Raw genomic sequence first — 56723 nt, forward strand, 5'->3', positions numbered from 1 at the left:
GCGCGGACGCAGCACCGCTGTCCCCGGTCCGTACCGGCGCGGGCGCGGCTTTCGGGGTGGGCGTGGGTGTCGGCTCCTCGAAGCCCTTGGGCAGCAGCGATTCGGGGCCATCCTGCGCGATCGCCCACACCGAAGTGAGCGCCAGTGCGGTGCCGACCATGACGTGCCAGGTGCGAGTACGGGTTTTCATTCGGCCGTCTCCGTAACCTTCTGGTCCGGAACCTTCACCGGCTGGACGATATCGCGAACCTGCCGGCGACCGCCGTCTGCCCAGGCCAATCCGCCGACAACCACCACGATCCCGACGGCAACTACCGCAACCACGCCCGGAAGCCTGCGCTTCCCCTTTGGTATCGTCACTCGCCTTCCTTCACCGATGCTTGCGCTGCGACCTAGCGCAACTATAGGCGATGGGGCAATGGACGTTCAACAGACCCGCTTTTCCGCGCAAGAAATTGCCACCCTCGCCCGGCGGATCAATCGCCCCATCGTGCTGGTCGGTATGATGGGCGTGGGCAAGTCCAGCGTGGGCAAACGGCTGGCCACGCTGCTGGACTTTCCCTTCGTGGATGCGGACGAGGAAATCGAACGCTCCGCCCAGATGACCATCCCCGAAATTTTCGAGACTTACGGGGAATCCTATTTTCGCGACGGCGAACGCCGCGTGATCGCCCGCCTGCTGGGATCGGATGCAGCCCCCCTGGTGCTGGCGACCGGCGGCGGCGCCTTTTGCAATACCGAAACGCGCGCGCTGATCCTGGAACACGCAATCACCGTGTGGCTGGACAGCGAAGTGGAAACGCTGGTCGATCGTACCGCCCGCAAGGACAACCGCCCGCTGCTGCAAGGCGGCAACCCGCGTGATATTCTCGCCCGCCTGCGCGAGGATCGCCGCCCGCATTACGAACAGGCGCCGATCCACGTGCTCAGTTCGCCCGGGCCGCACGTGCAGACCATCAACAAGGTACTTCAGGGACTCTCGCAATGGCTGTGATTTCCGTCGACATCGCCGGACGCCCTTATGAAGTGCGCGTGGGCGCCGGGCTGCTGGCCGAACTGGTGCCCAACTGCCGGGGCCTGCTGCGCAAGCGCGGCGTCCCCATCGTCACCGATGTCCACGTCCATGCGGCCTGGGGCGAAGTGGTGGAGCGTTCGCTGCGCGACAACGGGCATGAACCGCACTGGCGCATCCTGCCGGCGGGCGAAGCCACGAAATCGTGGGACGAACTGGCCGCCACGGTCAACTGGCTGCTGGAACTGGGCGTGGAGCGCGGCGACAGCGTGATCGCGCTGGGCGGCGGCGTGATCGGCGATCTCACCGGCTTCTGCGCCTCCGTGCTGAAGCGCGGCTGCAAGTTCATCCAGGTGCCCACCACGCTGCTGGCGCAAGTCGATTCCAGCGTGGGCGGCAAGACCGCGATCAACACGCCCGCCGGAAAGAACCTGGTCGGTGCGTTCCATCAGCCCTCACTGGTGCTGGCCGACCTTTCCGCGCTGGAAACCCTGCCCCGCCGCGATCTGCTGGCCGGCTACGCCGAAGTGGTGAAGTACGGGCTGATCGACGATGCGGACTTCTTCGCCTGGTGCGACGCCAATGCCGCCGCCATGCTCGACGGTGACGCGGCGCTGCGCGAATATGCGGTGGCGCACTCGGTCGCATCCAAGGCGCGCATCGTCGCGGAGGACGAATTCGAGACGACCGGCAAGCGCGCCCTGCTCAACCTTGGGCACACCTTCGGCCATGCATTGGAGGCGGAAACCGGCTTCTCCACGCGCTTGCTCCACGGCGAAGGCGTGGCGCTGGGCATGGTGCTGGCAGCGCGTTACTCCGCCCGTCGCGGCCTGATGCCGCAGGCGAGCGCCGAACATGTCGCCCGCCACATCGCCGAAATCGGCCTGCCCGCCAGCCTTGCCGCGCTCGGCCTCGACTGCGATGGCCGCGCGCTGGTGGACCACATGCTTCACGACAAGAAGATGGATGCCGGCACCCTGCCCTTCCTGCTGATGAAGGGCATTGGCCACACCTACCTCGACCGCGAAGTCTCGCTGGACGATGTCGCGGAGTTCCTTGACGAGGAACTGGCGCGCAGCTCCGACTGACGCCTTATGCGCACGGGGCGGCTGCTTAGGCAGTCCCCCGGGAACTCAGGCGCCTGCACGCACGTATCCCTTGCATCACCGCAAGGGAGATTCAGCCATGCCCGCCAAGTCCAAGGCCCAGCAGAAAGCGGCCGGCGCCGCCCTCTCCGCCAAGCGTGGAGAGACGAAGAAGAGCGACCTCAAGGGCGCCTCGCGCGAAATGGTCGATTCCATGAGCGAGAAGCAGCTCGAAGAATTCGCCGCCACCAAGCGGAAGGGCAAGCCCGAGCATGTCCACCACTGACGCGCGCCGTTACCAGCATTGACGGCCTGATCCCGGCCGTCGAAACCGTCCCGAAAGCTGACGCCTTGGCGTCAATGGCGTGACATTTCCCGACTGCGCCATTATACACATGCGTCAAGAACATAAACATCATTCAAAAATAACAATATTTCCGGGATCGCCATGACTGTTGCCGAAGCTACCTCCGAGCTGGACTTCCCCGAGGAAGCGGCGCGAGACGATCGCGCCTTCCTGGGCCATCCGCGCGGGCTGGGTTACCTCTCCTTCGTGGAGGGCTGCGAGCGCTTTTCCTACTACTCCATGCAGACGCTGCTCGTACTCTACATGGTCAAGTATCTGTTGCTGCCGGAGAACGTGGGCAAGGTTCTTGGCCTGTCGTGGCTGCGCGGCTGGCATTATTCCGGGCTGGACGGACAGCCGCTCGCATCGGCGATCTTCGGCGACTACACGTCGCTGGTCTACCTGACGCCGATCCTGGGCGGCATCATCGCCGACCGCTGGCTGGGCCGCAAGGCCACGCTGATCGCGGGCGCCGTGGTCATGTCGATCGGCCACTTCCTGATGGCGTTCGAGGGGATGTTCCTGCTCGCGCTGATCTCGCTGGTGGTGGGCGTGGGCCTGTTCAAAGGCAACATCGCCAGCCAGGTGGGCGAACTCTACGGCCCCAAAGACCTGCGCCGCGCGATGGCGTTCCAGATCTTCTACATCGCCATCAACGTCTCCGTCATCGCCGCGCCGCTGATTTCGGGCACGCTGGGGCAGAAAGTCAGCTGGCATTATGGCTTCGGCGCCGCCGGCGTGGTCATGGTCCTTGGCCTGCTGCTCTACATGAAGGCACAGCCCTGGCTTCCGGCCGACAACAAGGTGGGCAAGAGCAAGAACAGCGATCCGGCCGCGCGCCTCACCCGATCGGACTGGCCGCGCCTTGGCGCTCTGGCCGTGCTGGTGCCTGTGCTGGCCATCGCGATGCTGACCAACCAGGAGATCTTCAACGCCTATCTCGTCTGGGCAGATGCGAAATTTCAGCTGACGTTCTTCGGCATCACCCTGCCTTCGAGCTGGATGATCACCGTGGACGCCACGCTCAGCTTCTCCATGCTGGTGGCCGTGGCTGCGTTCTGGAAGTTCTATGCCGACCGCACCGGGCGTGAGCCTGACGAACTGGGCAAGATGATCATCGGTTCGCTGTTCTCTATGACCGGCGGCATGTGCCTGGTGATCGCGGCGGCGACAGCGGGCGGCGGCAAGATCGGCCTGTTCTGGCCGGTGATGTTCCACCTGTTCAATTCGATCGGCTTTGCCCACATCATGCCGGTAAGCCTTGCCCTCTTCACCAAGATCGCGCCGCGTTCGCTGAATGCAACGGTGGTGGGCATCTACTATCTGGCGTTCTTCGGCGCCAACAAGGCGGTGGGCATTGTCGGCGGCTGGTATTCGTCAATGGATACCGTGTCGTTCTGGCTGATCCACGTAGGCGCCGCGACGTTCGGCCTGATCGCCTTCGCGGCGTTCAAGATAGCCCTGGGCAAGACGCTGGCCGGCGAGCCGAAGGCCGCCTGACGCCTACAACAAAACCATCCCCGTCATCCCCGCGAAGGCGGGGATCCCGCTTTCTCCTTCAACGTGGAAGAACAAGCGGGGCCCCCGCCTGCGCGGGGGCGACGGAGATTATATTTGATGCGGAAGGAGGTTCAGCCGAACACGGCGACTGACTGCATTCCCGCAATCACCGGCGCACCCGAAGCGCTCCATTGCAGGATATGCTCGCTCGCCCCGCCATCGCGCGCGAATTCGCTGGTGGAGCGCAGCAGCCACCAGCCGTCCTCCGTCGTCGGTGCAGGCTCCAGCATGTTGACATGCCAGTGCATCGAACTGATCGGCACGCGGAAATTGAGCAATGGCAGCACTGCCGTAGGCAAGGCATCGCCGATCAGCACTGCTTCCAGCGCCGGATCGAGCCCTTCGCGCTGCTTGAGCCGTACCCACCAGCACAAGTCGGCCTCCCCCAGTGCCGATTTCGGCAAGGCAAAGCGCGCATCGAAGTTCTGGCGGAGGAACTCCGGCGCATGGTCCATCGGCACCGGCTTGGCATCGGCCACCGGGTTCACGCCCTTTGGCATCGGATAGCCGGCGATATCCGCCGCGCTCTCGATCTGACGCATGAACGCGAAGCTGGCGGTGAAGCCCACGCCCTTCTCGTTCGAAAGCTCTGCCGCGACCCAGATGGCATTGCGCCCCTTGCGCACGACCCGCGCCCGCGCCTCTACGCGGCCCGCTAGCGGCGCGATCATCGCGAACTGGCCGGAGCGCAGCGGCGGCAATTCCGGATCGACACGCTGCGCCGCCGCCAGCGACAAGGCCGAGGTCAGCCCCCCGTAAGCGGTACGCCCCTGAAGCCAATCGTCGGTAATGTCGAAAGCGAAGCCGCCGTCGATTTCCTCGGCTGCGGCAAGCAGCGCGGCGAAACCCGTCATCAGAACAACCTCGAACCGTTGGGAACGCGGCTGTCCGGCGCGAACAGGACGACCCGCCCCTCCTCGTCCGCGAAGCCCAGGGTCAATGCCTCGGACAGCGCCTTGCCGATCTGCCGCGTGGGAAAGTTCACGACCGCCGCCACTTGCCGACCGATCAGGTCCTCCGGCGCATAGAGCGCGGCGACTTGCCCCACGCTCTTGCGCTCGCCGATGCCGGGACCGAAATCGATCCGCAATTTCAGGCTCGGCTTGCGCGCTCCCTCATAGACTTCCGCGGCGACGATGGTGCCGACGCGGATGTCCACTTTCAGGAAGTCGTCAAAGGATATTTGCTCGGCCGCAGGCGCGGCGTGGTCGTGGTCTAGATGCATTTATTCCATTTCAAGGATCACGGCGTCCACCGCAAGGCTTTCGCCTGCCTTGGCGTTGACCGTCTTCACCACGCCCGACTTCTCGGCGCGCAGGATGTTCTCCATCTTCATCGCCTCGACGACGGCCAGCGGCTGACCGGCCTCCACCTTGTCGCCCTCACCCACATGGAGCGCAACGAGCAAGCCCGGCATCGGGCAGATCAGGTACTTCGAAAGATCCGGCGGGATCTTTTCGATCATGTGCTGGTTGAGCGAGGCGATGTGGCGCGGCAGGATCAGCACATCGTGGATGCAGCCACGCGTGGTCATCTTCAGCCCCGTGCGCGTGGGCGCGACGCGGATGCCGATGGCCTCTCCGTCGATCTCCGCTTCGATCATGCGGTCGCCCGGCGTGTATTCCATCGCCAGTTCGACCGAGACGCCGTTCACGATAACGTCCTCATCGTCGATCACGACTTCGTAAGGCGCCTTGTCGATGGTGACGGTCCATTCCGAAGGCGGAGCCAGACGGCGCGGTGCCAGTTGGCCATCGACGCGGCGCGCACGGTCGGCCCGCGCGGTGGCTACGAAAGCGGCGACGGCAGCCAACTTGCCCTTCAGTTCCTCCGACGCGGGCGCGCCGGTGAAGCCTTCGGGATATTCCTCGGCAATGAAGCCGGTAGTCAGCTCGCCCGAGCGGAAGCGCGGGTGCTGCATGATGGCCGAGACGAAATCGATGTTGTGGCCAAGGCCCTCGATCTCGAACAGGTCGAGCGCGGCCACCTGCTTGTCGGCCGCCTCGTCACGCGTCCCGCCCCAGGTGATCAGCTTGGCGATCATCGGATCGTAGAACATCGAGACTTCGCCGCCTTCGTAGACGCCGTCATCGACGCGAATGCCGTCGATGCCACGGCGACCATTCTCCTCGCCATCGTCGGTCCAGCCGTCCACCGGCGGCTGATAGCGGACCAGGCGCCCGGTCGAGGGCAGGAAGCCGCGATAGGGATCTTCGGCATAGACGCGGTTTTCGATGGCCCAGCCGTCGATCTTCACGTCTGCCTGCGTCATCTCCAGCTTTTCGCCGGCGGCGACGCGGATCATCTGTTCAACCAGATCGACGCCGGTGATCGCTTCGGTGACCGGGTGCTCCACCTGAAGGCGGGTGTTCATTTCCAGGAAGTAGAAGCTCTCGCCCGTCGGGTCCGCGCCGGAGACGATCAGTTCGACGGTGCCCGCCGAATAGTAGCCCACCGCACGCGACAGTGCGACGCACTGTTCGCCCATGGCCTTGCGCATCTTCTCGGTAACGAAAGGCGACGGCGCTTCCTCCACCACCTTCTGGTGGCGACGCTGGATCGAGCATTCGCGCTCGTTCAGGTAGAGAATGTTGCCGTGCTTGTCGCCGAGGATCTGGATCTCGATGTGGCGCGGGTTGAGGATGAATTTCTCGATGAAGACGCGGTCGTCACCGAAGGAATTCAGGCCCTCGCGCTTCACACTCTCAAAGCCCTCGCGCACGTCCTTTTCGTCGTAGGCAAGGCGCATGCCCTTGCCGCCGCCGCCGGCGCTGGCCTTCATCATCACCGGATAGCCGATCTCGTTCGAGATGCGCACGGCGTGCTCGGTATCCTCGATCTCACCCACGAAGCCGGGCACGACATTGACGCCGGCTTCCTTGGCAAGCTTCTTGGATTCGATCTTGTCGCCCATCGCGGCGATCGCGCCGACGGGGGGGCCGATGAACTCGATGCCCTCTGCGGCCAGCGCCTCGGCGAAGGAGGTGCGCTCGGACAGGAAGCCATAGCCGGGGTGCACCGCTTCGGCGCCGGTCTGCTTGCAGGCCTGGATGATCTTGTCGGCAATCAGGTACGACTGCGCGGCGGGCGCCGGGCCGATGTGAACCGCCTCATCCGCCATCTGCACGAACGGCGCACGGGCGTCAGCGTCGGAATAGACGGCCACCGTCTGGATGCCCATGCGGCGCGCGGTCTTGATCACGCGGCAGGCGATCTCGCCCCGGTTTGCGATCAGGATCTTCTTGAACAACCTCTTCCCTCCAACTTGAACTGCCTGCCAAGATCACCCGGCCCCGAGGGGCCTAGCGTCCGCTTCGCTTGCGAATGAAAAACCACCAAACGATCGATGCGATGCTTGCGACTACCGCAGCGCTGACCCGACCAGAGAAAATGCCCCCGGCAATTGCCCGCTCGCTGCAAGCCTGATCGCGGATGAGGCAAACGGACCAGCTACCGAAACCTTTGGCCCACCAATAGGCCAGCGCCGTCAGCAGGATCGCCCCCATCAGGAATAGAAAGTCGCGCATCAATACTCATCCAGCGATTGCTGGAGTTCGCCGATGCGCCCTTTGGTGATCTCCGTAAGGCGGGGATGACGGGGAAGGTCGAACTTCATCGCTCGCCCGCCTCCACAACGGCACGCAGTTGCTTCGTGCGCGCTTCGGTCAATTCCTTCAGGCAGCCGTTCTGCTGAAGCGGCCAGATCGTGCCGCTTTCCTCACGCGGGCCATTCTCTGCAAGGCACTGCGCGTCGCGATAGGCGAGCCACTTGCGCTGCGCATCCAACAGCCGATTGAAATTTCCGACAGGGCCATGCTTGTCGGCTGCCTTCGCCGCCGCTGCCGCCTTCCCCCAAGCCTCGTTCATCGCCCGATCGGCCGACTGGAAGTCGCGGTACGAACACACGTTCATGTCCGTCTGCGTCATCGCATTGGCGCAATCGATCGAGGGCTCAGAGGCCAGGAGAAGGATCGGCAGGATCACCCGTGGATCACTCCGCCGCTTCCAGCTTCGCGCAGCCCTTGGGCATCCGCTGCGCTTCCACTTGCGCCTCGGTCAGTTCGATCGCCATCGGCTTGATGCCGAGGCGGGCGAACATCGCCGCGTCATTGTCGTCGCCCGAGTTCGGCGCGGTCAGCAGCTTGTCGCCGGTGAAGATCGAGTTCGCGCCGGCCATGAAGCACATCGCCTGCGTCATTTCGGACATCGATTCGCGACCCGCCGAAAGACGCACCATCGACAACGGCATAGTGATGCGCGCGACCGCCACGGTGCGCACGAATTCCACGTCGTCGATCTTGGCGAGTGGGGTATCGGCCAGCATGTCGCCCAGCACGGTGCCCTTCACGGGAACCAGCGCGTTTACCGGCACCGACTGCGGGTGATCGGGCAAGGTCGCCAGCGTGTGAACGAAGCCTACGCGATCGGCCCGCGTCTCGCCCATGCCGACGATACCGCCGGAGCAGACGTTGATGCCCGCCATGCGCACATTCGACAGCGTGTCGAGGCGGTCTTCCATCGTGCGCGTGGTGATCACCTGATCGTAACGCTCAGGCGAAGTGTCGATGTTGTGGTTGTAGTAGTCGAGGCCCGCTTCGGAGAGCATGTCGGCCTGTTCGGGCGTCAGCATCCCCAGCGTCATGCAGGTTTCCATGCCCATGGCGCGCACGCCCTGAACCATTTCGATGATGGCCGGCATGTCGCGGTCCTTGGGGTTGCGCCAGGCGGCGCCCATGCAGAAGCGGGTGGAGCCCTGATCGGCGGCCTGCGCCGCGCGCTGCAGCACCTGCTGCACTTCCATCAACTTGGTCGCCTTGACGCCGCTGTTGGCCGAAACCGACTGCGAGCAATAGCCGCAGTCTTCCACGCAGCCACCGGTCTTGATCGAAAGCAGCGTGGAAAGCTGCACTTCGTTGTGCGGATGGCTGGCGCGATGGACTTCGGCTGCGCGGAACACCAATTCGGTGAACGGCAGGTCGAACAGCGCCGCGATTTCCTCGCGGGTCCAGTCAGTGCGTGGGGTGACGGCGGGGGTCTCGGTCATAATCATTCCTCAGGCGGTGCACGCGGGATGACGCGCGGCCAAACCCCGGTCATAGGGGCAAGTGCGGCATCGATCCAGCGCGGGCATTCTTATTCCGCCGCCTCCAGCGCCGATCCAAGCGGCGGCATGTTGTGGCCCAGCAGGCGCAGCACGTCCGCCGCGCATTCGACGACGTTGGTGCCGGGGCCGTAGATGCCCTGAACGCCGGCATTGCGCAGGAATTCATAGTCCTGCGGCGGGATGACGCCGCCGGCGATCACCTTGATGTCGCTGCGACCGGCTTCGCGCAGTTTCTGGATCAGTTCGGGGATCAGCGTCTTGTGACCGGCCGCAAGGCTGGACGCGCCAACTACGTCGACCGCGCTGTCCAGCGCCAGCACTACGGTTTCCTCCGGCGTCTGGAACAGCGGACCCGACACGACGTCGAAGCCCATGTCCCCGAAGGCCGAGGCGATCACGTTCGCGCCGCGATCGTGGCCGTCCTGCCCCATCTTGGCGACCAGAACCTTGGGCTTGCGGCCGAGACGACGCTCAACCGCCTGCACGCCGTCCAGCACCTGCTGCCAGCGGCTGTCGCCCTCGTAAGGCGCGGCATAGACGCCCTTCACCGGGGTCGGCTGGGTGCCATAACGCTGGAAGCTGTCTTCCATGGCCGAGCTGATCTCGCCCAGCGTGGCGCGGGCGCGGGCGCACTCGACGGCGAGTGCGAGCAGGTTGTTCTCGATGCTGGCGGGCGCGGCGGCACCATCGCGCAGAGCCTTGAGCGCGGCCTGACAGGCTGCCTCGTCACGCTCCGCCTTCATCTTGTTGATGCGGGCGATCTGGCCTTCGCGGACCTTGGCGTTGTCGACTTCCAGCGTTTCCAGCAGGTCTTCGCTGGCAAGGCGGTACTTGTTGACGCCGACGATCACGTCGTCACCCCGGTCCACGCGCGCCTGACGGGCGGCGGCAGCGGTCTCGATCATCGCCTTGGGCCAGCCGGCGGCGACAGCCTTGGCCATGCCGCCTTCAGCCTGCACGCGCTCGATGATTTCCCAGGCCTGGTCGACCAGTTGCTGCGTCAGCGATTCAATGTAGTAGGACCCACCCAGCGGATCGACGACATTGCACATGCCGGTCTCTTCCTGGATGATGATCTGCGTGTTGCGCGCGATGCGGGCCGAGAAGTCGGTCGGCAGCGCGATCGCCTCGTCCAGCGCGTTGGTGTGCAGCGACTGGGTGCCGCCCAGCATCGAGGCCATTGCCTCGATCGTGGTGCGGATGACGTTGTTGTAGGGATCCTGCTCCTGCAGCGACACACCCGAAGTCTGGCAGTGGGTGCGCAGCATCTTCGAACGCTCGTCCTTGGCGCCAAGCTCCGTCATCACCCGGTGCCACAGCACGCGCGCAGCGCGCAGCTTGGCCACTTCCATGAAGAAGTTCATGCCGATGGCGAAGAAGAACGACAGGCGGCCGGCGAACTTGTCGATATCGAGGCCCGAGGCCACGCCGTACTTCACGTATTCCGCGCCGTCCGCGATCGTGAAGGCCAGTTCCTGCACCTGCGTCGCCCCGGCTTCCTGCATGTGGTAGCCGGAAATCGAGATCGAATTGAACTTCGGCATCTCGCGGCTGGTGTAGCCGAAGATGTCCGAGATGATCCGCATCGAAGGCTCGGGCGGGTAGATGTAGGTATTGCGGACCATGAACTCCTTGAGGATGTCGTTCTGGATGGTCCCGTCGAGCAACTTGCGGTCAACGCCCTGCTCTTCGCCGGCAACGATGAAGAAGGCCAGGATCGGGATCACCGCGCCGTTCATCGTCATCGAGACCGACATCTTGTCGAGCGGGATGCCGTCGAACAGGATCTTCATGTCCTCGACGGAATCGATGGCGACGCCCGCCTTGCCCACGTCACCCACGACGCGCGGGTGATCGCTGTCATAGCCGCGATGGGTCGCAAGATCGAAGGCGACCGAGAGGCCCTTCTGCCCCGCCGCCAGATTACGGCGATAGAAGGCGTTCGATTCCTCGGCGGTGGAAAAACCCGCGTACTGGCGGATGGTCCAGGGGCGGCCGGCATACATCGATGCGCGCACGCCGCGCGTGAACGGCGCAAAGCCGGGAAGGCCGGGATCGACGGTCACGTCCTCAGCGGTATAGAGCGGCTTTACCGCAATACCCTCGGGCGTGTTCCAGGTCAGGTCCTTACCCTTGACCTCCTTGTCGGCGGCTGCCTTCCAGTCGTTGACGTCTGCCATCTTCGTTTCCTCTGCCTCCTCTCCCGCCCGCGGGAGAGGATACGTAGGCTAGGCAGCAAGCTGCCTAGCCGGAGTTGGTGTGGGCTGTTCCGGACCCGCCGAAACCCACCCCACTGCGACTAGGGCCTGCTGCGCCGCCCCAAGTCTCGTTCCCCTCCCGCAAGCGGGCGGGGAAATGAAGTTCAATGTCCGCCTTGGTGCGCCTCTTTGGGCGTTTCCATGATCTCTGTAAGCTGACCGCCCATGTCCTTGGGGTGGACGAAGAAGATCAGCGTCCCATGCGCGCCCACGCGCGGCTCACCCAGCACACGCTTGCCCAGGCCTTCGAACCAGGCCTTGGCAGCGTGAATGTCCGGCACTTCGTAACAGATGTGGTGCTGCCCCCCGAGCGGGTTCTTCTCCAGCCACTTGCCCACGGCCGAGTCCGTGGCGGTCGGCTGGAGCAGCTCGATCTGCGTTCCGGCCGTGCCATCCTCACCCGGCGTATTGACGAAGCAGACGCGCACTTGCTGGCTTTCCAGCACGAACGGCTCGGTAATGTCGGTGGCCCCCATCACGTCGCGGTAGAACGCAATCGAGGCGTCCAGATCGGGCGTGGCGACGCCGATGTGGTTGAGACGGCCGAGCTTCACGCCACATTCTCCAGCACCAGCGCGATGCCCTGCCCGCCGCCGATGCACATGGTGACGAGGCCGTACTTCCCGCCGGTACGCTTCAGCTCATACATGCACTTGATGGCGAGCATCGTACCGGTGGCGCCGACCGGGTGGCCGATGGAAACGCCAGAACCGTTGGGGTTCACCTTCTCCGGATCGAAGCCCAGCACCTTGGAAACGGCGGCGGCCTGGGCTGCGAACGCCTCGTTGCTCTCGATCACGTCGATCTGATCGAGCGAGAGCCCGGCGCGCTTTAGCGCCACCGGAACCGCCTTGATCGGGCCTTCGCCCATATAGGCAGGCTCGACGCCGGCATGGCCCCAGGCCAGGATCTTCGCCATCGGCTTCAACCCGCGCTTCTCGACTTCCGAAGCGGTCGCCAGCACCACCGCGGCGGCACCGTCATTGATGCCCGAGGCGTTGCCGGCGGTGACGGCACCATCCTTCTTGAAGGCGGGCTTCATGCCGGCCAGCGTCTCCACCGTGGTGTCCGCACGGACATGCTCGTCGGTGTCGAAGACGGTCACGCCCTTGCGGGTCTTCACTTCGATGGGAAGGATCTGGTCCTTGAAGCGGCCTTCCGCGATGGCGCGTGCGGCGCGCTGGTGGCTGGTCGCGGAGAGCGCGTCCATGTCCTCTCGGGTGACGCAGTGGCGTTCGGCCACGTTCTCGGCCGTGATGCCCATGTGGTAGCCGCCGATGGCGTCCGACAGGCCGACGGTCAGCGCGTCTTCCTGCGTGTTGGCGCCCATCTTCTTGCCCCAGCGCACGCCGTGGTCGTGATAGGGCACGTTCGACATCGATTCCGCGCCGCCGGCGACCGTGATCCCGGCCTCGCCCAGCTTCATCATCTGCGCGGCCGAGACGATCGCCTGCACGCCCGATCCGCAAAGGCGGTTGAGCGTCAGCGACGGCACTTCGAACGGCACGCCGGCATTGATGCCGATCACGCGGCTGAGCATTTCGTCCTTGCCACTGGTAGGCATGACCTGGCCGATGACGATGTGGCCGATGTCTTCCGGCGCAACGCCCGCACGGGCCAGAGCCTCGGTCACGACCTTGCCGCCGAGATCGGCCGGCATGAACGACTTCAGCGAGCCGCCGAAATCACCAACTGCCGTGCGCACGCCACTGACGATGTAGATGTCTTCCATGTCCTAATTCCCAATCTGGCTTCTGACGCATGCCGTCTTTCGCGGCCTGAAGGGGATCGCGGTACTCTCAAAAAGGAGATGCACCGCGATCCGCCAAGCGATCAAAGCGGAATATTGTCGTGCTTCTTCCAGGGGTTTTCGAGGCTCTTGGTCCGCAGCTTGCGAAGCCCCAGCGCGATGCGCTTGCGGGTCGAGTGCGGGTAGATCACCTCATCGATGTAGCCCCGGCTCGCCGCCACGAAGGGATTGGCGAAGCGGTCTTCGTATTCCTTGGTCTTCTCGGCAATGCCTTCGGGCGAAAGGCCGCGGAAGATGATCTCCACCGCGCCCTTGGCGCCCATCACCGCGATTTCGGCGGTCGGCCAGGCGTAGTTGAGATCGCCGCGCAAGTGCTTGGACGCCATCACGTCGTAGGCGCCGCCATAGGCCTTGCGGGTGATCACGGTAATCTTCGGTACGGTCGCCTCGGCATAGGCGAACAGCAGCTTGGCGCCGTGCTTGATGATGCCGTTGTGTTCCTGATCGGTGCCCGGCAGGAAGCCCGGAACGTCCACGAACGTAATGATCGGGATGTTGAAGGCATCGCAGAAGCGCACGAAACGCGCCGCTTTCTTGGACGAGTTGATGTCCAGCACGCCCGCCAGCACCATCGGCTGGTTGGCGACGACGCCCACGGTCTTGCCCTCGATCCGGCCGAAACCGACGATGATGTTGCCGGCGTGGAGCGGCTGAACCTCGAAGAAGTCGCCCTCGTCGAGCGTCTTCCGGATCACCTCGTGCATGTCGTAAGGCTGGTTGGCCGAGGGCGGAATCACGGTGTCGAGGCTTTCCTCGGCACGGTCCCACGGATCAGCGCAGGGACGCTCGGGCACTTCCTCGCGGTTGTTGAGCGGCAGGAAGTCGAAGAAATCGCGCGCCGCCAGCAGCGCCTCGATATCGTTTTCCAGCGCGAGGTCGGAGACGGAGGTCTTGCTGGAATGCGTGATCGCGCCGCCCAGTTCTTCCTGCGTGACGACTTCGTTGGTGACCGTCTTCACCACGTCCGGCCCGGTGACGAACATGTAGGAGCTGTCCTTCACCATGAAGATGAAGTCCGTCATGGCCGGCGAATAGACCGCCCCGCCCGCGCAGGGGCCCATGATCAGCGAAAGCTGCGGCACCACGCCCGAGGCGAGCACGTTGCGCTGGAACACTTCGGCATAGCCGCCGAGCGAGGCCACGCCTTCCTGGATGCGCGCGCCGCCGGAATCGTTGAGGCCGATCACCGGCGCGCCGACCTTCATCGCGTTGTCCATCAGCTTGCAGATCTTCTGCGCGTGACGGTGCGAGAGCGAGCCGCCGAACACCGTGAAGTCCTGGCTGAACACGAAGACCAGACGGCCGTTGATGGTGCCGGAACCGGTGACGACCCCGTCGCCGGGGATACGCTGGCTTTCCATGCCGAAGTCCGTGCAGTCATGCTCGACGTAGAGGTCGAATTCCTCGAAGCTGCCTTCGTCCAGCAGAATGTCGAGGCGTTCGCGCGCGGTCAGCTTGCCCTTGGCATGCTGCGCGGCGATGCGCTTCTCACCACCACCCAGCTTTGCTGCGGCGCGGCGCTTCTCCATTTCGGCGATATTGGCTGACATCCGTTATCCCTTGCAATGACCCCGGCCTTACGTCTGGCCGATCGGTGCGAATTTGCTGTGACTGCTAAGGCAGGTCGAACGCCTCAGGTCAATAGTTTTAATCGCTCGGTTAAATGGTCGGAGTAATGATCTGACGGTAAATTCGCCCCACCGATGGATGAGCAACGCCCCGCCGATGGAATGGCGCAATTTCGCGATATCGCCCGCAGACAAAGGGCCGAAAACGGAAAAGCCCGGGTGCCGCCTGACAATCGCGGCACCCGGGCTTTCTTCACCCCCGCGCGAAGGCGGTTGCGACATTTGCATTCGGATCGGGGGCCAAAGCCCCGCCCGCGATCACTTCATCAGCACAAGCTCTTCCGACATAGTCGGGTGAACGGCGACGGTGGCATCGAAATCGGCCTTGGTCAGCCCGGCCTTCACCGCGATGGCGGCCGCCTGGATGATTTCTGGCGAATCCGGGCCGATCATGTGCAGCCCCAGCACGCGGCCGGTGTGCGCCTCGCAGATCATCTTGTAGAGCGAGCGTTCGTTGCGATGGGCAACGACGTTCTTCATCGGGCGGAAGTCGCTGGTGTAGACGGCAAGGTCGCCATGCGTCTGGCGCGCCTGCGCCTCGGTCAGCCCCACCGCGCCGATCGGCGGGTGGCTGAACACGGCCGAAGGAATGCACGAATAGTCCACCGTGGTCGGCTTGCCGCCGAACACGGTATCGGCAAAGGCATGGCCCTCGCGGATCGCCACCGGGGTCAGCTGCACGCGGTTGGTCACATCGCCCACGGCATAGATGTGATCGACGTTGGTCTTGGAATATTCGTCGACCTTGATGGCGTTCTTGTCGTCCAGCTCGACGCCGACGTTCGCCAGCCCCAGCCCTTCCACATTGGGCACGCGGCCGGTGGCGAACATCACGCAGTCCACTTCCAGCGGCTCATGATTGGTCATGGAGACGGTCAGCGAGCCATCGGCATTCTTCTCGATGCCCCGGAAGTCCGCATTGAAGCGGAAATCGATGCCCTTCGCGATGGAGATCTGCAGCAGGCGATCGCGCAGCTGCTCGTCATATCCGCGCAGAAGCGCGTCGGAACGGTTGATCAGCGTCACCTTGGCGCCGAATTCATTGAAGATGCCCGCAAACTCATTGGCGATGTAACCGGCGCCGGCAATCAGGATGCGGCGGGGAATGGCATCGAGGTGGAACGCCTCGTTGGAGGTGATGCCCAGTTCGTGGCCGGGGCAATTCGGCACTTGCGGGCGCGCGCCGGTGGCGATCAGGATCACCTTGGCGGTCTTCTTCTCGCCGCTGGACAGGGTGATCTCATGCGGGCCGGTGATCACCGCACGTTCGTGGAAGATCTCCACCTTGTTGTTTTCAAGCGTCTGCGTGTAGAGCCCGTTCAGCCGGTCGACATCGCCCAGCACGTTGTCACGCAGCTTGCGCCAGTCGAACTTCGCTTCCGGAATATCCCAGCCGAAGTGCTTGGCGTCTTCCAGATCCTCCGCGAAGTGAGCGCCGTAGACCAGCATCTTCTTGGGCACGCAGCCGCGGATCACGCATGTGCCGCCGACACGAAACTCCTCCGCCACCGCCACGCGCGCACCGTGGGCCGCCGCGATCCGGCTGGCACGCACGCCGCCCGATCCGGCGCCGATGGTGAAGAGGTCATAGTCGAATTCGGACATGCGGCTTGCTCCTATGCGCCCCGCGCTCTGGAAGGATAAGGGGGCGTAATCTTTTGCGGGGCGCATATGGGGCATGGGCACGCGGATTGCCAACGGGTCATTTGCGCGTGACGTGCTCCCCCCTCGAAACGACTTCAAATCGGATCGTCGAAATCGGCTCTCCACCTGGCGCAGACCAATTGTCAACTTGTTTGGTTGAGTTTAAAGGAGTCGTATCGCCCGCCGTCTTCCCCATCCCCTTGCCGGCGGGCGCCCCCAATTGGGAGAAGAGTGATGGCACAGACGCAATTCCCTGCAGCGCCTGCCGAAAAGCCTCTCATCCTGCTCATCCCCGGCCTTGACGGCAGCGGACCAGGCCACTGGCAACGTCGCTGGGCGGATGAGATGGAAGACGCCCAGATGGTCGACCTTGGCCTATGGGAAAAGCCGCATCGCAATACCTGGATCAACCGGCTGAACCTTGCCGTGCAACGCGCGGGACGGCCAGTGGTGCTGGTGGCGCACAGCCTCGGCTGCCTGCTGACGGCATGGTGGGCGAAGTTCGAACAGCCGGGCTGGTCAAGCCCGGTGATCGGCGCCCTGCTGGTTGCCCCGCCGGAAGTGGATTTCTTCCCGCGCGACGATCGGCTGAACGGCTTCGCGCCGACGCCGGCGGACGCGCTGCCCTTCCCCTCCATCCTGGTCGCCAGTCGCAACGATCCCTGGATCGGCTTTCCGACAGCCAAGCTGCTGGCCCGGCAATGGGGCAGTCAGTTCGAGGATGCGGGAGACACCGGCCACATCAACGCCGATTCGAAGATCGGCAGTTGGGAAGACGGCAAACGCCTGCTGCATCGCCTGATGAACACGCACCCGTCGGAAACGGCACCGCACCTTCCCACCCACGGTGATTGGTCGGAAGGTCTCGAATACCGTTCCTGATATCCGCTCTTGCCGCCGGGGATTCGTGCATTCCCGGCGGCCTTGCATTCAGCGCAAGGTCAGGCGCCAGGACCCCATCAGACGCACATCCCCACCATCGGAGCGCGTGGCCGCAGCCAGACGCAACTGCGAAGCCGCCCCGCCCTTCTCGAAGCCGAACGTCAGCAGCGGATCAATCCCGCCTGCAAAATCCACTCCGCGCCTGCCATAGATCAGCGCGCGGCTCTCCAGATCGTATCCGGTGGCAAGCGTGTAAGTCCCCTGCCCCGCGATCACCGTCAGCGGCTGTGCCAGGCCGAAGCGCAGCACGCCGGCCGCCAGACGATGGCTGGCGGTAAGGCCGAAGCGCGTGGTGGCCAGTGTGCCCGCATGGGTCAGCAGCATGTCTGGCGCCAGCTTCAGCTGCGTCGCGCCAAGGCTGGCATAGCCGGACAAGGCCCACCCGCCGCCCAGCGCGACATCGCGCGCGCCCTCCACGAAGGTCGTGGTCGCGCCATCGCCCAGCCGCAGTGCGCCATCGCCGGTGGGCGTGCCGAACACAGCGCCCCGCTCGTCGATCAGGCCGGCCTTGAAGCTGGTGCGATCCTTGCGCCAGGTCACCACGGTTCCGGCGGCACGCAGGGAGGCCTGACCGTCGCGCGCCGATCCGCCGACGACTGCCACTCCCAACTTGCCGCCCGCCAGCGCATGTTCCGCGCCGAAGGCCATGTCCGCCAGCGGCGAATAGGCGAAGGCCACGTCCGAACTGGGTGCCAGCCCCATGAATTCGGGCGAGACGCCATCGATCGAATGCAGTGAAGCGGTCAGCCATGTCGATCCGGTGCGCACCGCCAGTTCGCCGCTGGTCAGCAAGCCGCGCACGTCGCCCGCGCCCGGTCCTTCGCGCAAGGCCGAAAAGCCCATGCTGGCCTGAAGACCGTCACTCTCGAAATGGCTGCTGCCGGCACGGGCCTGCACATTGACCTGCCGCTCCATGCTGCGCGGCGCTTCGCTCAACTTGCCGACAAGGCCCGAAAGATCGCCGGTGAAATCGCGTCCGAACGCATCCAGCACGGTGACGGAAGAGAGTGCCTTGGTCTTGATCCCGGTCGTGCCGATCGCCCCCGGCGCCAGCAGCGTCGCGGTGCTCGCCGCCGTCGTCACCGTGCCGTTGGACAAAGTGGGGTTCACCGGCGAAAGCGCGGCGCGCACGTCGATCAGGCCGTGCCCGTAGACCGGATCGACGCCGGGCGCGCCGATATCGCGCGCGGTCGACAGGATCACCTGCCCGGCCTGCACGCCGGTCAATTGCGGCCATTTGGAGAGGATCAGCGCGGCCAGCCCGGAAACCTGCGGCGCCGCAGCGCTGGTGCCGGAAAACCAGACGTAGCTGCCGTCCACCGCCTGCGTCGCATTGGTGCCCATGGCGGAGACGCAGTGATCCATCACCGTCGCGCCGCACTGGTTCGAATAGTCGGTCAGTTGATAGCTGGTCTGCGTACCTTCCAACGCCACCACGAACAGCCAACCGTCCCGGTTGGCGCTGTTGGCATCCAGATAGCCGGCAGCATTGGCTTCGCTGTCATTGCCCGCCGCGTTCACGAACAGCCCACCCGTGGCGACGTAGCGCGCCACCGCCTGCGACCAATAGGGACTGGCCACCGAGGAATCGGCCTTGGCGATCGAGGCGTTGACCACCTTGATCCCGTTCTGGCCTGCGTAATCCAGCGCCTCGGCCATGTGGATACCCAGCGTTTCGGCCTTGTCGGCATCGGTTTCGTCAAGATCCACGGCGCTGATGCGCAAGGCGACGATCTTGGCGTCGGGTGCGATGCCCTGCACGCCGGTCCCGTCATTGCGCGCGGCGATCACGCCGGCTACCATGGTGCCGTGATCGGACCAGTCGTCCCCCACGACATTGCGACTGGTGGTGATCCCGTTCTGCGTGACCGTACCGAAGTCGCGACTGAGCGAGGAAATCTGCCCGCTCAGTTCGGAGACGGCCTTCACGCCATCGTCCAGCACGCCAACCAGCACGTTCTGGCCGGTATAGCCGGCATCTAGCGCATAGAGCGCATTCACGTACTCGAACGAGACGTAGTTGCGCCGGTACTCCATGTCGTCGTTGGCGGATCGCTTGGACTGCTGCGAAGCCGGTGTGATGACATAGCCCGCCGGTGGCGTGCTGCCGGATGAAGGCGTCGGAGTTGGAGTGGGCGTTGGAGTGGGCGTCGGTGTCGGTGTGGGCGTAGGCGCGGGGGTCGGAGTTGGCGTAGGCGTAGGCGTAGGCGTCGAACTGACGCCACCGCCGCCTCCGCACCCCGCAACGGCAAGCGCCAGCAGGCTCGCCGCCGCCGCCGGGTACCATGCCCGAACGCTCATCCGCTCCGGCTTGCCGTGCGCCCCTGCACCCGCGCTTCCGCCCGCCATTACCCGCCATTCCCCGTGATGCATCCGGGGCGGCCATGCCTTGCCGGCACGCCAGCCCGGCGTTGTCCCTATGGGGGCATTATAGCGCAGGAAGCCCTAATCCGGGCTACTGCGCCTCCGCCGTATTCCTGCGGAGGCGCAGCTCGGTAGCATGGCCTTACTTGATGCCGGCAAGTTCCAGCAGCGCCTCGGTCGAAGGGTCGAACGCCGTATCGCCCTGTTCGATCTGCTTGGCGATTTCCTTGCCCAGTTCGACGCCGAACTGGTCGAACGGATTGATGCCCATCAGCACGGCGTTGGCGAACGTGCGATGCTCATGGAAGGCGATCAGCGCGCCGAAGGTGGCGGGGCTCACTTCATCCAGCAGGATCGTGGCCGAGGGGCGATCGCCCGGATAGGCGCGCGCCGGATCTTCGCTGGGCTTGCCAGCCATCAATGCGGCACCCTGCGCGAAGCAGTTCGACAGCAGGATGCGATGGTGCGCGGGGTTCAGGTCGTCGCCCGGCCCGATTGCGGCGATGAAGTCCACCGGCACCAGATTGGTGCCCTGGTGCAGCAGCTGGAACACCGCATGCTGGGCATCGGTGCCAACGCCGCCCCAGGTGATCGGCGCGGTCGGCCCGTCCACCGGCGTGCCGTCGGCCTTCACGCTCTTGCCGTTCGATTCCATCTCAAGCTGCTGGAGATAATCCGGCAGCAGCTTCAGCCGCTCGTCATAGGCAAAGACGCCGCGCGTCTGGCAGCCACGCAGGCGCGTGTAGTACTGATCGCCGAAGGCGGCGCGCAACGGCAGGTTGGCAAGCCCGTCGGTATCGCGGAAATGCGCGTCCATCGCCGCCGCCCCATCCAGGAACTCGGCAAAGTCCGGCCAGCCCAGCGCCATGGCGACGGGGAACCCGATGGAGGACCACAGCGAGTAACGGCCGCCCACGCTTTCGGAAAACGGCAGGATGCGCGTTTCGTCCACGCCCCATTCGATCGCCTTGTCCGGCGCCGCGGTCAGCGCGACGACGCGGCCGTAAGGATCCTCCACGCCGTTCTCGCGCAGCCAGGCGATGGCGCTTTCAGCGTTGGTCATCGTCTCGATCGTGGTGAAAGTCTTCGACGCCACGGCCAGCATCGTGGTGGCCGGATCGCACTGTGCAAAGGCGGCTTCCAGCGCGCAGCCATCGATGTTGGAGACGACCTGCACGTTCACCATGGCACCATCGCGCGCCAGCGCATCGATGGCGAGTGCCGGGCCCAGTGCCGAACCGCCGATGCCGATGTGGATCAGGTGCTTCACCTCACCCATCGCGCCGCGATGGATGGCCTCCACGATGGCGGCCATGCGGTGGTGGAATTCGGCGGCGAGTTCGACGCTTTCTTCCTTGCCGACGCCGCGCTGCGCCGTGTGTTCAGCGGCGCGGCCTTCGGTCGGGTTCACGATCTCGCCATTGAACAGCGCGGCGCGGCGGCCGTCGAAGTCCATCGCAGCGGCCAGTTCCTCGAACACCGCGACGTGCGCCGCATCGAGATGCGTCTTCGACCAGTCGAACCGCATGCCGCAGTCGGCCTCGATTTCGCTGGCCTCGAAATGGGTGGCAAAAGTGGCAAGGCGATCGGGATCAGCTGCGAAAAGCTGGGCCAGCGTGGGCTTGGGAAGGCCTTCCAGCTTGGTCCACAACGCTTTGCTCATGCCATTTATTCCTTCGTTTTGTATCGGCTCGATTTGCGGCCGAAATCGCGCGGCGCGTTATGCATCGCGGGCACGGCTTGGCCAAGGCCCATTGTTGCAGACCAATCCCGCCCGAAAGATGACGATTTTGGTCGATCTGCATCCCATATCCAGCGGGATTGCGCTTGACGGAAGCGTGCGCGCGCAACAAGGGTTCGCCTCATGAGCGAAACCGACACTGCGGCTCCGGCCCCGTCATCCGCAACCCCGGCAACCGGCGCCGGCCAGACGCCACCCGCCGCGCGCGACAAACACTCCGGCAAGCCCGCCAAGAAGGACGAAAGCTTCATCGCTTTCCTGTTCTGGCTGGTGCTGGGCGTCGTGGTGCTGCGCAGCTTCATCATCTCGCCCTTCAACATCCCCAGCGAATCGATGCTGCCCCGCCTGCTGAACGGGGACTATCTGTTCGCGTCGAAGTGGTCCTACGGCTATTCGAAGTATTCGCTGCCGTTCAGCGTGCCGCTGATCCCGGGCCGCATCTTCGCCAGCCAGCCCGAACGTGGCGACGTGGCGATCTTCAAGGCCCCTCCCGGTAACGATGTGGACTACATCAAGCGCGTGATCGGCCTGCCGGGTGACGAGATTCAGGTGAAGGGCGGCCAGGTCTGGCTGAACGGCAAGCCGGTGCCGCGCGTGAAGCAGCCCGATTTCGTGCTGCCGGTGACGCCCAACACCCATTGCTACGCCCCCGAATTCGAAGGCACCGACGCCAAGGGCGGCCCGGTCTGCAACTATCCGCAGTACCGTGAGACGCTCCCCAATGGAAAGAGCTACAACGTGCTCGACCTTGGCCGCACGCCGCAGGACGACACCGGCGTCTACGTCGTGCCCGAAGGCCACATGTTCATGATGGGCGACAACCGCGACAACTCGCTGGATAGCCGCTTCCCCGCCGTCGAAGGCCAGGGCATCGGCATCGTTCCGCAGGACAACCTCGTCGGCAAGGCCGCCGTCATGATGTTCTCCACCGACGGTTCGGCCAACTGGTTCCTGCCGTGGACGTGGTTCACCGCCGCGCGCTGGAGCCGTATCGGGAGCGTTATCTGAGTGATTGACGCGCAGGACCGCGCCTTCATCGCCGCAGTATCGGGGGCAGAGCCCGCCGATGAAGCCCTTTGGGCCGCCGCACTTACCCACGGCAGCACCGGCGAGAAGCGCAATTACGAACGACTGGAATTCCTCGGCGACCGGGTGCTTGGGCTCTCGGTCGCCGAATGGCTCTATCAGAATAGCGAGGAGGCCGAAGGCCGCCTTTCGCAGCGCCTGAACGCGCTGGTCGCCCGCACGACATGCGCGCAAGTGGCGCGCGGGATCGAACTTGGCCCGCGCATGCGCCTGGGCAAGCAGGCGCGCGACGATGGCGGGCAGGACAGCGACAATATCCTGGGTGACGTGATGGAAGCGCTGATCGGCGCCTGCTTCATCGAACACGGCTTCGACGCGGCGCGCGCCATGGTGCGCACGCTTTGGGCCGAAGCGATGCAGGGCAAGGCCGGCAAGCGCAAGCATCCCAAGTCCGCCCTGCAGGAATGGGCCGCCGGCAATCGCCGCCGCATGCCCGAATACAAGCTGGTCGAGCGCTCCGGCCCCGACCATGCCTCGCAGTTCACTGTCGAGGTATCCATTCACAACGTCGGCTCGGCGCGGGCAATCGCGAATTCCAAGCAGGATGCCGAAACGCGCGCGGCCGAGGAATTCATGAGGAAATTCGGATGACCGAGACATGCGGTCTCGTCGCAGTGATCGGTGCGCCCAACGCGGGCAAGTCGACGCTGGTCAACGCACTGGTCGGCCAGAAGGTCGCCATTACGTCTGCCAAGGCCCAGACCACCCGCGCACGCCTGCTGGGCATCGCGCTGGAGGGTGAGACGCAGATCATCCTGGCCGACACCCCCGGCATCTTCGCGCCCAAGCGCCGGCTGGACCGCGCGATGGTCGCCGCTGCCTGGGAAGGCGCGCAGGAGGCCGATGCCGTGCTGCTGGTGGTCGATCCCATCAAGAAGCGCCGGCATGAGCTGGAACCGCTGCTGGAAGCGCTGGCCACCCGGCCCGAGCGCAAGATCCTGGTGATCAACAAGGTCGATGCCGGCGCCAAGGAACCGCTGCTGGTGCTGGCGCAGGAACTGACCGGCAAGGTTCAGTTCGACGAGGTGTTCTTCGTCTCCGCGCTTTCCGGCGACGGTGTGCCCGAACTGAAGGCCCATCTTGCCAAGCTGATGCCCGAAGGCCCCTGGCACTATCCCGAGGATCAGGTTTCCGACGCCAGCGAACGCCTGCTGGCCTGCGAGATCACGCGTGAACAGCTCTACCGCCAGCTGCACGAGGAATTGCCCTACGACGCCGCCGTGCGACCCGAAGCGTACGAGCAGCGCAAGGACGGCTCGGTGGAAATCCGCCAGCAGATCGTCGTCACCCGCGACAACCAGCGCGCCATCGTGCTGGGCAAGGGCGGCGCCAAGATCAAGGCGATCGGCGAGGCCGCGCGCAAGGAACTGACCGAAGTGCTGGGCCAGAAAGTGCACCTCTTCCTGCACGTGAAGGTTGAGGAAAACTGGGCCGACGCGCGCGACATCTACGAAGAGATCGGGCTGGACTGGGTGAAGTGATGCCCGGCATCCGGTTTTCCAGACTCGCCGCCACGGCGATCGCGCTCTGCTGCGCCATGCCGGCCGTGCAGGCCCGCGCCGATGCGGATGTCGTCTCCACCGTGGACGACACACTGGCCGGCCAGCGCTATGTCGCCATCGGATCGTCGTTCGCGGCGGGCCCCATGCTGCCGCCCGCCAAGCCGGGCGGCCCGGCCCGCTGCGGCCAGAGCATGAGCAACTATCCCACGCTGCTGTCCGAATATTTCGGCATGGTGTTGACGGACCGCTCCTGCTCCGGGGCGACGACGGACAACGTGCTGGGGCCGTGGGGCGACATTCCGCCGCAGATCAACGCGGTAACGTCGCAGACGCGCCTCGTCACCCTGACTATCGGCGGCAACGATCTGAACTACGTCGGCAACCTGTTCAACGCCACCTGCGCCTATCGCGCCAGGCAGTCGCTGGCCGCCGGGGGCAAACCGCGTCCGTGCGGCGCGGTCAAGATCCCGACCGAATACGACTATGCGCGTGACGAAATGCAGCTGATGGAGATCGCCCGGCGCATCCGCACCCAGGCGCCCCGCGCGCGCATCGTCTTCGTCCAGTACCTGACGCCGCTACCCGCGCCGGGCAAGCTCTGCGCGGATACCCCGATCAGCGAGGAACATGCCGCGATCATCCGCCAGATCGGCGTGCGGCTTGCCGATATCACCACCCGCGTCGCCTCGGCCAACGGGGCCTTGCTGGTCAGCATGAACCAAAGCTCCGCCACGCATACGCCCTGCGATACCGTGCCGTGGCTGATCGGTTCGCCCGAAGGCTATGACGGCCGGATGGGCCTGCAGTGGCATCTCAACTTCGCCGGGATGGAAGCGACCGCCAACGACATCGCCTGGTGGCTGACGCGCACCGGGGTGAAGCCGGTGAAGCCCAACCTGCCGCAAGTGGCACCGCCCCCTGCCCCGCTCGTGACGCCGCCGCCGGTTCCTGCACCGACGACCAAGCCCGCAACCAAGCCGGCCGCCGCCACGACGAGCGGAACCGCTACCGGTAACAGTAACAGCAACCGCAACCGCCGTTAGGTTTGATGTGGCGCCTGCTCCGCCAGCCTCCACCGTGCGAGGCTGGCGAGAGCGGCCACGCTGGCCAGCGCCGCGCAGGCCAGCATCGGCACCGGCCCCTGGCCCAGGCCAAGCGACAGGGTGACGCCCACCAGCGCCGCGCCCAGCGTCTGCCCGAACAACCGCCCCGTTGCCAGCAATCCACCCGCCGCGGCCGCCCGCTCACGCGGGGAATTGCCCACGATCATCCGCGCGTTGGGTGAGAAGAACAGCGAAAAGCCCAGTGCGGCGACGACCAGCCGCCACGCCACCGCGAATGCGCCTGCATCGTCAGGCAGAAATGCCATGAAGCACAGCCCGGCAACCGCGATGATCATGCCGATCAGCCCCATGATCGAGGGCGATGCATGGTCCGAAAGCCAGCCCGCGATCGGCGCCACCACCAGCATCGTCAACGGAAACGGCAGCACCATCAGGCCCACTTCCTGCGGCGTATAGCCCATGCCCTGCTCCAGCCGGAACGGCAGCGCCACGATCAGCGCCGCGGATCCGACGAAAGCCGCGATCGCCGCAACGGTCGAAAGGCCGATCGCCGGCATGGCAAGCAGGTCCACCGGAAATACCGGGCTTGCCTGCCGCTTCTCTCGCCATGCCAGCGCCAGCGCCGATCCCAGCCCGGCCAGTGCGATGGCAATGCCCACGGCCACCCTGCCTCCGTGCGCGGCCATCTCTATACCGCCGATCAGCATGGCGAAGCTGGCAGCGCTCCACAGGCCCGAACGCCAGTCGAACGGCGTCTTGCCCGGCTGGGGATCCGGAAGAAACCGACCGATCAGCAGCGAGATCGCCGCCAGCGGCACCGCCGCCACGAAGACCCAGCGCCAGTCGGCATCGGCCACGATCAAGCCGCCCAGTACGGGCGCCACCGCGTTGGAACTGGCGACGATCACCGAATTGATGCCCAATCCGCTGCCCAGGCTGGCCTTGGAATAGATCTGCCGGATCAGCGCGGCCGAAACGCTCATCGCCATGCCCGCGCCGAATGCCTGCCCGGCGCGGACGATCAGCAGCACCGGCAGTGAATGGGCCAGAAAGGCGAGCGCGGACGCCGCCATGAAGATCAGCTGCCCGGTCTGGTAGACCCGTCGCAGCCCCAGCCGCTCGCCCAGATTGGCGAAAGGCAGCAGCGCCATCACCATCACCAACTGGTACACGGTGACGACATTGACCACCATGCCCTGCTCCACCCCCAGATCGCGGGCGATCGTGGGCAGCGCGACATTGGCGATCGTGCCGTCCAGCACGAACAGCGCCGTACCGAACGAGATGGCAACGATGGCCCAAAGCCGACGCGGCATCGGCAAGCCGGGGTCGAGCGCGACGGCATCGCCGGTTCCGGCAGAGGTTTCGGGCATCGCAGCCCGCTCGTCGTCTCGCACGTGCAACATAGGTTTTCCAACACCCCTCGGCCGGACTGGTGGCAAGTCCGGCGTGGTAAGAAATTGTCGCAGGGCGCTTGGCGAAAGCAAGCTGCTGATTTCGGCACGCGGCGGCGTCTCTAAACTGCCATGTTCGACTTGCATGACGCGCAGGCGACAAAACTGCCCCATCCGCTGCGGGCTTGAGGAACAAGAAGGGTCGAGCATGATCGCAGCTGCCGGGCGCATACTCGCCCGCACCGGACGCGCCGTCCACCCCGGCACGGGATCGCCCGCGCTCTATCTCCTGGTCGGTTTTGCCCTGCGGGTGATCATGCTGGGCAAGCCCGCGTTCCAGTCGGATGAGCAGTTCTACCTGCTCGTCGGCCAGCGCATGGCGCAGGGCGCCCTGCCCTTCGTGGACATCTGGGACCGCAAGCCCTGGGGCCTCTTCGCGATCTATCGCGGCGTCTACCTGCTGCCGTTCGATCCGGTGCTGACCTATCAGGTGCTGGGCCTCGCCTGCTCGGTATTGACCGCGCTGGTGATCGAGCGGATGGCCCGCTGGATCGCCCCGCCACGCGCCGCGCAGGCTGCCGGGCTGGTCTACCTGCTGTGGCAGGTGGTGTTCAACGCGGCCCTGGGTCAGGCGCCGGTGTTCTATAACCTGCCGGTCGCGCTGGCCGCCATGCTGGTTGTCGAAGCCTGCCAGCGCAAGGCCGATCCGCTGCTGTGGCGGCGGGCGCTGGTGCCGATGCTGCTGCTCGGTCTGGCGATGCAGATCAAATATACCGCGATGTTCGAGGGGATCGGCTTCGGCCTGCTATTGCTGGCGCGCGGCCGGGCCGATGGCTGGGCCCTGCCGCGTCTTACCGGTGTGACGGCATTATGGCTGCTGGCCGCCCTTTCACCCACAGCGGCGGTAATGGCCGGTTACGCCATGGCTGGCCATCTCGACGCCTTCATGCAGAGCAACTTCCTGTCGATCTTCGGGCGCGCAACCGATCATGCCGATGCCTATGCCCAGCTTGCCAAGGAAACCTTGGCGATGACGCCGTTTGCGCTGGCCATCCTGCTGGCACCGCATCGGCTTTCGTCCGTGCGCGGCGAAATGCCGGCTGCGCTGCCTTCGCTGCGCATCTGGGCGATCTTCGCCATCGCCGGGTTCCTGGCCTTCGGAACGTGGTACGACCATTATCTCGGCCCGGTGCTGGTGCCACTATCGATATTGGCCGCGCCAGCCCTCGCCCGCGTTCGCAAGGGGGAGCGCTGGTACGGCCAATTGCTGATCGGGCTGGGCCTGATCGGCGCCGTCCTCGTCCCGGCATTCCAGGTGCGCGAGAAAGGCGACGCCGAAGACTTCGCCGCGGCAACCGACCTGATTGCCCACGAGCTGCGCGGGCACTGCCTCTACGTCTATGAAGGGGATAGCGCGCTCTACCGCACCACCAACGCCTGCATCCCCACGCGCTTCGCCTATCCCAGCCATCTCAACGCGATGAACGAAGCCGGTGCGTTAGGCGTGGATCCGGTGGCGGAAGTTTCCCGCGTATTCGCCAGCAAACCCGGCGTGGTCGTGGTGGCCGAGTCCGGCCGCCCCAACCTGCCGAACCTCGCGACGCGGGCGCTGGTCCATCAACGCCTTGCCGAGAGCTACCGGCGCTATGCCGGCGTAACTCTCGGCACCCGCAAATACGGGCTCTACCGCCTCCAGAATTGAGGTCGACGCGGCGTTTTCAACGCCGTGTTTTCAACGCGCCTTGGCGATCGAGAACCCGTGCTGGCGCGCGGCGTCCTTGGTCGATTCCTCGGTACGGTTCAGCGCCTTGGCGATCTCCTTCAGCCCCTTGCCCTTTCCGGCAAGGGTCTGAAGCTTCTGAAGCTCTTCGGGCTTCCAGGGCTGCTTGTGCTTGGCCTGCTTGTCGCTCATTCGGCCGCCTCCTTCTTCGCGGCCTTCTTGGCCGGAGCCTTCTTGGCTGCGGGCTTTTTGGCGGCCGTCTTGGCATCGCCATCCTTTTTCGGAGCGGCCTTCTTCGGTGCCGCCTTCTTGGCAGGCGCCTTCTTCTTGCCCTTCACCGGACCCTTGGCCGCCTTGGCATCGATCAGGGCGATCGCCTGCTCGGCCGTCAGATCCTCCGGCTTCTGGTCGCGGGGCAGCGTGGCATTGGTGGTCCCGTCGGTCACATAAGGGCCATAGCGGCCCGCCATGACCTTGATCTCCCCGGCCGAAGTCGGGTGGGCACCCAGCACCTTGATCGGCTCTGCCTTGGTGCGCGCACCGGCGCCGCCACGGTTGGCGGCATCGGCCAACATCGAGACGGCGGCGTTCATGCCGGTCTCGAACACTTCGGCGGTGTTGCGCAGGCGCGCGTACTTGCCGTCATGCGCCAGGTAGGGGCCATAGCGGCCGATGCTGGCCGTGATCTCGTTACCCGTTTCCGGATGCGGACCGATCGTGCGCGGCAGGCTGAGCAGCTTGATGCCCCATTCCAGCGTCAACTCATCGATATCCTTGGGGATCGAGGCGCGCTTGGCCTCCTTGCCTTCGCCCAACTGGATGTAGGGGCCGAAGCGACCCGTGCGGCGCACGATTTCCAGCCCGGTTTCGGGATCCTTGCCCAGTGCCTCGTCATCACCGCCGCCATCGGCGCTGCCGCCGGGCTGCGCGAACTTGCGCGTGAACTTGCACTCCGGATAGTTCGAACAGGCAACGAATGCGCCATAGCGGCCACCGCGCAACGACAGACGCCCCTCGCCACACTTGGGGCAAAGGCGCGGATCGCTGCCGTCCGCCTTGGGCGGGAACAGGTAATCGGACAGGAACTCGTCCAGCGCCTCGGTCACTTCCGAGGGCTTCTTCTCCATCACCTCGTCCGACTTCGGCTTGAAGTCGCGCCAGAAGGCTTCGAGCAGTGCCTTCCATTCCTGACGTCCACCCGACACGTCGTCCAGCTCGTCTTCCATGCCCGCCGTGAATTCATAGGCGACATAGCGCTGGAAGAAGCGTTCGAGGAACGAGGTCAGCAGACGGCCCGATTCCTCTGCGAAGAAGCGGTTCTTCTCGGTGCGGACGTAGTTGCGGTCCTTGATGACCTGGATCGTCGCCGCATAGGTCGACGGGCGGCCGATGCCCAGTTCTTCCAGGCGCTTGACCAGGCTCGCTTCCGAATAGCGCGGCGGCGGCTGGGTGAAGTGCTGTTCGGCGTTGACGTCCTTCTTCGCGGGCATGTCGCCCGACTTCATGAACGGCAGCAGGCCCGAATCGTCATCGTCCGACTTGTTGTCCTGCCCTTCCTCGTAAACCGCGAGGAAGCCGGGGAACTTCACAACCTGACCGGTGGCGCGCAGTTCGTGCTGCCCGGTACCGTCGCGCAGGGTGACGGTGGTGCGCTCCAGCGCGGCCGAGGCCATCTGGCTGGCCATCGCGCGCTTGAAGATCAGGTCGTAAAGGCGGCCCTCGTCACCCGAACCGTAGCGATCCTTGGTGAAGTCGGTCGGGCGGATCGCTTCGTGTGCTTCCTGTGCGTTCTTCGCCTTGGTTTCGTAGTGGCGCGGCTTTTCGGGCAGATAGTGGCCTGAAAAACGCTCGGTGATCGCCGCGCGGGCAGCCGAAATGGCACTGGGGTCCATCTGCACGCCATCGGTACGCATGTAGGTGATTGCACCCGCCTCGTAGAGCGTCTGCGCCACGCGCATCGTCTGGCTGGCCGAGAAGCCCAGCTTGCGCGCGGCTTCCTGCTGCAGCGTAGACGTGGTGAACGGCGGCTGCGGATTGCGCTTGTGCGGCTTGGTCTCCACCGTCTCGACGCGGAAGGCGCCGTTCTCGACAGCGGCCTTGGCGCGAAGGGCGGTGCCCTCGTCACCGATGCTCAGGCGATCCAGCTTCTGGCCGTCGAACGTCACCAGGCGGGTGGTGAAATCGGTGCCGTCATGCGCCATCTGCGCGGTGACGGACCAGTATTCCTGCGGCGTGAACGCCTCGATCTCACGCTCGCGATCGACGATCAGGCGCAGCGCCACGGACTGCACGCGGCCGGCCGACTTGGCACCCGGCAGCTTGCGCCACAGCACCGGCGAAAGCGTGAAACCGAACAGATAGTCCAGCGCGCGGCGGGCGAGATAGGCGTCGATCAGGTCCTGATCCAGCTCACGCGGCTGGGTCATCGCCTTGGTGACGGTTTCCTTGGTGATGGCATTGAAGGTGACTCGCTGCACGTCCTTGGGCAGCGCGCGACGCTTGGCCAGGAGTTCCTTCACGTGCCACGAAATCGCCTCACCCTCGCGATCAGGGTCAGTCGCGAGGATCAGACGATCGGCTTCCTTGGCCGCGTCAGTGATGGCCTTCACCTGGCGCTGCTTGTCGCCATAGAGTTCCCAATCCATCTCGAAACCCTCGTCCGGGCGGACCGAACCGTCTTTCGGCGGCAGGTCGCGGACGTGGCCGTAGCTGGCGAGAACCTTGTAGTCCTTGCCCAGGTACTTCTCGATGGTCTTGGCCTTGGCCGGCGATTCTACGATGACTAGCTGCATTCGTTACTCTTATAGCCCCTACGCGCGCGCTCCCACGCGGGCGCATGTGTGTACACGCATAGGGTGAGAAGCTTTGGGGCGGTTCGTCAAGCACCCCAATGCGACAAAGGCAAGTCAAGGTTGAGATCGAAGCCGGCACTCAGGCAAACACGACTTCCAGACTGTCGCTCGATCCGCCAACTATCCGGTACGCAGCGGCGCCGATCACCCAATTCGTCAAGATGAACATCGTCGACGAAAGCTGCAGTATCACGCCGGTCCACCATAGAGTCTTGCCCGCCCCGATGGACGCACCGATCAATGCCGTCGCCACGAGCAATGCCAACCACAATACACCCGTCACTGTGTATGCCCAAAACATCGGCAGCCAGCGGCCACGCGTCGCACGCCAGCTTGCAGAAAGAGATGCGGTCGCACTGTGTTCATCGACGACGACCAAGGATGAAGCCGCCGACCAGCGCGCGGCGAGATATACGCCAGGAAAGCCCAGCAGAACCAGTCCGCCGACAATCGCCAGTCCCGACAGAAAATTGGAACCAAACATCGAGCGGTAGCGCCTGCGCCCGCGTTCTCCGACACCGAAGACCTTTTCGAGAAACAGGTACTGCGCGTAAACGCTGACCACGGTCCCGACGCCGAGATTGGCCCGCCCCGAAATTTTGTCCATAACGGTGTAGGCGGCGGCAATCGTCACGAGCAGCAGGAGCAAGAGTCGCCAGTTTTCGACCACTATGCGGCTTGCTTCATAAATTAGATCGCCGAAATCAAAATCACGCCCTGAAGACATCTCATTCCCCCAACATTCGAATATCTGGAATCCCGAATTTCTCGCCAGGGTATGCGATCAAGAGATTGATAGATCCTGCTACTGATAGCCGAGTGACAATATTGTAACGCTCCGCTTGCAGCCCCTTACCCAAGGCTCACCCTGCCGCCAGCATGCCTTTGGAGGCGGCCCGCGATCTCCAGTTCGAGCAGTTCCATTTGCACGGCCGAGGGACTGGCGCCCGATTGGCGGATCAGTTCGTCTACCGCCACCGGCGCGCTCGAAAGCATCTCGGCGATGCCCGAAGGCTGGCCGCCGTTGCCATCCTCCAACACCGGCGCTGCCGGCCGCAAGTCTATCGCCTCGTCTCGGAAGGTCGAACGCGGAACGCCGTCGAAATGGGTGATCAGCTCGATCACGTCCTCGACCGACTGCACCAGCACCGCGCCATCGCGGATCAACTGGTTACAGCCGTGCGAGCGCGGATCGAGCGGCGAGCCAGGGATCGCCATCACCTCACGCCCCATTTCGCCCGCCAGTCGCGCTGTGATCAGCGAGCCGGACTTGGGCGCCGCTTCCACGACCACGGTACCGGCAGAAAGCCCGGCGATGATGCGGTTGCGGGTGGGGAAGTGGCGGGCCAGCGGCTCGGTGCCGGGCGACTGTTCGGCCAATAGCAGGCCCTGTGTGGCGACACGCTCCTGAAGCTCGCCATGTTCGGGCGGATATGTCACGTCGATGCCGCAGGCGATCACGCCGATGGTCGCGCCGCCAGCCAATGCACCCTGATGCGCGGCGCCGTCGATCCCCCGCGCAAGACCCGAGACGACCGTATAGCCGGCCTCGGCCAGCCCTTGCGACAACGTGCGCGCCAGCCGGACCGCACCGGCGGAGGCGTTGCGCGCGCCAACCATCGCCACGCAGGGCCGGTTCAGCAGCGCCAGATCGCCCCGCAGCGTCAGGATCGGCGGTGCGCCCTCGCTCTGGGCCAACAAGCGCGGATATTCGGGAGAATCATGGAAGAGGTAGCTGGCGCCGGCCTTGCGGATGCGGGCCACTTCGGCCTCCACCACACCTTCCGGCGCGGGCTGGTAACGGCGCCCGGCGCGTCCGGCCAGTTCGGGCAAGGCCTCCACTGCGGCCACGGCGCTGCCGCAGCGGGCCAGCAACTGGCGATAGGTGACAGGCCCGACATTGGGCGAGCGCAGCAGCCGAATGCGCGCGAAAGCCTCGTCCTGCGAGATCCTGGCTTTGCTGTCCCCCTCCCCCAGGCTCACGGTTTCTTGCCGCTCCCCACCCGGGGTTCGGTGCCAGCGCGCAGGCGGCCGATGTTCTCGCGGTGCTGGAAGATCACGATTGCGGCAATCACCGCCAGCACGCCGGCGGCCTGCATCTCACCCAGCAGCAGCGCCGCGATCGGCGCGATCACGGCTGCCGTCATGCCCGCGACCGAACTGATCCGCACGATCAGCAGCAGCCCGATCCAGGTCAGCGCGTAGGCCAGACCCACCGGCCAGGCGAGGCCGAACGCCACGCCCGCCATGGTGGCGACGCCCTTGCCGCCCTTGAAGCCCAGCCACACCGGGAAACAATGGCCCAGAAACGCGCCCAAGGCGCCCAGCCATGCAAAGCCCGGCCAGAAGTGTGCCGCGATCAGGACGGCTGCCAGGCCTTTCAGCAGGTCCAGCAGCAGCGTCGTGGCGGCCAGGCCCTTGCGGCCGGTACGCAGTACATTGGTGGCGCCGATGTTGCCGGAGCCGATCGAACGCAAGTCACCCGCCCCCGCGATTCGCGTGATGAGCAGGCCAAAGGGGATGGAACCGAGCGCGTAGCCGAGAACGAGGGGAAGAATCCAATTCATGCGCGGTCTCTTAGCGGGTCCGGCGTGCAAGGCGAAGCCACTTGCAGCATTCGACATTGCCCTTCCCGCCCCGACACGGTTAACAGTGTGCAAGGTACAGGGAAAAACGATGCCTTCCGAAAATTCCGCCGTGTTGACCGCCCATCAGGTCGACCCCGCCGCGCCGATCCTGGTCTTCGATTCGGGCGTTGGCGGGCTTACCGTGCTGGCCGCACTGCGCGACGTGCTGCCGCAGGCCCCCGTGATCTACGCGGCGGACACGGCCGGCCTGCCCTATGGCACCAAGACCGAGGCGCAGATCGCGGCGCGCGTGGCGGGGCTGCTGGGCCGCATGACCGAACGTTTCGCACCGCGCCTGGTCTGCATCGCCTGCAACACCGCCTCCACCATCGCGCTGGGCATGGTGCGCGAAGTGTTGGAGGTGCCCATCGTCGGCACCGTTCCCGCGATCAAGCCCGCCGCCGCGATGACTCGTACCGGCACGATCGGTCTGCTGGGCACGCAGGCCACGATCCGTCAGGCCTATGTAGACCGGCTGGAACAGGAATTCGCCGCCGACAAGCGGCTGCTGCGCCACGGCGCGCCCGAACTGGTGGAAGCGGCGGAGGCCAAGCTGCGCGGAGAAGCGGTGGACCCCGCCGCCATCCGCCGCGCCGCGCAGGCCCTTCGATCGATGCCAGGCGGCGCGGATATCGATACGGTGGTGCTGGCCTGCACCCACTTCCCACTGCTGGAAGAGGAACTGGCAGAGGCGTTCGGCCCGGGCGTCTCCTTCGTTCACGGCGCGCAGGGGATCGCCCGCCAGATCGCCCGGCTGACCGATGGCCAGCCTTATACGCGCCGGGCGCCCGACCGCGCCTTGTTCACCGGGCCGGCAGATCAGGCCACAGCCTATGCCGCCGCCCTCGCGGACTATGGGCTGGAGGAGGGCGGGCGGTTTTGACGCCGCGTCTGAACGTATTCCTGCTGTTCCTCCTGATGCTGGTCGGGCTTCCGCTCTATTGGTTCCAGTTCGATGCCAGCGCCCCTGGTGCTCTGGCGAAACCGCTGGAGATCGCGCAACTCCGCACGCTGGCCGACGCGAGCAAGGGGCAACGTCCGACTGAAATTCGCCACGAACTGATCGGCACACGCATTTCGCTGCACAACCAGCTGGCCGCCGGCACCGGGCTGCGACCGATCCGCACCGGCGTGCGGGCCTATCAGCTGGTGGTGCCCGGCTCCCGCCCCATCCTGATCGACGCCGGCACCACGCCCGAACTGGCGAAGGACAGCAAGGTCCGCGACTACGATGAAGCGGCGCAGGCACGCATCGATCACGAGGCCGCACAAGCCGGCCTGCTCCTGCGCCTGCTGGACCGTCCCGTGCACAGCGGCAACCCGGCGGTCAGGTCGCCCCACGCCGTGCCCCTGCCAGACCTGTCAGACGGGCGCCCGCACGCGGTTGCCCCCGGCATCGTGGTCATTCCCCAGCCCGGCCTGCCTTACGCGCCGATGATGATCTTCGTGCAATTGGCCGACGGCCGCGAATTCCTGTTCACCGGCGATATCGCACAAGTGCCCGAAAGCTGGCAGTCGCTCCGCCCGCCCGCCCGCCGCCTCGCCGATATCGGGCACCCGCACAGGCGCACCGAAATCGCCTCCTGGCTGATGACGATCAGGGCCTTGCATCAGGCAGCACCCGGCATGGTGATCGTCACCGGCCACGATCCCGCAGCGCCGCAGGGCATCCCCTGGCGGTTCGTCCAGTCATGACAAACATCCCGGATGCGAAAAATTCGTGCGCGCGACGATTTATTTCAAGCCGATCCCGGGGCGATATCGATCACAGTAACTGATACAAGCGGCTGGTCAGGCTTCCAGCGATGCGGTATTGGCGCGCAACAACAGGTAGAAGCCTTTTCACGGCCAGCGCAGGATAGAGCCCAGGTGAACTACGAACACATTTTCGAACAGGCGATCGAACGCCTGCACTCCGAAGGTCGTTACCGCGTCTTCATCGACATCCTGCGCAACAAGGGTGCCTATCCCAACGCCCGCTGCTTCGCCGGCCACAACGGGCCGAAGCCGATCACCGTATGGTGTTCCAACGACTACCTCTCGATGGGCCAGCACCCCAAGGTGATCGAGGCGATGGAAGAGGCGCTGCACGACGTGGGCGCCGGCTCCGGCGGCACCCGCAACATCGGCGGCAACACGCACTATCACATCGAGCTTGAGCAGGAACTGGCTGACCTTCACGGCAAGGAAGGCGCGCTGCTGTTCACCTCGGGCTACGTCTCGAACGATGCCACGCTCTCCACCCTGGCCAAACTGCTGCCCGGCTGCGTGATCTTCTCGGACGAGTTGAACCACGCCTCCATGATCGCCGGCATCCGCAATTCGGGCTGCGAGAAGAAGGTCTGGCGCCACAACGACCTTGCGCATCTTGAGGAACTGCTGGCCGCCACCGATCCGAACCTGCCCAAGCTGGTAGCCTTCGAGTCGGTCTATTCGATGGACGGCGATATCGCGCCGATCCACGCGATCTGCGATCTGGCAGAGAAGTACAACGCCCTCACCTACATCGACGAAGTGCACGCCGTGGGCATGTACGGCCCGCGCGGCGGCGGCATTACCGACCGGGACGAGGCGGCGCACCGCATCAACATCATCGAAGGCACGCTGGGCAAGGCGTTCGGCGTGATGGGCGGCTATATCGCGGCGGACCAGAAGGTGATCGACTGCATTCGCAGCTATGCGCCGGGCTTCATCTTCACCACCTCGCTCTCGCCGGTACTGGTGGCGGGCGTTTTGGCTTCGGTGAAGCACCTCAAGAGTTCCAGCGCGGAGCGGGAGGCGCAGCAGCACTCGGCATCCACGCTGAAGCAGATGTTCCGCGATGCCGGCCTGCCGGTGATGGATTCCACCACGCACATCGTGCCGCTGATGGTGGGCGATCCGGTCAAGGCCAAGAAGATCAGCGACATCCTGCTGGCCGAATACGGCGCCTATGTGCAGCCGATCAATTTCCCCACCGTGCCGCGCGGCACCGAACGCCTGCGCTTCACCCCGGGACCGACGCATACCGAAGCGATGATGCGCGACCTGACCGCCGCTCTGGTAGAGATCTGGGGCCGGCTGGAAATGCGACTGGCCGCCTGATCGGCCTTACGCTTTCGCAACGACAACATAATCTTTTCGTGGAAGGGCTCCGGCATAGGCTTGGAGCCCTTTTCATTTGGCCCGGGCACCCCAAGTTGCCTGCCGTCGCAGGCGCCGCTCGGCGCGCTCTCTCCCCCCACTGCGACGACATGACCGGAAGGACCCGCATGGCCAAGCTTTTCGAACCGATCTCCCTCGGCAAGCTCCCCCTCGCAAACCGCATCGTCATCGCGCCGATGTGCCAATATTCCGCCGAAGACGGCAAGATGACCGACTGGCACGTCCAGCACCTTGGCAACCTGTCCCAGTCGGGCGCCGCCATCCTCACCATCGAGGCCAGCGCCGTCAGCCCGGAAGGGCGTATCTCCTACGCCGATGTCGGCCTGTGGGACGACGAGACCGAGGAAGCGATGGGCAAGGTTCTTGAATCGGTGCGCCGCTGGTCGGACATGCCCATCGCCATCCAGCTTGCCCATGCCGGCCGCAAGGCCAGCACGGCCAAGCCCTGGGACGGCGGCGGCCAGATCGCACCTCAGGACGCGAACGGCTGGCAGACGGTCTCTGCATCGGACATTCCCTTCCTACCGCATGAGAACGCGCCCCAGGCGCTCGACAAGGCCGGTCTTGCCCGTATCCGCGATGCCTTCGCCGATGCTGCCCGCCGCTCTGCCCGTCTGGGCATCGATGCCATCCAGATCCACGGCGCCCACGGTTACCTGCTCCACCAGTTCCTTTCGCCGCTCTCCAACACGCGGACGGACGAATATGGCGGCAGCCTTGAGAACCGCATGCGCTTCCCGCTGGAAATCTACGACGCCGTCCGCGCCGCCTTCCCTGCCGACAAGCCGGTAACCGTGCGCGTTTCGGGCACGGACTGGGTCGAAGGCGGTTGGGACATCGACCAGACCATCGCCTTCGCGAAGGCGCTGGAAGCGCGCGGCTGCGACGGCTTCCACGTCTCCAGCGGCGGCCTTCATGCCGACCAGAAGATTCCGGTCGGCCCGAACTATCAGGTGCCGCTCGCGCGCAAGGTGAAGGAAGCGGTCGAGACGATGCCCGTCATCGCCGTGGGCCTCATCACCGAGCCGGAGCAGGCCGAAGCCATCGTCGCCACCGGCGATGCGGACATGGTCGCGATCGCGCGCACCGTGCTCTACGATCCGCGCTGGCCCTGGCACGCCGCCGCCGCACTGGGCGCTCAGGTCAAGGTGTCTCCGCAATTCCTGCGCTGCCAGCCCCGCGCATTGAAGGACCTGTTCACCGCAGACTGAGCCAGCCTGCCGCCAAACGAAAAAGGCCCCCGGTCATCGCGACCGGGGGCCTTTTCTCTTTTCGTGATCTCGCAGGCTTAGCGCAGCGAGACGACGTTGTCCGAAACGCGGGGATCCTTGCGATCGCCGCTGTAAAGGCTGGCCATCGGTTCGTCCGAGACGGTCACCACGTCACCCGTGCCGAAGCCGTTGAACGCGGTGCGCATGGCCGCGCCATAGGCGCCCAGCATGCCCACTTCGATCCAGTCACCCGCCTTGATGTCGGCCGGCAGCATGAACGGGCCTTCCATGAAGTCCGCATCGTCGCAGGTCGGGCCGTAGAACGAGAACTCCTGGAGTTCTTCCGAACGCTGGCCATCACGCGCGATGCAGGCAACCGGGAAACGCCATGCCACATGCGCCGCATCGTAGAGCGCGCCATAGGCACCCTCATTGATGTAAAGCTCATCACCGCGACGCTTCTCGATCTTGACGATCATCGAGCTGTATTCGGCGGAGAGCGCACGGCCCGGCTCGCACCACAGTTCCGCGTTGTACGCGATCGGCAGTGCTTCAAAGTGGCGATGGATGATCTGGAAGTAATCTTCCAGCGGCGGCGGTTCCATGCCCGGATAGACCGAGGGGAAGCCACCACCGACGTCGATCATGTCGATGACCACGCCCGCATCGGCAATCGCCGCACGCGCACGCTCCAGTGCCTGCACATAGGCAAACGGCGTCATCGCCTGCGAACCGACGTGGAAGCATACGCCCAGCCAGTCCGCAACCTGACGAGTGGCCTGCAGCAGCGGGCCGGCGTCGGCCAGATCGATGCCGAACTTGGAGGCAAGGCTCAGTTCCGAATATTCGGAGCTGACGCGAAGACGCACGCAGAGGCGCAGGTCAGTCGCCTGATTGCCCGCTTCATCGGCGGTCGCGTCGAGAATCTTTTCCACTTCCTCGATCGTATCGAGGCTGAAGGTACGCACACCGTGCTGGAAATAGGCTTCGCGGATCGCGCTCGCGGTCTTGACCGGGTGCATGAAGCACAAGGTCGCGGCCGGCAGGGTCTTGCGGACCATGCGGACCTCACCGATCGAGGCAACGTCGAAATGCGTGATTCCATTGTCCCACAGGATCTGGATGAGATCCGGAGAGGGATTCGCCTTCACCGCATAGAGCGACTTACCCGGAAACTTCGTGGCGAAGAAACGGGCAGCGCGCGCAGCAGCGTGCGGGCGATTGAGAATAACGGGTTCGTCAGGCGCGAGGGTGCGCGCTACGGCCGGTGCGTCAAGATGTTCGAGCAACTCAAGGGACCCCCAAACGGAATTGTTAGCGAAAAGCTGCCTTGCGGTTTGGAAGTCCCCATGGGGCAGCGAGGGGCCGGATATAGGGCTGAGCAGATGAATCGCAAGTGAAAAAAATCCCCCTTCATGAAAACGTCACAAAAGAGTCATCCCAGTCTCTCGCAAGCCCCCGCAAGTCAGGATTAATCCTTCCCATTCCGATAGTTAAGGCGATGTCATGCCAGCAATACGCACATCACCGCGCTTTACCCGGATGCCATCTTTTCACCGTCAAAACGCATCAACACGCCATCGGGTTTATCCGACTCGATCCATGTGGGATCGGACGGGGCCAAGCCGGGACGGATCGAACCGCCCCGGCCGCGAATTCCCCTGACCTCAGCTCAGGCGGGCGCGGAAATCCTCGTAATCGAAGCGGCGGATGCATTCGAGCGAGTCCGTTTCCGAATCCCAAAGCCAGATCGACGGCAGCGGCACGCCGTTGAAGGTGGTGGTCTTGACCATCGAATAGTGTGCCTGATCGAGGAACGCGAAGCGCATTCCCGGCTCCGGCCTTTCGGGCAGCACGTAGTCGCCGATGACATCGCCGGCGAGGCAGGATGGCCCGCCAAGGCGCACCGGCTGGCCATCGCCATCCTCACGCTCGCCCAGCATGGCGGGGCGATAGGGTGCCTCGATCACGTCGGGCATGTGGCAGGTGGCCGAAATGTCCACCACCGCCACCGGCATGCCGTTGTGGCCGATGTCCAGCACACTGCCGACCAGGATGCCGGCGTCCAGCGCCACGGCCTCGCCGGGTTCCAGATAGACTTCGGCGCCGGTGTCTTCCTGAAGGTCGATCAGGAATTCCACCAGTTCGTCGCGCTGGTAATCGGCGCGGGTGATGTGGTGCCCGCCGCCCAGATTGATCCACTTGAACTGGCCGAAGAAGGGTTCGAGATAATCGAACGCCTTGTCCCACGTGCGGCGCAGCGGCTCGAAATCCTGCTCGCACAAGGTATGCATGTGGATGCCGTCGATCATCTCGATGTGATCTTCGGTCAGCTGGTCGATCGGGAAGCCCAGGCGCGAATGCGGCGCGCAGGGATCGTACTTGGGCACTTCGCCTTCGGGGTGCATCGGATTGACGCGCAACCCGATATCGAAGTCCTCGCCGCGCGCGCGCGCGGCTTCGATCTGCGACCAGAAGCGCTCGATCTGCATCGGCGAGTTGAATATCACATGGTCGGACAGGCGCAGGATCTCGTCGAGGTCCTCCGCCTTGTAGGCCGCGCAATAGGTCGCGATTTCGCCATCGTAAAACTCGCTGGCAAGCCGTGCTTCCCACAGGCCGGAAGTGCAGACGCCGTCCAGATACTCACCGATGATCGGCGCGGTGGACCACATCGAAAAGGCCTTGAGCGCGGAGAGCACCTTGACGCCGGCCCGCTCGCCGATGTCGCTCAGCACGCGCAGGTTATCCCGCAGTTTCGCGGCATCAACCACGAAACTGGGGCTGTCGACGCGCGACAGGTCGAAGTGAACGAAGGCTCCCGGATCGCCGGCGCGTGTTTCCATGACGGGTTCAGTCCTTTTCGGTCAAAGGCAGGACATCGCGCAACAAGACGGCGAAGACCTTGCCCGGCTCCTCGATCATTCCGAGGTGGGCCGAATTTTCCAGCCAGATGGTCTTCTTCGACGGCGCCTGCAAGTGGTCCATCCACGCGCCGGCCAATGCGGCGTCGGTGGTATGGTCGTGCCGACCGATCATCATGACCACCGGCACGTTCATGCGGGTGAGCTTGGTGTAGCTGACATCGGCCAGTTTCGGCCAGAGTCGGGTGACGGTATATTCGGAGCCCTGCCCCCAGGCCTTCACGTCATCCGGCGTGTAGAGCGGCGACAGACGCGGCGCCTTCAGGTAGAAATCGGCGTTCTTGCGGCCCCACGCGAGCGAGCCGTAGGGGATGGCGAACTGCCGCCAGCCATCGGCCTTGTCGATGCTGAAGCCCTGATCGGGATAAGGGCGCAGCGCCTCCACGGCGGCGACCGCCTTGGCATCGCCACGCTTCTTCGCCTCGGCAATGGTCCAGGCCATGCCGCGCCGCTCGCTCTCCTTGAAGTCGATGATCTGGCCCAGGCCAACATAGGCGTGGAGCAGATCGGGCCGCTTCGCCGCCACCGCCATGCCTACGGCCGAACCCCAGCTATGGCCGAGAACGACGACCTTGCGCTTGCCATAGCGCTTCTGCAGCCACTCGATCAGTTCGATGGCATCGTCGCGATAACGATCCAGCGTCAGCGTCGGCGCCAATGCCTCGGGATCGTTGAGCGGATAGGATCGCCCTGCCCCACGCTGGTCCCACTGGACCACGGTAAAGTAATCTTCCCAGGGGCGCTGGAAAGCCCAGGCGATCGGCATCTCCACCGCACCGGGGCCGCCGTGGATGAACAGCAGGATCGGATTGTCGCGATCCGCGCCGCGAATGTTGACGACCTGTTTCGTGCCGCCAAGCGTGACCACTTGCGTCTCGTCCACGCCCTGGGCGGTGACGATCCGGTCGATGTCGGCGATCACCGCGCGGCCGGGCGCGTAGGGGTCGGCCTCTTGCGCATGAACGGGCGATGTCAGGGCGCAGCAGGCCAGCAAGGCCCCCAACGCGCACTTCATCCGAACGGGCCCTTGAAGATGAACCATGCCCCTGCCCCCACCAGCGAAAATCCGACGACTTCGTTAAGCCCCGGCTTCTGCCCGAAGAGTGCCCACGCCACCAGCACGAAGGCGGTGAGCGAAAAGGCTTCCTGAAGCACTTTCAACTGCCCCAGCGAATAGACCTGGCTGCCGAGCCGGTTGGCCGGCACCGCAAGGCAATATTCGAAGAAGGCGATGCCCCAGCTCATCAGGATCGCCACCCACAGCGCCTTGCCCGGCATCTTGAGGTGCAGATACCACGCGGTGTTCATGAACAGGTTGGAGCCCGCCAGCAAAGCCACCGGCGCCACGAAATTCCAGTTCATCGGCATGTCTCAGTCGACGCAGATCGCGGCGGGCGCCTTGCCGTCGCGGAGTTCGGCGTAGCAGCCGTAGAGCTTGTCGTCGGCCTGGCACTGGCCAACACCGGGCTTGTCCGGCGAGACGGCGCCGGCACTGGCCACGCACTTGCCTTCGCATTGCGACGTGTCGGAGCAGGTCTTGCCGGCATCTGCGAAGCGGTGGACGCACTGCTCCATGCCCATCCGGCCGCGCCGCTGCACGGTGCCACCGGATTGTTCGCAAGCCGCACGGTCCGCCGCGCTCATGTCGCGCGAATAACCGGCCGCTTCAGAAGTCGGTGTGACGGCAGGCTGGGGACCGTCCTGCGGCGCGCAGGCGGCAAGCGCCAATGCGCCCGCAAGAACGGTCCACAGCCCGCGCATCAGAACGCCAGCGGTCCGTCGAGTTCCTCGACCGTCCAGGGCAGGCCATGCTTGTTCAGCATGTCCATGTAGGGATCGGGATCGAACTGCTCCATGTTGAACACGCCCTCGCCCGACCAGGCGCCGGTCAGGATCATGGCCGCGCCGATCATCGCCGGAACGCCGGTGGTGTAGCTGACGGCCTGGTTGCCGGTTTCGGCAAAGGCATCTTCGTGGTCGCAGATGTTCTTGATGTAGAACGTCTTCTCACCCGAACCGTCCAGCGCTTCGCCGGTCGCGATGTCGCCGATGTTGGTCTTGCCCTTGGTCGTCGAGCCAAGCGAGCTGGGCTCGGGCAGGACGGCCTTCAGGAACTGGAGCGGAATGATTTCCACGCCGTTGTAGATCACCGGATCGATGCGCGTCATGCCGACGTTCTGCAGCACGGTCAGGTGCTTGATGTACTCGTCACCGAAGGTCATCCAGAAGCGCGCGCGCTCCATTTCGGGGATGAACTTGGCGAGGCTTTCCAGTTCCTCGTGGTACATCATGTACATGTTTTTCGGGCCGACGGCTTCGAAGTCGAAGCTCTGCTTCACGCCCATCGCCGGGGTTTCGACGAACTGGCCGTTTTCCCAGTGGCGCGCCGGCGCGGTGACTTCGCGGATGTTGATTTCCGGGTTGAAGTTCGTCGCGAAGGCCTGGCCGTGATCGCCGCCGTTGCAGTCCAGAATATCCAGCGTGCGGATGGTCTTCAGCTTGTGCTTCTTCAGCCACATCGCGAAGACCGAGGTGACGCCCGGGTCGAAGCCCGAACCCAGCAGCGCCATCAGACCGGCCTGCTTGAAGCGCTCCTGATAGGCCCACTGCCAGTGGTATTCGAACTTCGCCACGTCCTTGGGCTCGTAGTTCGCGGTGTCCATGTAGTGCGTGCCGGTGGCCAGGCACGCGTCCATGATCGCGAGGTCCTGATACGGCAGCGCCAGATTGACGACCAACTTCGGACCGATCGAGCGGATCAGCGCCGAGGTGGCCTCAACATCGTCGGCATCGATCGCATAGGTGCTGATCGTCACGCCGGTGCGCTGCTTCACCAATTCGGCGATCGCTTCACACTTGGAAACCGTGCGGCTGGCGAGATGAATGTCGGAAAAGATATCCGGATTCATCGCCATCTTGTGGACCGCGACCGAACCGACGCCACCTGCGCCGATCACCAGAACCTTGCTCACCAATCTATCTCCTTGAACGCGCAAGCCGCGAAAGGGCCGCATATAATGCCCCTGTGTGACAACTCAACTCTTGTGCGGGCCAAGCCCCGCACAAGAGGTTTTTGTCGGGTGCGCTCGTCACATCCGTGACGAGCTTGCGGCACCGGCCCACTCCCCCACCCGACCACCCATCAGGATACACTCGCGGGTGGTCGGGTGGGGGAGTGGGCCGGTGCCGCACAAAACGGCCGGATGGCCGTTTTGCCCGACCGTCAGGTCGGCAGAAGTGTCATAAACAGCCATCATCCCGTCATCACCCGGTCACCGGGCGGAGGCATTGCCGCCACGACACGCCGACCTGGCACCGGGGGACCACTACCAATGCCGCACGCTCGCCCTGCTTCCGATCTGATCGAGGGAGCGGTCGTCCGCTCGGAATCCTCGCGCGCCGCGCGCCTGCTGGACAAGGCTTTCGCGCTTGCCTTCAAGGGCCTGGTCTACGCGCAGATCTGGGAAGACCCGGTGGCGGACATGGCGGCGCTGCAGATCGGTCCGGACAGCCGCGTGCTGACGATCGCCAGCGGCAGCTGCAACGCGCTTTCCTACCTCACCGCGAATCCGGCGACGATCACCTGCGTCGATCTCAACACCGCGCATATCGCGCTGGGTCGCCTGAAAATCGCGGCGATCCGCAACCTGACCGATTACGCGGACCTGCGCAGCTTCATCGCCGAAGCCGACAAGCCGGAAAACGCCCGCATCTACCGCGAAAAGCTGGCCCCGCATCTGGACGAAGCGACGCGCCGTTACTGGGAAGGTCGCGATCTTGTGGGTCGCCGCCGCATCAATGGCTTCACGCGCGGTATCTACAAGCGCGGGTTGCTGGGCCACTTCATCGGCGCCGCCCATGTCCTCGCCAAGCTCTACAAGATCGACCCCAGCGAGATTCTGGGTGCCGAAACGTTGGAGGAACAGCGCCGCGTGTTCGACGAACGCTTCGCGCCGATCTTCGAGCGCAAGCTGGTGCGCTGGCTGACCGATCAGCCCGCATCGCTGTTCGGCCTGGGCATTCCGCCCGCGCAGTACGACGCGCTCGCGGGCGGCCAGCGCATGGCGGACGTGCTGCGCGCGCGCCTTGAAAAGCTCGCCTGCCACTTCCCGCTGAACGACAACTACTTCGCCTGGCAGGCCTTCGGGCGCGGTTATGGCCGGCAGGACAAGGCCCCGCTGCCGCCCTATCTTCAGGAAGGCAATGTCGCCCAGGTGCGCGAGCGGCTGGAACGGCTGACGCTGCGCCACGCCAGCTTCACGCAAGTGCTGCAGGACAGCCCGGATGCCTCGCTCGACCGCTACATCCTGCTCGACGCGCAGGACTGGATGAGCGACGCGCAACTGACCGAACTCTGGGGCGAGATCACCCGCACCGCCCGCCCCGGATCGCGCGTGCTGTTCCGCACCGCCGCCGAACCCACGCTGCTGCCGGGCCGCGTGCCGGACGAAATCCTCTCTCGCTGGGATTACCGCGAAGAGGAATCGCGCGCCGCGACCAAGGCCGATCGTTCATCGATCTATGGCGGCGTCCATCTCTATGTCCTGAAGGACTGAGGGATGAACGAAACCGCCCTTCCCGCCGATCACGCCGCGCTGATGGACCGCGTCTATCGCGGCCAGCGCCACATCTACGACCTGACGCGCAAATACTACTTGTTCGGCCGGGACCGGGTGATCCGCGAACTCGATGCCGCGCCCGGCATGTCGGTGCTGGAAGTGGGCTGCGGCACCGGGCGCAATCTGGAACTGGCCAGCAAGGCATGGCCCGGCGTGGCGCTGCACGGTTTCGACATTTCCAGCGAGATGCTGAAGAACGCCGACAAGCGCCTCGGCAATCAAGCCGTTCTCGTCCCCGGGGATGCCACGCGCTTCGACGCCAGGGCCTTGTTCGGGCGCGACGGGTTCGACCGGATCTTCCTGTCCTACACCCTGTCGATGATCCCCGGCTGGCAGGATGCCCTGTCGCGTGCGGTGGCGGCGCTTTCCCCCGGCGGCGTGGTCCACGTCGTCGATTTCGGCGACCTCGCGGGCCTGCCTTCCCCCTTGCGGGCGGGCCTGCGGGGCTGGCTGGCGAAATTTCACGTAACCCCCCGGCTCGATCTGCCGATGATGGCGGCACGAATCGCGGGCGATCGCGGCTTGTCCGTGGAATTCACGCGCGGCCCGCTTGGCTACTACCAGATGGTGCGTCTCTCTCGCTGAAGCCCTGCCGATCCACATAGTTGCGGCTATGCCAATCTACATGGTTGCGGCTATGCCGCGGGGCATGGATACAAATCTTCAGCGCCGCCCGACCCACGAAGGGGTCATCGAAGCCGCAGCCAAAGTCGCAGCGATCCTGCCGCGCACGCCGCTGCTTCCGCTAGAGGTCGATGGCCGCACGATCTGGTGCAAGGCGGAAAGCCTCCAGCCCGTAGGCGCCTTCAAGATTCGCGGGGCCTGGCATCGCCTTACCGCGCTGTCCGATGAAGAGCGCACGGGCGGCGTCGTCGGCGTTTCCAGCGGCAACCACGCGCAGGGCGTCGCCTGGGCCGCGCGGCGGCTGGGAATTGCCGCCACCATCGTCATGCCCACCGATGCGCCGGAAGTGAAGCTGGCCAATACTCGCGCCTTGGGGGCCGAAGTCGTGCTCTACGACCGCCCCGGCGGCGAGGACCGCGACGCAGTTTCGCAGCGCCTTTGCGCCGAACGCGGCGCAACGCTGGTCCATGCTTTCGGCGATCCGTGGATCATCGAGGGGCAAGGCAGCGTCGCCATCGAAATCGCCGCGCAGATGGCAGAGCTTGGCCACGACGGTCCCGACCTTATCGTGACGCCCTGCGGTGGTGGCGGACTGACGGCGGGCCTTGCACTCGCCCTGCCCGATGCCGCCGTAATTCCAGTGGAGCCGGAGGGGTGGGACGATGTCTGCCGCAGCCTTGCCAGCGGAGAGATCCAGCGCGTCGCCGCCGATGCGCCGCCCACCGCCTGCGACGCGCTGCAGACCCCGGCGACATGGCCGGTGAATTTCGAGGTGCTGAAGGCACGCTGCCCCTTCGGCTTGGTCGCCACGCCCGCCGAAGTGCGCGCGGCGCAGCGGCTGGCTTTCGCCAAGCTGCGCCTCGTGCTCGAACCCGGCGGCGCGGCAGCGCTGGCCGCCGTGCTGGCCGGCAAGGTGGAACTGACCGACCGCACCGCCGTTGTGCTTTCAGGCGGCAATACCGATGCCGAAGCCTTCGCCAAGGTATTGGCCGGAAACGCCTAAGTACTGGATTGACAAGAGGGCCGGCGCGGCGGACGCTCCCCTTCGAAAGCAAGGGAGCGTCCAATGACTGGAATGGCAATCCTGCAACCGGTGGTCGCGCTGGCGGCCTGGACCATGGTCATGTGGTTCTGGCTCTACGGCTCGCGCATTTCCTCGTTCGGCAAGGTCGATCCCGAGGAACTGATCGACGATCCCCACGTCTCGCTCGATCATGTCCTGCCACCGCAGGTCGAGTGGAAAGCCCACAATTACCGCCACCTGCTGCAGGATCCGGTGGTGTTCTATGCGATCACGCTGACGCTGGCGGTGCTGCGGCTGGGGGATGGTTTGAACACGCAGGTGGCCTGGGCCTACGTGGTGTTCCGCGTGCTGCATTCCATCGTCCAGACCACCTTCAACCAGATGGTGCCGCGCTTCGCCCTCTATGCGCTTTCCAGCTTCTGCCTGATCTTTCTGGTCGCCCGCGCGGCGCTTGCGATGTTCTAGACGAAGCCCCCGGACGAGAGTACGCTTCCCCCGGTGGGAGCGCGTAGTTCGGGAGATGCTGCGTGAAGACAGTTCGTCGGCAATTGGCCAGTGCGCCGGTATGTTGGGCCGTCCTCGTTCTGGAGGTGGGTTTTCTTGTCCTGACGTTGGCGGTCCTCGTCAACAAGGTGCTGCAGACCAGCTGGAACCTCAGTTGGTCGCTGTTCTTCGTCGGGGTGATCGGCAGCGCGTGGGGCGCGGTGATCTACCAGCTGCTATCCTGCAATGCCGATGAGACCGAAAGCGACGGGAACGCGTGACGCGCGGGGCCGATCGCTGCTAAGGCGGCCGTCATGGATTTCGACGACCAGCTTCGCCGCTACTTCGGCACCGACGACCTTGCCACCATCGCGCCCACCACGCTGGAAACCGGGCTGGACCGGATGCGCGTGGACCTGGGCATGGAGAAGGACCGCGCGCGGCGTTTCGCGCTGTGGTCCCTGCTCTACATGTTCGGCGCCTCGCCCGATCTGGACGTTGCGTTCGATAACGAGGACGATCGCAACGCCGCGCGGGACTTCATGGACATGATGGCGAAAGCCCAGGAATCGGACTGATTCAGGGGGCTCCGTGCCCCTCACCCGCGTTCGAAATAGCTCGCCAGTTCCACGTGGGTTGACCAGCGGAACTGGCCGACCGGGCGCAGTTCCACCAGCCTGAAGCCCGCCTCCACCAGCCGCGCCGCATCGCGCGACCAGCTGGACGGATTGCATGAGATATAGACCACCCGGCCCACGCTGGAATCGGCGATGCAGTCCACCTGCTCGCGCGCGCCGGCGCGCGGCGGGTCGAGCACCACAGCATCGAACTTGCTCAGTTCGTCGGGCTGGAGCGGATTGCGGAACAAGTCGCGGTGCGCGCTGAACACCGGCAATTGCGCGCGATCGGCGGCCGCCTTGCAGGCCAGATGTGCGTCACGCGCCGCTTCGGCGGCCAGCACCCGGGTCTGCGGCCCGGCCAATGCCAGCGCAAAGGTGCCGAGGCCCGCAAACAGGTCCGCCACGGTCGCGGCGCCTTCCAGCCACGTCTTCGTTGCATCGACCAGCGCTTCCTCGCCATCGACGGTCGCCTGCAGGAACGAGCCCGGCGGGAGAGGCACCTGAACGCCACCTAGCGTTACCGTAACCGGTTCCGGCTCCCACACGGTTTCGAAACCGTAACCGCCATCCATGGTCAGGCGCGCAAGGCGATGTTCGCGCGCGAAATCGAGCATCGACTCGGTCGCGGAAAGCCCCTCGGCGGTCAGCCCCTTCACGCCCAGATCGACGCCCTGATCGGTCAGCGTCATCTCGATATCGGCGGCCATGCGGGTCTGCTGGTGCTTGCCCGGCTTGCCGTGGCGCCCCTTCTTGGCAGGCGCCGCCTTGCCCATGGTGATCAGCAGCTTGCGCAGCGGGCCCAGCACCGCGAACAGTTCCGGCGCCATCACCGGGCATTCTTCCAGTTCGACCAGCCGATGCGACTTCGCCTCGCGGAAACCGATCGCCACGCGCCCGCCGGAGCTTTCGGCGCGCAACGACACGCGGCGGCGCGCGTGTGGGGGCGAGAGGTAGGGCGGCGCGATCGTTTCAGCGCCCAGTTCCTGCGAGGCCGAGGCATTGGCCACGCGCCCTTCGACGAAGGCAGCCAGCGTTTCCTCGTCCAACTGCTGAAGCTGGCAACCGCCGCAGCGGCCGAAATGGGTGCAAATCGGCTGGATGTGATGCGGCCCCCATTCCAGGGTGCCGTCTTCATGCAGCAGGTCGCCCGGCGCCGCGCCCCATGCAAAGCGGCCGGATGCGGTTACGCCATCGCCCTTGGCGGCGATGCGGATAATTTCTTCGGTTTCTGTGGTCACAGGCAGGCCGCTAGCGCAGCCGGGACCATTTGTCCAAGCTGACCGGCCGTGAAAGCCGGTGGAGCGAGCCGCGCCGCCTCTCCATGCAGCCAGACACCCTCGCACGCCGCCGCGAATCCCTCGACACCGGCGGCAAGGCGGCTGGCGATGCAGCCGGCCAGCACGTCGCCCGTCCCTGCCGTGGAAAGCCACGAAGTCGCGCGCGGCGCGCAGGCCAGCCGGCCGTCGGGAGCGGCGATCACCGTGTCCGGCCCCTTGGCAACGACGATCATCCCGCCCGCCTTGGCGAGCGCGATGGCGCGGTCAGCCTTGCTGCCGGTGCCCTCAACATCGAAGGCCCGCTCCAGCGTCATCAACTCGCCCTCATGCGGCGTCACCACCGTGGCGCCGCCCCGCTCGGTGAGATGGCGGGGCCCCAGCAGCACCAGCCCGTCGGCATCGACCACCGCCGGAACCCGATCTGCCAGCGCGATCGTCAGCCGTTCCCGCGCCGCCGTATCGCGGCCAAGGCCCGGCCCCACCAAGACCGCCGTGTTGCGGTCGTCGGTCAGCACATCGATCAATGCGCTCTGGTCCACCACCAGATCGGCCGGCACATTGCGGCTGCTGTCGGCAAAGAGCTTCACATAGCCTGCGCCTGCCCCTTGCGCGGCAAGGCTGGCCAGCACTGCCGCGCCCGGCATCGCCCCGCCGACCACCGCCAGCAGCCCGCGCCGATACTTGTGCGCATCTACGGCTGGTGCTCCGATCCGGGGCTTGGCCAGTGCAACCGCCGCCCCATCCACGGGCGCAACGCCGATCGGAACCTGCCGCAATCGGCCCATCATGGCCGTTGCCGGCATCAGGAAATGCGCGAATTTCCAAGCGCCCAGCGCCAGCGTCGCGTCGTAGCTAGGCAGGCCTGGATTGAGCAGCATCCCGGTGTCGGATTGAACGCCGCTCGGCAGATCCAGCGCGATGCGATGGTGATGTGCCCGGGCCAATCGCAACAGCAGCGCCAGATCCCCGGGATTGAGCGGGCGCGTCAGGCCGCTGCCGTAGAGGCAATCGACGAAGACATCGCCATGCATGTCCGCATCCGCCCCCAGCACCGCGCCGTGATAGCGGCCGCGGGCATCGCGGGCGGCATCGGTCTTCGGCTCGCCCGCCGCCACCACCGTCACCTGCCCGCCGCGTTCGCGAATGACTTCGGCAATTACATAGCCGTCGCCGCCGTTGTTGCCGGGGCCGCAAAGCACGGTGACCGACCGTCCCGCCGAAACTCGCCAGACCCATTCCGCCGCACCCAGCCCGGCAATCCGCATCAGCGCCTCTACCGAGGAGCCCGCCGCGATCAGCGCGTTTTCCGCCGCGCGCATCTGTGCGACGGTCAGGATCTGGTCATTGTGGGGGAGCAGCCTGTGGGGCATGGGATTTCCTCGTGGCCGGGAACACATAGCGATCGGCCCCGACCGAGAGGTCGAGCCTGTCGCCTTCCAGCCTTGTTACCGCCACTTGCGCCCCATCGGCAACCACCAGCCCGCGCCCATCGCCCACCACCGTGAACCGGCGGAAACCTCCATCCGGGTGGCGGACCAGCAGGATCAGCCCCTCCGCACCCCGATATCGCTCCACCGCGCAGACCGGCTTCAACTCGGCAGACCCGCCGATGGCGCAGGAAATATGCTCGTCCCCCTCCGCCACTTTCGGCGCCTCGTGATGCGACGAGCAGGCGCCGAGGGCGAGAACGCCGAGCGTGAGCGAGGATGCGGTTCCGATGAGCGAGCGAGCCATACGCCGAGACTTCAAGGATTTTCCCGCCGCCGACAAGCGTCAGGGTGCCGCAGCCCGAGAATGGGACAGTTGCGCAAGATCGGCCGCAGCGAAACAGGCCCGCGAATTTCCACGGCCCCACCCGAATTTGCTCGCCCGAATTTTTCGTTCAAGACCTTGGCGAAACAACAGGCTCCGTTGGCAGGCCCGCCGAACCGGAGTAAGCGGTCGCCATGGCCGACAGCGATCACAATTGGCGTCTATGGGGCGAACGGGACCCTTACTATGCGGTCCTCACCCACGCGCGCTTCCGCAGCGACAGTATCGAGGACCATCGCCGCGAATTTTTCGAGGGCGGAGAGGTTTTCGTTTCGCACTGGCTCTCCCAGATCGAACGCTACTTCGGCGCCTTGCCGCGCGGACGCGCGCTGGATTTCGGATGCGGCGTCGGGCGCCTGACGCTGCCGCTGGCCGATCATTTCGAGAGTGCCGTCGGGCTCGATATCGCCCCCGCCATGCTCGCGGAAGCGCGGCGGAATAGCGACGGGCGGCCGATCGACTATCTGTTGTCGGACGACAGCCTGTCGCGAGTGGAAGGATCGTTCGATTTCGTCATCAGCTGCATCGTCCTGCAACATATTCCCGTGGCACGCGGCATGGCCATTCTGGGCCGGCTGCTGGACCGCGTAAATCCCGGCGGCGGCGCCATCATCCAGCTTTCGACCAGGCGCAACCACAGCCGCTGGCAACGGTTGGGCGAGCAGATCCGCCATACCGTTCCCGGCGGGCAAGCGGTCATGAACCTGCTGGGCGGCCGCGCCGCCGATACCCCGGTGATGCAGATGAACGAATATCCGCTGGACGGCGTGCTGCGCCTGTTCGACGAACGCGGCTTTCACGAGATGCTGGTGCGGTACCAGAACCATGGCGGCACCGATGCCGCCATGATCATCGCGCGGCGTTCATACGCCTGATCGGGGGTTGCAGGGGGCAAGATACCCCCTGCCCCGCAATCACTTCCGCTTGAGCTGCGTCACGTCGCGCACGGCGCCCTTGGCGGCGCTGGTGGTCATCGCGGCATAGGCCTGAAGAGCGGCCGAAACCTTGCGCGGACGCGGGTGGACCGGCGACCATGCATCGGCACCGCGTGCCTCCTGCTGAGCGCGACGATGCGCCAGAACCTCGTCCGAAACCATCAGGTTGATGGTGCGGCCGGGAATGTCGATCTCGATCGTGTCGCCGTTCTCGACAAGGCCGATGGCACCGCCCTCGGCCGCTTCGGGCGAGGCGTGGCCGATCGAGAGGCCCGACGTGCCGCCCGAGAAGCGCCCGTCGGTCAGCAGCGCGCAGGCTTTGCCCAGGCCCTTCGACTTCAGGTAGCTGGTGGGGTAGAGCATTTCCTGCATGCCCGGCCCGCCGCGCGGCCCTTCGTAGCGGATGACGACGACGTCACCGGCGCCGACCTGCCCGCCAAGAATGCCGGCAACGGCGGCATCCTGTGATTCGTAGACGCGCGCGGTGCCGGTGAACTTCAGGATGCTGTCATCCACGCCCGCCGTCTTCACGATGCAGCCGTCCTGCGCGATATTGCCGTAGAGCACCGCAAGACCGCCGTCCTGGCTGAACGCATGTTCCTTGGAACGGATGACGCCGTTCTCACGATCGAGGTCGAGTTCTTCCCAGCGGCGGCTTTGGCTGAACGCAGTCTGCGTCGGCACGCCACCCGGCGCGGCCTTGAAGAATTCCTGCACCGAAGGCGCGTTGGTGCGCGAGATATCCCAGTGGTTCAGCGCATCGCCCAGCGTCTTGGCATGGACGGTCGGCAGGTCGGTATGCAGCAGGCCCGCACGGTCCAGCTGGCCCAGGATCGCCATGATGCCGCCGGCGCGGTGGACGTCTTCCATGTGGACGTCGTTCTTCGCGGGCGCGACCTTGGACAGGCACGGCACCTTGCGGCTGAGGCGATCGATATCCTCCATCGTGAAGTCCACGCCCGCTTCGACCGCGGCGGCCAGCAGGTGGAGCACGGTGTTGGTCGATCCACCCATGGCGATGTCCAGGCTCATGGCGTTTTCGAACGCCTTGAAGCTGGCGATATTGCGCGGAAGCGCGGTCTCGTCTTCCTGCTCGTAATAACGGCGGCAGAGATCAACCGCGAGACGGCCGGCTTCCAGGAACAGGCGCTGACGGTCCGAGTGGGTCGCCAGCGTCGAACCGTTGCCCGGCAGCGAGAGGCCCAGCGCCTCGGTCAGGCAGTTCATCGAGTTGGCGGTAAACATGCCGGAGCAGGAACCGCAAGTCGGGCAAGCCGAACGCTCGATCGCCTTCACTTCCTCGTCCGTGTAGCTTTCGTCGGCGGCGGCGACCATGGCGTCCACCAGATCGAGCGCCTGCTCCTTGCCGCGCAGCACGACCTTGCCCGCTTCCATCGGCCCGCCCGAAACGAAGACGACCGGAATGTTGATGCGCAGCGCGGCCATCAACATGCCCGGCGTGATCTTGTCGCAGTTGGAGATGCAGACCATGGCATCCGCGCAGTGGGCGTTGACCATGTATTCCACGCTGTCCGCGATCAGGTCGCGGCTGGGCAGCGAATAGAGCATGCCGTCGTGGCCCATGGCGATGCCGTCATCCACCGCGATGGTGTTGAATTCCTTGGCGACGCCGCCGGCCGCCTCGATCTCACGCGCGACCATCTGGCCCAAGTCCTTCAGGTGGACGTGGCCGGGCACGAACTGCGTGAACGAGTTCACCACGGCGATGATCGGCTTGCCGAAATCCGCATCCTTCATGCCCGTCGCGCGCCAGAGGCCACGCGCGCCCGCCATGTTGCGGCCGTGGGTGGAAGTGCGTGAACGATAGGCGGGCATTGTGCGAACTCCGGGATTGGTCATGGGGGCGGCGCACGATGGCGACCGTCTTGCCGCGCCCCTACGCGATGTGCAGGGGTTTTGCGAGGCATAAAATTTCCAGAAATGCGCTTTTTGCTTTTCGGATCGTGCGAGATCAAAGTTCCGGCGGCGGCCCGTAGCGGCTTTCGCCCTTGCTCCCCGACCGGGCCAGCAACAGCACCAGCACGCCGAGAGAGCCGAGATAGCAAAGGTTATTGAGGAACAGCAGGCCGAACAGCCGCATGTCCGGCTCTGGCATCGCGAACAGCTTCGGCATCTGGATGAAGCCGATAAGCAGGAACGGCAATGGCAAAAGCCCCCACGCGCCGGACCTGCCCGTATCGTGCAGGCGCCTTGTCACAGCCGCGGCGAGCAGGACGACAGCCACGGCAACGATGGCTTCCATCGCCCCGGACACCGCCGAAAAATCGGGCATGAGTTCGGGATGATGCCCTTGAATGCTGATCTGGTAATGGCCCGGCCCCGCGCTCACCGTGGACTGCTCAGGGTGGTCGCGGGCGAACTGCTGCATCTTCGCCATGCTGCGCGCCATCATCGGCCCGATCGCGGCAAAACTGGCGAGAAAGATCAGGCCGATGACGATCCCGGCCCAGGGCCAGAACTTCTCTCGCCCCTCTCGACCCGAAAATTTCGCCAGTCGTACAAGGTGATAGCCGATCATGGTGCCCCCCCCCCGAATTACGACCGGAAAGCTATCCCTGCGGCCATCGCTTCACAAGTCACCTCAGCGCGGCGCCGACCTGATGGCAGATGCGGGCCATGCGTTCGGCCCAGAGCGCCTGCCCTTGCGCGTCGCTGATCTGGTCCTGGCGGATTTCGATGCCGAGATAGGGGCGGCCATGCGCCTCTGCATGGCGGTTCATCGTCGCATTCAGGACTTTGCCCGAATAGGGAAGCTGATCGCCAACGACGAGGCCCTCCGCCTCCAGCAGCGGGATCGCGATGCGCGCGGCGCGGTCGTCCTCGTTATAGAGCACGCCCACATGCCAGGGGCGCGGCTTGTCGCAGGTGGCCAGCGCCGGCGTGAAGCTGTGGAGCGAGAAGATCAGCGCCGGTTCGGCGGCGACGAGGTGTGCCTCCAGATCGTCGTGATAGGCGTGGAAATACTGTGCGAGGCGGATAGAACGGCCTTCGTCGCAGAGCACGTTGCCGGGAATTTCGTGGCCGTCGGACACTGCTGGCAGGAGGCCGGGCGCGTCGAGATCGCGGTTGAAATCGCAGACGAGGCGGCTGACGTTGGCAAGCCACGCGGCGATGTCTGCACCCACCATTCGCTCAGCAACACCGGCGACGCCGATGTCGATGGCGATGTGGCGGTTCAGCAGTTCCTCTTCGATGCCAAGGTCCACGCCATCGGGCACGCGGTTGGAGGCGTGATCGGCAACGATCAGGATGCCGCCGGCTTGCGGCGTGCCCAGCAGGCGATATGCTTCGGTAATCAACGCAGGTTCCCGGACAATTGCCACCAATCGGGGCGGGTTGCAGCGATCCTTGCCGCCGCCTCGCTTAAGGCTTCCTGACTTTCATAGAGCGCAAAGCACGTCGCGCCGGAACCGGACATGCGGGCAAGGAACGGTGCGGTTTCGCGCAGTGCCGCCAGAACATCGGCCACGGCCGGGCAGATTTCGATGGCGGGTGCTTCCAGATCGTTGCGGCCGGTCAGGGCGATTTCGCGCAAGGAGCCCGTCGGCATCGGGCCACGGTCGATCCGATCCCAGGCCTTGAACACCGGCCCGGTCGGCACCGGCAGGCGCGGGTTGACCAGCAGCACCGGGCAGCCGGCAAGGTCGTTTTCGGCAACTTCGGCCAGATCGGAGCCGGTGCCGGTGCCGATGCAGGGGCGAGAGAGCACGCAGGCCGGAACGTCCGCGCCGAGTTTGGCTGCTTGGGCGTGCCAGTCATCGGGCAAGCCGTGCGTCCGCTCTACCATGCGGAACACTGCGCCGGCATCGGCCGAGCCACCGCCCAGCCCTGCCGCCACCGGCAGGCGCTTTTCGAGATCGACCGACCAGCCTTTTCCATGCGGCAGCGCCGTCAACGCCTTGGCGACGATATTGCCGAACGGATCGTCGATCTTCGCGGCAAACTCACCGTGGGTGATCAGCCTGTCGGCTTCGGCCGGCGTGGCCGCCAGTTCGTCCCCCGCATCGACGAAGGCGAAGAGCGTTTCCAGTTCATGATAGCCATCCTCGCGCCGTCTGCGGACGTGGAGCGCGAGGTTGATCTTGGCGTAGGCAGTTTCCGAAATCATCGCACCGTCCATGCGATGCCAGCGCCGCCGGCGCAAGTGTACTCCCCGATACGGGGAGGGGGACCATGCAAAGCATGGTGGAGGGGATTCCCGCCACGGCGCGGGCGTCGGTGTTTGCGGAGAATCCCCTCCGTCAGTCCTTCGGACTGCCACCTCCCCGTACCGGGGAGGACTGGCACATC

Annotated in this window: 56 protein-coding genes (2 of these 56 only partly in view); 21 read left to right on the forward strand and 35 right to left on the reverse strand. The window is 65.1% G+C overall.

Going from position 1 to position 56723, the window contains the following annotated elements; genetic code table 11:
- Positions 1-190, reverse strand: the start of a protein-coding gene (locus WBP06_RS08545; protein WP_395333785.1) for a hypothetical protein. Its footprint begins 1697 nt before the window's first position; only the first 190 of its 1887 coding nucleotides appear in the window; its start codon is at positions 188-190; its stop codon lies off the left edge, out of view.
- The gene (locus tag WBP06_RS08550) at positions 187-360 is read right to left on the reverse strand and encodes a hypothetical protein (RefSeq protein WP_395333787.1); all 174 of its coding nucleotides are present in this window, start codon (positions 358-360) and stop codon (positions 187-189) included. The genes WBP06_RS08545 and WBP06_RS08550 overlap by 4 nt, the downstream gene beginning before the upstream one ends.
- Positions 361-418: 58 nt before the next feature.
- Between WBP06_RS08550 and WBP06_RS08555 the strand changes: the two genes are divergently transcribed.
- The 4 genes from WBP06_RS08555 (at position 419) to WBP06_RS08570 (ending at position 3943) form a co-directional block, all read left to right on the forward strand.
- A complete protein-coding gene (locus tag WBP06_RS08555; protein ID WP_395333789.1) occupies positions 419-994 on the forward strand; it encodes a shikimate kinase in 576 nt (191 codons plus the stop codon).
- On the forward strand, positions 985-2100 hold the full coding sequence (aroB, locus tag WBP06_RS08560) for a 3-dehydroquinate synthase (protein ID WP_395333791.1): 1116 nt from the start codon (positions 985-987) through the stop codon (positions 2098-2100). The genes WBP06_RS08555 and aroB overlap by 10 nt, the downstream gene beginning before the upstream one ends.
- A gap of 97 nt (positions 2101-2197) precedes the next feature.
- A complete protein-coding gene (locus WBP06_RS08565) occupies positions 2198-2383 on the forward strand; it encodes a DUF3008 family protein (protein WP_395333793.1) in 186 nt (61 codons plus the stop codon).
- Between the two features lie 162 nt (positions 2384-2545).
- Positions 2546-3943, forward strand: a complete 1398-nt coding sequence (locus tag WBP06_RS08570) for a peptide MFS transporter (RefSeq protein ID WP_395333795.1) — start codon at positions 2546-2548, stop codon at positions 3941-3943.
- A gap of 131 nt (positions 3944-4074) precedes the next feature.
- Here WBP06_RS08570 and WBP06_RS08575 read toward each other — a convergent pair whose 3' ends face one another.
- The 11 genes from WBP06_RS08575 to gor all read right to left on the reverse strand — a co-directional run bounded on the left by WBP06_RS08575 (position 4075) and on the right by gor (position 16408).
- On the reverse strand, positions 4075-4857 hold the full coding sequence (locus WBP06_RS08575) for a thioesterase family protein (RefSeq protein ID WP_395333797.1): 783 nt from the start codon (positions 4855-4857) through the stop codon (positions 4075-4077).
- Entirely contained in the window at positions 4857-5228 is a 372-nt protein-coding gene (locus WBP06_RS08580) for a tRNA-binding protein (RefSeq protein ID WP_395333799.1), read from the reverse strand. Before WBP06_RS08580 ends, WBP06_RS08575 begins: the two co-directional genes overlap by 1 nt.
- Positions 5229-7253, reverse strand: coding sequence for a biotin carboxylase N-terminal domain-containing protein (locus tag WBP06_RS08585; protein ID WP_395333801.1), 2025 nt, complete (start codon positions 7251-7253; stop codon positions 5229-5231).
- A 52-nt stretch (positions 7254-7305) separates the two neighbouring features.
- Positions 7306-7530, reverse strand: coding sequence for a hypothetical protein (locus tag WBP06_RS08590; RefSeq protein WP_395333803.1), 225 nt, complete (start codon positions 7528-7530; stop codon positions 7306-7308).
- A gap of 85 nt (positions 7531-7615) precedes the next feature.
- The gene (locus WBP06_RS08595) at positions 7616-7987 is read right to left on the reverse strand and encodes a lysozyme inhibitor LprI family protein (protein ID WP_395333805.1); all 372 of its coding nucleotides are present in this window, start codon (positions 7985-7987) and stop codon (positions 7616-7618) included.
- A gap of 7 nt (positions 7988-7994) precedes the next feature.
- Positions 7995-9047: a biotin synthase BioB gene (gene bioB / locus WBP06_RS08600; protein ID WP_395333807.1), complete on the reverse strand. Its 1053-nt coding sequence runs from the start codon at positions 9045-9047 to the stop codon at positions 7995-7997.
- Between the two features lie 89 nt (positions 9048-9136).
- Positions 9137-11287 (reverse strand): methylmalonyl-CoA mutase, encoded by a 2151-nt coding sequence (gene scpA / locus WBP06_RS08605; RefSeq protein WP_395333809.1) that lies wholly within the window; start codon positions 11285-11287, stop codon positions 9137-9139.
- A gap of 182 nt (positions 11288-11469) precedes the next feature.
- Positions 11470-11919: a methylmalonyl-CoA epimerase gene (gene mce / locus WBP06_RS08610; RefSeq protein WP_395333811.1), complete on the reverse strand. Its 450-nt coding sequence runs from the start codon at positions 11917-11919 to the stop codon at positions 11470-11472.
- Positions 11916-13097 carry a beta-ketothiolase BktB gene (gene bktB, locus WBP06_RS08615; RefSeq protein ID WP_395333813.1) on the reverse strand — a complete coding sequence of 394 codons (1182 nt, stop codon included), beginning with the start codon at positions 13095-13097 and terminating at the stop codon, positions 11916-11918. The genes mce and bktB overlap by 4 nt, the downstream gene beginning before the upstream one ends.
- Before the next feature lie 101 nt (positions 13098-13198).
- Positions 13199-14725 (reverse strand): acyl-CoA carboxylase subunit beta, encoded by a 1527-nt coding sequence (locus tag WBP06_RS08620; RefSeq protein WP_395333815.1) that lies wholly within the window; start codon positions 14723-14725, stop codon positions 13199-13201.
- A 336-nt stretch (positions 14726-15061) separates the two neighbouring features.
- The gene (gene gor, locus WBP06_RS08625) at positions 15062-16408 is read right to left on the reverse strand and encodes a glutathione-disulfide reductase (protein WP_395333817.1); all 1347 of its coding nucleotides are present in this window, start codon (positions 16406-16408) and stop codon (positions 15062-15064) included.
- A 273-nt stretch (positions 16409-16681) separates the two neighbouring features.
- Here gor and WBP06_RS08630 point away from each other — a divergent pair, with 273 nt between their 5' ends.
- Complete coding sequence (locus tag WBP06_RS08630) at positions 16682-17329, forward strand: RBBP9/YdeN family alpha/beta hydrolase (RefSeq protein ID WP_395333819.1); 648 nt, start codon at positions 16682-16684, stop codon at positions 17327-17329.
- A 48-nt stretch (positions 17330-17377) separates the two neighbouring features.
- Here WBP06_RS08630 and WBP06_RS08635 read toward each other — a convergent pair whose 3' ends face one another.
- Positions 17378-19738 (reverse strand): S8 family peptidase, encoded by a 2361-nt coding sequence (locus WBP06_RS08635; protein WP_395333821.1) that lies wholly within the window; start codon positions 19736-19738, stop codon positions 17378-17380.
- A 157-nt stretch (positions 19739-19895) separates the two neighbouring features.
- Positions 19896-21416, reverse strand: a complete 1521-nt coding sequence (gene pgi / locus WBP06_RS08640) for a glucose-6-phosphate isomerase (protein ID WP_395333823.1) — start codon at positions 21414-21416, stop codon at positions 19896-19898.
- 201 nt (positions 21417-21617) lie between these two features.
- Between pgi and lepB the strand changes: the two genes are divergently transcribed.
- From lepB to WBP06_RS08660, 4 genes are read left to right on the forward strand one after another with little or no spacing between them, the layout of a single operon-like run.
- Entirely contained in the window at positions 21618-22502 is an 885-nt protein-coding gene (lepB, locus tag WBP06_RS08645; RefSeq protein WP_395333825.1) for a signal peptidase I, read from the forward strand.
- On the forward strand, positions 22503-23171 hold the full coding sequence (rnc, locus tag WBP06_RS08650; protein WP_395333827.1) for a ribonuclease III: 669 nt from the start codon (positions 22503-22505) through the stop codon (positions 23169-23171).
- Entirely contained in the window at positions 23168-24061 is an 894-nt protein-coding gene (gene era / locus WBP06_RS08655; protein ID WP_395333829.1) for a GTPase Era, read from the forward strand. Before rnc ends, era begins: the two co-directional genes overlap by 4 nt.
- Positions 24061-25125: an SGNH/GDSL hydrolase family protein gene (locus WBP06_RS08660; protein ID WP_395334100.1), complete on the forward strand. Its 1065-nt coding sequence runs from the start codon at positions 24061-24063 to the stop codon at positions 25123-25125. The genes era and WBP06_RS08660 overlap by 1 nt, the downstream gene beginning before the upstream one ends.
- Here the strand turns inward: WBP06_RS08660 and WBP06_RS08665 are convergent.
- Positions 25122-26552 carry an MFS transporter gene (locus tag WBP06_RS08665; RefSeq protein WP_395333831.1) on the reverse strand — a complete coding sequence of 477 codons (1431 nt, stop codon included), beginning with the start codon at positions 26550-26552 and terminating at the stop codon, positions 25122-25124. The genes WBP06_RS08660 and WBP06_RS08665 overlap by 4 nt on opposite strands.
- Positions 26553-26748: 196 nt before the next feature.
- Between WBP06_RS08665 and WBP06_RS08670 the strand changes: the two genes are divergently transcribed.
- Positions 26749-28242 carry an ArnT family glycosyltransferase gene (locus WBP06_RS08670; RefSeq protein WP_395333833.1) on the forward strand — a complete coding sequence of 498 codons (1494 nt, stop codon included), beginning with the start codon at positions 26749-26751 and terminating at the stop codon, positions 28240-28242.
- A 30-nt stretch (positions 28243-28272) separates the two neighbouring features.
- Here the strand turns inward: WBP06_RS08670 and WBP06_RS08675 are convergent, their stop codons facing one another.
- From WBP06_RS08675 to plsY, 5 genes are all read right to left on the reverse strand, one after another.
- Positions 28273-28452 carry a hypothetical protein gene (locus tag WBP06_RS08675; protein WP_395333835.1) on the reverse strand — a complete coding sequence of 60 codons (180 nt, stop codon included), beginning with the start codon at positions 28450-28452 and terminating at the stop codon, positions 28273-28275.
- On the reverse strand, positions 28449-31052 hold the full coding sequence (gene topA / locus WBP06_RS08680) for a type I DNA topoisomerase (RefSeq protein WP_395333837.1): 2604 nt from the start codon (positions 31050-31052) through the stop codon (positions 28449-28451). The genes WBP06_RS08675 and topA overlap by 4 nt, the downstream gene beginning before the upstream one ends.
- Before the next feature lie 139 nt (positions 31053-31191).
- A complete protein-coding gene (locus WBP06_RS08685) occupies positions 31192-31839 on the reverse strand; it encodes a hypothetical protein (RefSeq protein ID WP_395333839.1) in 648 nt (215 codons plus the stop codon).
- A 125-nt stretch (positions 31840-31964) separates the two neighbouring features.
- Complete coding sequence (gene dprA / locus WBP06_RS08690) at positions 31965-33089, reverse strand: DNA-processing protein DprA (protein WP_395334102.1); 1125 nt, start codon at positions 33087-33089, stop codon at positions 31965-31967.
- A 2-nt stretch (positions 33090-33091) separates the two neighbouring features.
- A complete protein-coding gene (gene plsY, locus WBP06_RS08695) occupies positions 33092-33679 on the reverse strand; it encodes a glycerol-3-phosphate 1-O-acyltransferase PlsY (RefSeq protein WP_395333841.1) in 588 nt (195 codons plus the stop codon).
- Positions 33680-33788: 109 nt separating this feature from the next.
- On the opposite strand from plsY, the gene murI reads away from it, so the two are divergent.
- From murI to WBP06_RS08715, 4 genes are all read left to right on the forward strand, one after another.
- Complete coding sequence (gene murI, locus WBP06_RS08700) at positions 33789-34622, forward strand: glutamate racemase (RefSeq protein WP_395333843.1); 834 nt, start codon at positions 33789-33791, stop codon at positions 34620-34622.
- A complete protein-coding gene (locus WBP06_RS08705) occupies positions 34619-35434 on the forward strand; it encodes a hypothetical protein (protein WP_395333845.1) in 816 nt (271 codons plus the stop codon). The genes murI and WBP06_RS08705 overlap by 4 nt, the downstream gene beginning before the upstream one ends.
- 174 nt (positions 35435-35608) lie before the next feature.
- Positions 35609-36823 carry a 5-aminolevulinate synthase gene (gene hemA / locus WBP06_RS08710; protein ID WP_395333847.1) on the forward strand — a complete coding sequence of 405 codons (1215 nt, stop codon included), beginning with the start codon at positions 35609-35611 and terminating at the stop codon, positions 36821-36823.
- Between the two features lie 167 nt (positions 36824-36990).
- The gene (locus WBP06_RS08715; RefSeq protein WP_395333849.1) at positions 36991-38094 is read left to right on the forward strand and encodes an NADH:flavin oxidoreductase/NADH oxidase; all 1104 of its coding nucleotides are present in this window, start codon (positions 36991-36993) and stop codon (positions 38092-38094) included.
- 77 nt (positions 38095-38171) lie between these two features.
- Here WBP06_RS08715 and WBP06_RS08720 read toward each other — a convergent pair whose 3' ends face one another.
- The 6 genes from WBP06_RS08720 to WBP06_RS08745 all read right to left on the reverse strand — a co-directional run bounded on the left by WBP06_RS08720 (position 38172) and on the right by WBP06_RS08745 (position 43990).
- Positions 38172-39383 (reverse strand): type III PLP-dependent enzyme, encoded by a 1212-nt coding sequence (locus tag WBP06_RS08720; protein WP_395333851.1) that lies wholly within the window; start codon positions 39381-39383, stop codon positions 38172-38174.
- A 378-nt stretch (positions 39384-39761) separates the two neighbouring features.
- Positions 39762-40940 carry a carboxynorspermidine decarboxylase gene (locus WBP06_RS08725; RefSeq protein WP_395333853.1) on the reverse strand — a complete coding sequence of 393 codons (1179 nt, stop codon included), beginning with the start codon at positions 40938-40940 and terminating at the stop codon, positions 39762-39764.
- A gap of 7 nt (positions 40941-40947) precedes the next feature.
- A complete protein-coding gene (locus WBP06_RS08730; RefSeq protein ID WP_395333855.1) occupies positions 40948-42033 on the reverse strand; it encodes an alpha/beta fold hydrolase in 1086 nt (361 codons plus the stop codon).
- A complete protein-coding gene (locus WBP06_RS08735) occupies positions 42030-42380 on the reverse strand; it encodes a DMT family protein (RefSeq protein ID WP_395333857.1) in 351 nt (116 codons plus the stop codon). The genes WBP06_RS08730 and WBP06_RS08735 overlap by 4 nt, the downstream gene beginning before the upstream one ends.
- Before the next feature lie 9 nt (positions 42381-42389).
- A complete protein-coding gene (locus WBP06_RS08740; RefSeq protein ID WP_395333859.1) occupies positions 42390-42779 on the reverse strand; it encodes a hypothetical protein in 390 nt (129 codons plus the stop codon).
- Positions 42779-43990: a saccharopine dehydrogenase family protein gene (locus WBP06_RS08745; RefSeq protein WP_395333861.1), complete on the reverse strand. Its 1212-nt coding sequence runs from the start codon at positions 43988-43990 to the stop codon at positions 42779-42781. Before WBP06_RS08745 ends, WBP06_RS08740 begins: the two co-directional genes overlap by 1 nt.
- Before the next feature lie 360 nt (positions 43991-44350).
- Between WBP06_RS08745 and WBP06_RS08750 the strand changes: the two genes are divergently transcribed.
- The 6 genes from WBP06_RS08750 (at position 44351) to WBP06_RS08775 (ending at position 48346) form a co-directional block, all read left to right on the forward strand.
- The gene (locus tag WBP06_RS08750) at positions 44351-45574 is read left to right on the forward strand and encodes a DUF3419 family protein (RefSeq protein WP_395333863.1); all 1224 of its coding nucleotides are present in this window, start codon (positions 44351-44353) and stop codon (positions 45572-45574) included.
- Positions 45575-45577: 3 nt separating this feature from the next.
- A complete protein-coding gene (locus tag WBP06_RS08755) occupies positions 45578-46222 on the forward strand; it encodes a class I SAM-dependent methyltransferase (protein ID WP_395333865.1) in 645 nt (214 codons plus the stop codon).
- A gap of 64 nt (positions 46223-46286) precedes the next feature.
- Positions 46287-47264 carry a threonine/serine dehydratase gene (locus tag WBP06_RS08760; RefSeq protein WP_395333867.1) on the forward strand — a complete coding sequence of 326 codons (978 nt, stop codon included), beginning with the start codon at positions 46287-46289 and terminating at the stop codon, positions 47262-47264.
- Between the two features lie 63 nt (positions 47265-47327).
- Complete coding sequence (locus WBP06_RS08765; protein WP_395333869.1) at positions 47328-47750, forward strand: MAPEG family protein; 423 nt, start codon at positions 47328-47330, stop codon at positions 47748-47750.
- Positions 47751-47812: 62 nt separating this feature from the next.
- Positions 47813-48049 carry a hypothetical protein gene (locus WBP06_RS08770; RefSeq protein ID WP_395333871.1) on the forward strand — a complete coding sequence of 79 codons (237 nt, stop codon included), beginning with the start codon at positions 47813-47815 and terminating at the stop codon, positions 48047-48049.
- A 33-nt stretch (positions 48050-48082) separates the two neighbouring features.
- Positions 48083-48346 (forward strand): hypothetical protein, encoded by a 264-nt coding sequence (locus WBP06_RS08775; protein ID WP_395333873.1) that lies wholly within the window; start codon positions 48083-48085, stop codon positions 48344-48346.
- Between the two features lie 20 nt (positions 48347-48366).
- On the opposite strand, the gene WBP06_RS08780 is transcribed toward WBP06_RS08775, so the two are convergent.
- Genes WBP06_RS08780 through WBP06_RS08790 form a run of 3 tightly spaced genes read right to left on the reverse strand, consistent with a single transcriptional unit; the run spans position 48367 to position 51399 of the window.
- Positions 48367-49626, reverse strand: a complete 1260-nt coding sequence (locus WBP06_RS08780) for a class I SAM-dependent RNA methyltransferase (RefSeq protein WP_395333875.1) — start codon at positions 49624-49626, stop codon at positions 48367-48369.
- The gene (locus WBP06_RS08785; protein ID WP_395333877.1) at positions 49623-51035 is read right to left on the reverse strand and encodes an NAD(P)H-hydrate epimerase; all 1413 of its coding nucleotides are present in this window, start codon (positions 51033-51035) and stop codon (positions 49623-49625) included. Before WBP06_RS08785 ends, WBP06_RS08780 begins: the two co-directional genes overlap by 4 nt.
- Entirely contained in the window at positions 51007-51399 is a 393-nt protein-coding gene (locus WBP06_RS08790) for a hypothetical protein (RefSeq protein WP_395333879.1), read from the reverse strand. The genes WBP06_RS08785 and WBP06_RS08790 overlap by 29 nt, the downstream gene beginning before the upstream one ends.
- A 212-nt stretch (positions 51400-51611) precedes the next feature.
- Between WBP06_RS08790 and WBP06_RS08795 the strand changes: the two genes are divergently transcribed.
- The gene (locus WBP06_RS08795) at positions 51612-52352 is read left to right on the forward strand and encodes a class I SAM-dependent methyltransferase (protein WP_395333881.1); all 741 of its coding nucleotides are present in this window, start codon (positions 51612-51614) and stop codon (positions 52350-52352) included.
- A gap of 39 nt (positions 52353-52391) precedes the next feature.
- On the opposite strand, the gene ilvD is transcribed toward WBP06_RS08795, so the two are convergent.
- The 5 genes from ilvD to WBP06_RS08820 all read right to left on the reverse strand — a co-directional run.
- Positions 52392-54248 (reverse strand): dihydroxy-acid dehydratase, encoded by a 1857-nt coding sequence (ilvD, locus tag WBP06_RS08800; protein ID WP_395333883.1) that lies wholly within the window; start codon positions 54246-54248, stop codon positions 52392-52394.
- A 136-nt stretch (positions 54249-54384) separates the two neighbouring features.
- Positions 54385-54951, reverse strand: a complete 567-nt coding sequence (locus WBP06_RS08805; protein ID WP_395333885.1) for a DUF805 domain-containing protein — start codon at positions 54949-54951, stop codon at positions 54385-54387.
- Positions 54952-55009: 58 nt separating this feature from the next.
- Entirely contained in the window at positions 55010-55732 is a 723-nt protein-coding gene (locus WBP06_RS08810) for an N-formylglutamate amidohydrolase (RefSeq protein WP_395333887.1), read from the reverse strand.
- A complete protein-coding gene (locus WBP06_RS08815) occupies positions 55729-56541 on the reverse strand; it encodes a 4-(cytidine 5'-diphospho)-2-C-methyl-D-erythritol kinase (RefSeq protein ID WP_395333888.1) in 813 nt (270 codons plus the stop codon). Before WBP06_RS08815 ends, WBP06_RS08810 begins: the two co-directional genes overlap by 4 nt.
- A 180-nt stretch (positions 56542-56721) precedes the next feature.
- Positions 56722-56723, reverse strand: a 2-nt sliver of a protein-coding gene (locus tag WBP06_RS08820; RefSeq protein WP_395333890.1) for an electron transfer flavoprotein-ubiquinone oxidoreductase. The gene runs 1648 nt beyond the window's last position; just 2 of its 1650 coding nucleotides fall inside the window; its start codon lies off the right edge, out of view; the stop codon is cut by the window's right edge — 2 of its three bases fall inside, at positions 56722-56723.

Source organism: Novosphingobium mississippiense, assembly GCF_044029535.1.
In the GTDB taxonomy this organism is placed as follows: domain Bacteria; phylum Pseudomonadota; class Alphaproteobacteria; order Sphingomonadales; family Sphingomonadaceae; genus Novosphingobium.

Bases quoted from the DNA above. Each gene is read 5' to 3' on its own strand.
- WBP06_RS08555 (WP_395333789.1), top strand. From the start codon at position 419: ATGGACGTTCAACAGACCCGCTTTTCCGCGCAAGAAATTGCCACCCTC.
- aroB (WP_395333791.1), top strand. From the start codon at position 985: ATGGCTGTGATTTCCGTCGACATCGCCGGACGCCCTTATGAAGTGCGC.
- WBP06_RS08565 (WP_395333793.1), top strand. From the start codon at position 2,198: ATGCCCGCCAAGTCCAAGGCCCAGCAGAAAGCGGCCGGCGCCGCCCTC.
- WBP06_RS08570 (WP_395333795.1), top strand. From the start codon at position 2,546: ATGACTGTTGCCGAAGCTACCTCCGAGCTGGACTTCCCCGAGGAAGCG.
- WBP06_RS08575 (WP_395333797.1), bottom strand. From the start codon at position 4,857: ATGACGGGTTTCGCCGCGCTGCTTGCCGCAGCCGAGGAAATCGACGGC.
- WBP06_RS08580 (WP_395333799.1), bottom strand. From the start codon at position 5,228: ATGCATCTAGACCACGACCACGCCGCGCCTGCGGCCGAGCAAATATCC.
- WBP06_RS08590 (WP_395333803.1), bottom strand. From the start codon at position 7,530: ATGCGCGACTTTCTATTCCTGATGGGGGCGATCCTGCTGACGGCGCTG.
- bioB (WP_395333807.1), bottom strand. From the start codon at position 9,047: ATGACCGAGACCCCCGCCGTCACCCCACGCACTGACTGGACCCGCGAG.
- scpA (WP_395333809.1), bottom strand. From the start codon at position 11,287: ATGGCAGACGTCAACGACTGGAAGGCAGCCGCCGACAAGGAGGTCAAG.
- bktB (WP_395333813.1), bottom strand. From the start codon at position 13,097: ATGGAAGACATCTACATCGTCAGTGGCGTGCGCACGGCAGTTGGTGAT.
- WBP06_RS08620 (WP_395333815.1), bottom strand. From the start codon at position 14,725: ATGTCAGCCAATATCGCCGAAATGGAGAAGCGCCGCGCCGCAGCAAAG.
- gor (WP_395333817.1), bottom strand. From the start codon at position 16,408: ATGTCCGAATTCGACTATGACCTCTTCACCATCGGCGCCGGATCGGGC.
- WBP06_RS08630 (WP_395333819.1), top strand. From the start codon at position 16,682: ATGGCACAGACGCAATTCCCTGCAGCGCCTGCCGAAAAGCCTCTCATC.
- WBP06_RS08635 (WP_395333821.1), bottom strand. From the start codon at position 19,738: ATGGCGGGCGGAAGCGCGGGTGCAGGGGCGCACGGCAAGCCGGAGCGG.
- pgi (WP_395333823.1), bottom strand. From the start codon at position 21,416: ATGAGCAAAGCGTTGTGGACCAAGCTGGAAGGCCTTCCCAAGCCCACG.
- lepB (WP_395333825.1), top strand. From the start codon at position 21,618: ATGAGCGAAACCGACACTGCGGCTCCGGCCCCGTCATCCGCAACCCCG.
- era (WP_395333829.1), top strand. From the start codon at position 23,168: ATGACCGAGACATGCGGTCTCGTCGCAGTGATCGGTGCGCCCAACGCG.
- WBP06_RS08660 (WP_395334100.1), top strand. From the start codon at position 24,061: ATGCCCGGCATCCGGTTTTCCAGACTCGCCGCCACGGCGATCGCGCTC.
- WBP06_RS08665 (WP_395333831.1), bottom strand. From the start codon at position 26,552: ATGTTGCACGTGCGAGACGACGAGCGGGCTGCGATGCCCGAAACCTCT.
- WBP06_RS08670 (WP_395333833.1), top strand. From the start codon at position 26,749: ATGATCGCAGCTGCCGGGCGCATACTCGCCCGCACCGGACGCGCCGTC.
- WBP06_RS08675 (WP_395333835.1), bottom strand. From the start codon at position 28,452: ATGAGCGACAAGCAGGCCAAGCACAAGCAGCCCTGGAAGCCCGAAGAG.
- topA (WP_395333837.1), bottom strand. From the start codon at position 31,052: ATGCAGCTAGTCATCGTAGAATCGCCGGCCAAGGCCAAGACCATCGAG.
- WBP06_RS08685 (WP_395333839.1), bottom strand. From the start codon at position 31,839: ATGTCTTCAGGGCGTGATTTTGATTTCGGCGATCTAATTTATGAAGCA.
- plsY (WP_395333841.1), bottom strand. From the start codon at position 33,679: ATGAATTGGATTCTTCCCCTCGTTCTCGGCTACGCGCTCGGTTCCATC.
- murI (WP_395333843.1), top strand. From the start codon at position 33,789: ATGCCTTCCGAAAATTCCGCCGTGTTGACCGCCCATCAGGTCGACCCC.
- WBP06_RS08715 (WP_395333849.1), top strand. From the start codon at position 36,991: ATGGCCAAGCTTTTCGAACCGATCTCCCTCGGCAAGCTCCCCCTCGCA.
- WBP06_RS08725 (WP_395333853.1), bottom strand. From the start codon at position 40,940: ATGGAAACACGCGCCGGCGATCCGGGAGCCTTCGTTCACTTCGACCTG.
- WBP06_RS08730 (WP_395333855.1), bottom strand. From the start codon at position 42,033: ATGAAGTGCGCGTTGGGGGCCTTGCTGGCCTGCTGCGCCCTGACATCG.
- WBP06_RS08735 (WP_395333857.1), bottom strand. From the start codon at position 42,380: ATGAACTGGAATTTCGTGGCGCCGGTGGCTTTGCTGGCGGGCTCCAAC.
- WBP06_RS08740 (WP_395333859.1), bottom strand. From the start codon at position 42,779: ATGCGCGGGCTGTGGACCGTTCTTGCGGGCGCATTGGCGCTTGCCGCC.
- WBP06_RS08750 (WP_395333863.1), top strand. From the start codon at position 44,351: ATGCCGCACGCTCGCCCTGCTTCCGATCTGATCGAGGGAGCGGTCGTC.
- WBP06_RS08755 (WP_395333865.1), top strand. From the start codon at position 45,578: ATGAACGAAACCGCCCTTCCCGCCGATCACGCCGCGCTGATGGACCGC.
- WBP06_RS08760 (WP_395333867.1), top strand. From the start codon at position 46,287: ATGGATACAAATCTTCAGCGCCGCCCGACCCACGAAGGGGTCATCGAA.
- WBP06_RS08765 (WP_395333869.1), top strand. From the start codon at position 47,328: ATGACTGGAATGGCAATCCTGCAACCGGTGGTCGCGCTGGCGGCCTGG.
- WBP06_RS08775 (WP_395333873.1), top strand. From the start codon at position 48,083: ATGGATTTCGACGACCAGCTTCGCCGCTACTTCGGCACCGACGACCTT.
- WBP06_RS08785 (WP_395333877.1), bottom strand. From the start codon at position 51,035: ATGCCCCACAGGCTGCTCCCCCACAATGACCAGATCCTGACCGTCGCA.
- WBP06_RS08790 (WP_395333879.1), bottom strand. From the start codon at position 51,399: ATGGCTCGCTCGCTCATCGGAACCGCATCCTCGCTCACGCTCGGCGTT.
- WBP06_RS08795 (WP_395333881.1), top strand. From the start codon at position 51,612: ATGGCCGACAGCGATCACAATTGGCGTCTATGGGGCGAACGGGACCCT.
- ilvD (WP_395333883.1), bottom strand. From the start codon at position 54,248: ATGCCCGCCTATCGTTCACGCACTTCCACCCACGGCCGCAACATGGCG.
- WBP06_RS08805 (WP_395333885.1), bottom strand. From the start codon at position 54,951: ATGATCGGCTATCACCTTGTACGACTGGCGAAATTTTCGGGTCGAGAG.
- WBP06_RS08815 (WP_395333888.1), bottom strand. From the start codon at position 56,541: ATGATTTCGGAAACTGCCTACGCCAAGATCAACCTCGCGCTCCACGTC.